The sequence below is a fragment of the Paracoccus gahaiensis genome, assembly GCF_005048225.1.
GTDB lineage: Bacteria > Pseudomonadota > Alphaproteobacteria > Rhodobacterales > Rhodobacteraceae > Paracoccus > Paracoccus gahaiensis.
The window spans coordinates 1-55,769 of the sequence record NZ_SUNI01000007.1 but is presented as its reverse complement, the minus strand read 5'-3'; the positions used below and the strand labels follow the sequence as shown (position 1 = coordinate 55,769).

Sequence of the window (55,769 nt, the reverse complement as noted above, 5' to 3'; positions counted from 1 at the left end):
AAGGGCCCGTTCCAGGATGTGGCCGAAACCGACGCATGGGTGCTGCGTCACAATGACCGGCTGGCCGGACGGCGCGATGCCGATGCCGCCCCCGTGCCGGCGGAGTAACCGACATGATCCTGCATGAGTTGCTGAGCTATGACGTGCTGCGCGTGATCTGGTGGGGCCTTCTGGGCGTGCTGCTGATCGGCTTCGCGGTGACCGACGGGTTTGACATGGGGGTGGGCGCGCTGCTGCCCTTCGTCGGCCGGTCCGATCTGGAACGCCGCGTGACCATCAACACCATCGGCCCGGTCTGGGAGGGCAACCAGGTCTGGTTCGTCCTCGGCGGCGGCGCGATCTTTGCCGCCTGGCCGCCGCTCTATGCGGTCAGCTTCTCGGGCTTCTATCTGGCGATGTTCGTGATCCTGGCGTCCTTCATCGTGCGGCCCGTGGCCTTCACCTACCGCTCCAAGCGCGACGATCCGCGCTGGCGGTCCTCCTGGGACTGGGCACTCTGCGCCAGCGGGGCGATCCCGGCGCTGCTCTTCGGGGTGGCGGTCGGCAGCGTGATCCAGGGCGTGCCCTTCCATCTGACCGACGACCTGCACACGATCTACGAGGGCGCGTGGTACATGAAGTTCATCGGGCTCCTGGACCCGTTCTCGATCCTGGCCGGGGTCGTCTCGCTGGCGATGCTGGTCATGCATGGCGCCGCCTGGCTGACCCTGAAGGCCGAGGGCGTGGTGCAGACCCGCGCCCGGGCCATCGGCTCGGTCGCGGCGCTGGTGGCGGTCGCGGCCTATGCGCTGGCCGGGGTCTGGATGGCCGTCGGGATCGAGGGGTTCCGCATCGTGGGCGACTATGTCACCGACGGCCCGTCCAACCCCCTGCATTTCCAGGTCGAGCGGACCGCCAGCTGGCTTGGCGCCTATGCCGAGCGCCCGTGGATCGTGATCGCGCCCGTCATGGGCCTGGTCGGCGGGTTGCTGACCTTCGCGGGCCTTCGGGCGGGGCGCGAGGTCTCGACCCTGCTGTTCTCTAAGATGGCGATCCTAGGCGTGATCTCCTCGGTCGGGCTGACGATGTTTCCCTTCATCATGCCGTCCTCGTCCGATCCCCGGTCGTCGCTGACGGTGTGGAACAGCTCCTCGTCCCACCTGACGCTGTTCATCATGCTGGTCAGCACGGTGATCTTCATGCCGCTGATCCTGATCTACACGGCCTGGGTCTACAAGGTCCTCTGGGGCAAGGTGACCGAGGCCGATGTCACCGACAACTCGCAATCCCTCTACTGAAAGGACTGATGTCATGTGGTATTTCGCCTGGCTTCTGGGGCTTCCGCTGGCGGCCATCTTCGCGGTGATGAACGCGATGTGGCTGGAGCTGAAGGAGGACGAGACGATGCTGAACCGCATCCCCGTCACGCCGCAGCCCCCCGGCAGGGCTGACCGCCCGCGCCCCTGTCCCCTTCCATGAACGGACCCGGATGATGATAGCCGCCGATGCCCATCCCGCCGCGCCGAGGCGGATCGCCCATTACCCCGTCACCTTCTTTGCTATCGGCATGGGGATGATGGGCCTGACGCTGGCGATCCGGTCGGCGGAACATGCCTTCGGGGGGGCCGGCACCGCCTCGGGCGTGGCCCTGGCGCTGTCGACGGCGATGCTGGTGGCGATCGCTGTAGGCTATGGCGCCAAGGCGCTGACCCACCCCGCCGAGGTCCGGGCCGAGTGGCAGCACCCCATCCGCATCGCCTTCTTCCCGGCCATCTCGATCTCGCTTCTGCTGCTGGCGGCGGCGCTGGTCGATCCGATGCCGCATCTGGCCCATGCCGTCTGGCTGCTGGGCACCGCGCTGCAGGGCGGGCTGGCCCTGGCGGTGATCAGCGCCTGGATCGGGCATCGCTCGTTCCAGCCGGGCCTGCTGACGCCGGCCTGGTTCATCCCGGCGGTGGGCAACGTGATCGTGCCGCTGGCGGGGGCGCGGCTCGGCTATCTCGAGATCTCGTGGCTGTTCTTTTCGGGCGGGCTGATCTTCTGGCTGGTGCTGCTGACGCTGGTGATGAACCGGCTGATGTTTCACGACCCCCTGCCGGGCAAGATGGTGCCGACGCTGATGATCCTGGTCGCGCCCCCTGCAGTGGCCTTCACCTCGTGGCTGCGGCTGTCCGGCGAGGTCGGGCCCTTCGGGCATGTCCTTCTGTCGGCGGCCTATGTCTTCGCGGCGCTGGTCGTCACGCAATGGCCCCGGTTCCGCAGCATGCCCTTCGCGCTGTCCTGGTGGGCGCTGTCCTTTCCGCTGGCGGCGCTGACCATCGCCAGCTTCGGCTATGCCGAGGCGGCCGGGTCGGCGGCCCATCGCCTGATCGGCACGGGCCTTCTGGCCCTGCTGCTGGCCGTCGTCGTGGGACTGATCCTGCGCACGGCCCTTGCCATCCGGGCGGGCACCATCTGCCTGACCGAATGACCCCTGTCCCCTGACCCAATCCGGAGATCACCATGCGCCGACTGACACTGACCGTGCTTGCCCTTGGCCTTGCTCTCGGCAGCGCCGCCCGGGCCGAGACCCCCAACAGGCTGGTCACCATCCTGACCGCCCCCGAGCCGCAGACCCAGCTGATGGCCATGGTCCTGACCATGAACGCCATGGCTGCGGGGGCCGAGGCCGAGATGCTGCTCTGCGGTCCGGCGGGCGACATCGCCTTGAAGGACGCCCCCGCCTCGGCCACCGCCGGCCAGCCGCCCCGGGATGCCAGCCCGCAGGGAATGATGGCGATGATGATGGAACAGAACGGCCTGAAGGTTCAGGTCTGCGCCATCTATCTGCCGGGCAAGGGGGCGGATGCCTCGGTGCTGATCGACGGCGTCACCGCCGCCGCCCCCGACGCGATGGGCGCGGCTGTCGTCGCCCCCGGCACCAGCGTGATGAGCTTCTGACCGCATCGCCGCCCGGCCTTCGGGCCGTGCGGCACCCCCCGTCCCGATCCCGAAGCGGCGAAGGGGCGCCCCGACCAGCCTGCCGACCCTGCCAGATCTCGAGGAGGAGACACCCATGACCCTGACCGGTCTTCCGACATCCCGCCGTGGCTTTCTTGGGCTTGGCGCGGCGGGCCTTGCCGCGGCGGCCCTGGCCCGGCCCGGGCGCGCCCAGCCCATCGCGACGACTGCCCGCATCGTCATCATCGGGGCCGGGGCGGCGGGCACCGCGCTGGCCAACCACCTGGTGCAGCGGCTAACCGGCGCACAGATCACCATCGTCGACGCGCGGGCCGAACACCTGTATCAGCCGGGCCTGTCGCTGGTCGCGGCGGGGCTGAAACCCGCCGCCTACACGCTGTCGCGCACCACCGACTGGCTGCCCCAAGGCATCACGCTGGTGTCGGAGCATGCCGCCGCCATCGACCCGATCACGAAGACCGTGGCGACCACCAGCGGGCAGAACCTCTCTTACGATTATCTGGTCGTGGCGCCCGGCCTGGTGCTGGATCATGACGCGATCGAGGGCTTTTCGCTGGACCTCGTGGGCCAGAACGGCATCGGCGCGCTCTATGCCGGTCCCGATCACGCGGCCCGCACCTGGGCCGCTGCCGCGCAGTTCACCGAGACAGGCGGCATCGGCCTTTTCACCCGCCCGGCGACCGAGATGAAATGCGCAGGCGCCCCCCTCAAGCATACCTTCCTGATCGAGGATATCGCCAGCCGCAGCGCCGCCGCCGGCAAGTACGAGATCCATTATGCCGCCCCGCAGCAGGCGCTGTTCTCGGTCCCGATCGTGCACGAGAAGCTGCGGATGCTGTTCGGGCAGCGGGGCATCGCCGCGCATTACGGCCGCACGCTGGCGGCGATCGATCCCGGCGCCAAGCGCGCGACCTTCGTCGAGACGGTGACCGATCCCGTCACCCGGATCGAGACGAAATCCCGGGTCGAGATGCCCTATGATTACATCCATGTCATCCCGCCGCAGCGCGCGCCCGAGGTGATCCGCCAGTCGGGCCTGTCCTGGGCCGACAAATGGACCGATCAGGGCTGGGTCGAGGTCGACATGAAGACCCTGCGCCATCTGCGCTATCCCGAGATCTTCGCCCTGGGCGACGTGGCCGGCGTGCCCAAGGGCAAGACGGCGGCCTCGGTCAAGTGGATGGTGCCGGTGGTCGAGGATCACCTGATCGCCGCGATCGAGGGACGCGAGGGGACGGCGGTCTTCGACGGCTATACCTCCTGCCCGATGATCACCCGGGTCGGCCGCGCCATGCTGATCGAGTTCGACTATCACAACAACCTGGTCCCGTCGTTCCCCGGCATCATCGCGCCGCTGGAGGAGCTGTGGATCAGCTGGCTGATGAAGGAGGTGGCGCTGAAGGCCACCTATAACGCGATGCTGCGCGGCCGGGCCTGAGGAGGGACCATCATGCAAGAACTGACATTCACCACCCTGATCGCGGTCTTCGAGGAGATCTTCGGCCGGGGCCTGTTCTGGGCCATGGTCGCCGCCGCCCTCGTCGTGACGCTGGCCTATCTGTTCGTGCTGGTCCGCGACCGCTCGATGTCGATGCGCAAGTTCCTGCTGGCGCAGCTGTCGATGCCCTTCGGCGCCGTCGCGGCAGTGATCTTCGTCGAGGTCATGACCAACTCCCATCTGCGCGACATCGGTGGGCCGGTCGATGTGATCGTCCTGCTGGGCGTGGCCGCGATGGGGGCCGTGGGGGCGGCGATCCTGGTCTATACGGCGCAATCGCTGTTCTTCCGCACGAAGACCGGCTGACGCCCGGACCCCGCAAGAGGGGCAGCGGGTCAGCAGGGGACGCCGCCGGATCGGGGCCAAGGGCGCAGCCGGTTCGCCCCGCCGCCGACCGGGGCCGACAGCGTCCCCAAGGCGCGGCCTGCATCGCGCGGGGGCGTCACCCGGGCCGTGCCAGCCCCGGAGCCTCGGCGATCCAGTCGGTCGCCGCCTCGTAGTCGCGCCCCAGGTTCAGGACCGTCGCATCCTGCCCCCGATGGCCGATCAGCTGCAGGCCCATGGGCGTGCCTGCGGGGCCGAAGCCCGCCGGGACGCACAATGCGGGCAGGCCGGTCAGCGAGGCGGGCACGACGACCTCCATCCAGCGGTGATAGCTGTCCATGGCCGTTTCCGCGATGCGGTCGGGCCAAGGCAGGTCGGCATCGAAGGGAAAGAGCTGCGCCGAGGGCAGGGCCAGGATGTCCACCTCCATCGCGGCGGTGCGGCGGAACCAGTCCGAGCGCAGCGCGCTGGCCCGGCGGATCTGGGCGGCTGTCGCGGCCCGCCCGCGCTCGATCTCCCATTGCAGGTCGGGCTTGACCATGTCGGGCGCGCTGTCCAGCAGCGTGCCCAGATTTCCCGCGATGGTCCAGCTGCGCAGCAGGGTCCAGGCCTCCCACAGGGCCTCGGCGGGGAAGGGCGGGGCCATCGGCGCGACGTGGTGGCCCAGATCCTGCAGCACGCCCACCGCCCGGGCGCAGAGGTTCAGGACCCCCGGTTCCATCGCATAGGCGCCGCCCCAATCGCCCAGCCAGCCGATGCGCAGCTTTCGCGTGGAGGCCTCGGGGCGATAGGGGCCGGTGGAATGGGGGTGGCGGGGGTCGGGCTGCGACTGCACGGCCAGCAGCAGCTCCAGATCGCGGATCGAGCGCGCCATCGGGCCCTCGGTCGACAGCTGCGGCAGGAACAGATCGCCGGGCCCGCCGCCCGCCACCAGCCCGTAGCTGGGGCGAAAGCCGAAGACGTTGTTCCAGCCCGCCGGGTTGCGCAGCGATCCCATCATGTCGGACCCGTCCGCCAGCGCCACCATCCGGCAGGCCAGCGCCGCGCCCGCGCCGCCGCTGGACCCCCCGGCCGAGCGGGTCGGGTCATAGGGGTTGCGGGTGACGCCATAGACGGGGTTGTAGCTGTGCGAGCCCAGCCCGAATTCCGGCGTGTTCGTCTTGCCGATGATCACCGCACCCGCCTGGCGCAGCCGCGCGACCATGGGACTGTCCGCGACCGGCACATGGTCGCGGAAGGCGGGCGAGCCATAGCTGGTCACGATCCCCGCCGTGTCGGCCAGATCCTTGATTGCCATGGGCAGGCCCTGCAGCGGCCCGGCGGGCGCGCGGGCGGCCTCGGCCAGCAGCACTTCGCGCGGGCGCAGGGCGACGATGGCGTTGACGCGCGGATTGATCTCGTCGATCCGGTCCAGCGTCTCCGCCATCAGCTGCGCGGGCGTCAGGGTGCCGGCGCGCAGGGCCGCCAGCTGCGTTGTGGCGTCTTGCGTGATCATCGGGGCGGTTCCTTCTGGCTGGGACGGGCGTCTGGCCGCCATCCTGTCCCAGCCCGCGCCGATGGGGAAGCCATGGCGTCGCCCCGGCGGCCCCGAACCGATCAGGGGATCAGCCGGTCCTGCCGCAGCCGCTCGAACAGGTCGAAGAACGCCTGATCGGTCGCCACATAGCCGGTGAACCCCATGCGGCGGCTTTTCGACATGTCGGTGACCACCTCGATCGGACGGCCCAGATCGGCATCGGTGTGCCAGGGCGAGGCCAGGCGGCCCAGATCGGGTTCGGCCAGCCCCTCGCGCGCCGCGATCCTGGCCCAGAGGGGGGCGTCATCCTGCATCTGCGCCTCCAGCGGGCGGGGCGTGCCGTCGAACTCTTCGGCCTCGATCCCGAACCAGCCGGCGATGCGGGGCCACATCCAGCTCCAACGGAAGACGTCGCCATTGACGATGTTGAAGTCCTCGTTGCGGGCGGCGGGCGTTTCGGCGGCCCAGATCACCTGCGCGGCCAGCTGCCGGGCATCGGTCATGTCGGTCAGCCCGTTCCATTGCGCAGCCGATCCCGGAAAGCGGAACGGCCGCCCGGTCTCGCGGCAGAGCGTGGCATAGGCGGCCAGCGTCGTGCCCATGTTCATGGCATTGCCGACCGCCTGGCCGATGACGGTATGCGGGCGATGCACGCTCCAGCCGAACCCGTCACGGTCGGCGGCGGCGAACAGCTCGTCCTCCTGCGCATAGTAGAAGTTGGCGACGTCCAGGCGGCCCTGCTCCTCGCGGAACGGCGTCTGGGGCAGGCTGCCCTGGCCATAGGCCTCGAACGGCCCCAGGTAATGCTTGAGGCCCGTGACCAGCGCCGCATGCTGCAGGCTGCCCGCCGGGCGCAGCGCGTCGAAGAGGTTGCGGATCATCGCGGCATTGACGCGGATGTTCTCGGCCTCGGTCGGCATGCGCAGCCAGGTGGTCAGGAACACATGGCTGGGGGTCAGGCCCTGCAGCGCGCGAGCGAGGGATGCAGGGTCCAGCAGATCGGCAGCCACGGGGGTCACGCCCTCCTGCGGCTGCGGGGTGCGGCTGAGGCCGAGGACGGTCCAGCCTTCGTCGGCCAGTTGCCGGGCGATGGCGCGGCCTTGGATGCCGGTGGCGCCGACGATCAATGCGGTGCGGGTCATGGGTGTCTCCTGTCTGTGTCTGGCCCCTCAGGTAGGGGCTTGCGCCCGCATCCTCCAGACGGCACCATTTCGGGACCTAGGCACCGAAGGGTTACCACCATGCAGGCCAGCGGCCCCGATCAGGACTGGCGCGAGGATTGCGCGCCCCGACGCGTTATGGAGCTGTTCTCGACCAAATGGACCAGCATGATCCTGCACACGCTGCAGGCCCGCCACGCAGGCGCCGCGCGGACCGGGGTCTTGCAGCGCAGCCTGCCGGGCATTTCCAAGAAGATGCTGGTCCAGACCCTGCGCGAGATGGAGGCCAGCGGCCTTCTGACCCGCCATGTCGAACGCGTCGTGCCGCCGGCGGTCGAATACCGGCTGACGCCCCTGGGCCACCGTTTCGTCGGGCTGGTAGATCTGGTCTATGGCTGGGGCCGCGACAATGCCGATGCGCTGGACCAGCTGCAGGAGCGCGCGACCTCGCGCCGGCGCAGCGAGTCTGGCGCGCCGCAGACCTGAGACGCCGCGATCAGGCCATCGCGACCGACCGGGCGGCGATCATGGTCAGGAAGTTGCGCAACTCCAGCGTCCGCCGCCCGGCATCCGTCACCTCGTCGTCCAGACCCAGCTGCCAAGCCAGATCGCGCCGATGGGGATCGTCGTTCAGCGCCTCCAGCCTGGCGGCGTGATCCTCGATCGCGGCATCGTCGCGTGCCAGCCCTTCGTCGATCAGATCCCCGGACTGGCGGCGCAGCGAGGCGGCGATCTCGGCCAAGGTGATCTCGGGGTGATACTGCACCCCCCAGAAGACGCCCGGGCCCTGCCGGATCTCGACCGCCTCGACCGGCGTGTCGCCGTTGCGGGCCAGCAGCACGGCGCCGGGGGGCAGCGCCGTCACCACGCTGGAATGCATGGCCGGGGCGGACCAGACCGAGGGGCGGCCCTGCAGCAGCGGATGCGTCCGGCCCGCCTCGGTCATGGTGATGTTGCGCGCGAAGGCGGCCTCGGTCCCGCTGCTGCGCAGCCCGGTCGCCCCGCCGGCCGCGACCGCTGCGATCTGCAGCCCCGCGCAGGACCCGAAGGACGGCACGCCGGCCTGAAACACCCCTGCCATGAACCGCGCCGCAGCCCGCGTCTCGGGCGTGTCCTCGTGCATCTGGATCGGCGATCCGGCAAAGAAGAGCCCGTCATAGCGGCTCAGGTCGGGCAGCGTGGCCCCCCCGTCATCCACGCAGGACAGGGTGTCGATGCGCAGATCGCCCTGCAGGCGGGCCAGCGTCTCGGCATAGCTTTCGTCGGAGGAGGTGCCTGCGGATCGGCGCCGGGCGTTGCGTTGGGCGGGGGTCTCGCTGGCGACGATCAGGACGTTGAGGGGCACGTGGGACGGGTCCATGGCTTGGGGATCGGGCAGGGACAACGGGGCGGGCGCCGATCCGTTCGCACACGATCCCGACATCCCCAGGGCCCGCGCCGCGCGCCGGACCGGCTTGCACGGGGCGCGGGGGCATGATCCAGATGTCCGGGCAACACGAGGGGCGGCCGGATGGCGGCCCGGGCGGACAGGGGCGCCGGAGGTGCCGGACGGAGGACAGGATGGTCGATCTTCAGGGAAAGGTGGTGCTGATCACCGGGGTAAGCCGCGGCATCGGCGCCGCCGCCGCGCGGGCCTTCGCCGCGGCGGGCGCCCATGTCGGCGCCATGGCGCGGACCGAGGCGGCGGTATCCGGGCTGGCGACCGAGATCGGCGGTCTGGCGATCTGTGGCGATGTGGCGCAGGCCGCCGACATGGAGCGTGCGGTGGCCGACCTGACCGACCGCTTCGGGCGGCTGGACGTGCTGGTGAACAATGCGGGCCTCATCGGGCCGATCGGCGATCTGGCCACGACCGATCCCGACGCCTGGGGGCTGGCCATCGACGTGAACCTCAAGGGCGTCTTTCACGGCATGCGCGCGGCGCTGCCGGTCCTGCGGGCGGGCGGCGGCGGGACGATCCTGACCGTGGGCTCGGGCGCGGCCCATGCTCCGCAACAGGGGTGGAGCGCCTATTGCGCCGGCAAGGCGGGCGCCCTGATGCTGACCCGCGCGCTGGATCACGAGGCGCGGGCCGAGGGCATCCGTGCCCTCAGCCTGTCGCCCGGCACGGTGGCGACGGACATGCAGAAGACGATCCGCGCCAGCGGCATCAACCCGGTCAGCCAGATCGACTGGTCCGTCCATATTCCGCCCGAATGGCCCGCGCGGGCGCTGGTCTGGATGTGTACCCCCGAGGCCGACGCCTTCCTCGGCTCTGAGATCTCGCTGCGCGACGAGGCGATCCGCCGGAAGGTGGGGCTGGTCTGACACCTGGCGTGCCGGCGGGGCGGGTTGGCGCACCTGCCGGATGCCGCGACTGACCGCAGGGTGCCACCGGTCCCCTGTCGCTGGCCCCACCTGTGCATCGGCCCTGCATGGTCTTGGACGCAGGCCTGGCCTTGCTGCCAAGACGCCTTGCGCTGTTCGTGGTCAGCCTATGGCGCAGGCAATTCAGCCCTGCTGACAAGGTCGGTCAAGGCTGCTCACGTCCAACGATTGGATTAAACTAAACTAACTTGTGCAGAAAACGGCTGATTCTTCCTGCGCGTGTGGTATGCAACTCAGGGGTTATTGATTCATGACCTGATCGCCTGTCCTTCTTTCCCGCGTCTTGCGGGAATTCCGGTGTCAAATGAGGTTTCCACATGCCATTCCTAACTCAAATCAACGGCGCAACCATCGATCTCGGCGCCGAGACGCCTGTCGTCACCTTGCCGCCCACGGGGGTACTGAATTCCTTTGGCGAGTCGAGGGAGTTCGAGCAATATAACGTTCTGGACGATGGAAGTTCGACCACCACCCAACCGGGCGAATATCTCGCTCCCATCGTCGGCGGTGAGCCGATTGCGGGCTCCTACCAGGGAGGCGTCGAGTTTTCCAACGTCGGGCTTAATTTGGGTCCAGTCTCGGTAACTTCTCTTATCGATATTCGCGCTACAATTACTGTAAATCAGATCACTGGTGACTATTTTATCGATCAAAGCGGGAATGTGTTTATCATTTCCGAAGACCCCTTGGATGCAGATAACCTGACCGTATCTGGCTCCTTAACCACAACGACGGCAGGCCTACCCGCCACTGTTTCGCTGCCCGATGTTTCACTAACCGAGTTCGTCGCCAACAATCCTCTCTTGGCGCCGAACGGCGTAAACGGCCTTCTAAATCAGGTTGTGACCACCCAAACGCCCGATCCCGATGCAAGCCTCGTCATCGAAACAGACGAAATCGGGGCCCTCGTCTGCTTTGCCGCGGGAACGGACATCCTGACGCCCTCCGGATACAGGTCCGTCGAAGATCTTTCCGTGGGCGACCTTGTTTGCACGAAGGATAACGGGGATGTGCCGATCTCCTGGATCGGCTCGCGAAACGTGACCCCGGCGGTTCTGACCGCGTTCCCGAATTTCCGACCGATCCGTATCTCGGCAGGCGCATTGGGTGCCGGACTGCCATCGACGGACCTGATGGTGTCTCCGCAGCATCGGATCTTGATCCGCTCGAAGATCGCGCAGAAGATGTTCGGGACGAACGAAGTCCTGGTCGCCGCGAAGCAATTGCTTCAGATCGAGGGCATCGACATCGCGCAGGACGTGGACAGCGTCGATTACTTCCACTTCATGTTCGACAAGCATGAGGTCGTGATCGCCAATGGTGCCGAAACCGAGTCGATGTTCACCGGTCCCCAGGCTTTGAAATCGGTTAGCCAGGCTGCCCGCGCAGAGATTTTCGCCCTGTTCCCGCAACTGCGCGATCGGGACCACGCTCCTCAAGGTGCCCGCGTCCTGGCCTCGGGCCGCATGGGGCGCAAGCTGGTGTCCCGGCACATCCAGCACCGCAAGGTCTTGGTCTAGCGTCCAACCACGCCTTGCAAACGTCAGGAAAGCCCGCGCCCCCCCGCGCGGGCTTTCGTCATGCGGTTTACCGCGCACGGCACCTGCAAAATTCCGACGGCGCCGCGACGGGACGCATGGTCCTGCAAGGGATATTGGTAGGCCCGGCAGGACTTGAACCCGCAACCAAGGCGTTATGAGCGCCCTGCTCTGACCAGTTGAGCTACAGGCCCCCGCAGCGAGGCTCTGCCTAGCCGCGCCCGGCACGCAGGTCAAGCTTGGGCGTTGCCCCGGGGGCGGGGTTCGGCTATCGGGGGGCCGACATCAGCCGGGGGCCGCCATGACGAAGAACGGGATCAGCTATCGCGACGCGGGCGTCGACATCGACGCTGGAAACGCCTTGGTCGAGCGGATCAAGCCCGCCGCCGCCGCCACAGCGCGGCCGGGCGTCATGGATGCGCTTGGCGGCTTCGGGGCGCTGTTCGATCTGAAGGCCGCGGGCTATGACGATCCGGTGCTGGTCGCGGCGACCGATGGGGTGGGCACCAAGCTGCGCATCGGCATCGACACCGGACATCTGGACGGTCTGGGGCAGGATCTGGTCGCCATGTGCGTGAACGATCTGGTCTGCCAAGGGGCCGAGCCGCTGTTCTTCCTGGATTACTTCGCCACCGGCAAGCTGTCGGTCGACGAGGGCGCCCGCGTGGTCGAGGGGATCGCGCGCGGCTGCCAGGCCGCCGGCTGCGCCCTGATCGGCGGAGAGACCGCCGAGATGCCCGGCATGTATCACGATGGCGATTTCGATCTGGCAGGCTTTGCCGTGGGCGCCATGCAGCGCGGCACCGCATTGCCTGCAAGCGTGGCCGAGGGGGATGTGCTTCTGGGGCTGGCCTCGGACGGGGTCCATTCCAACGGCTATTCGCTGGTGCGCAAGGTGGCCGACCATGCCGGCCTGGCCTGGTCCGACCCCGCGCCCTTCGCGGACAGCACCTTGGGCGAGGCGCTGCTGACCCCCACGCGGCTCTATGTCAAGCCCGCACTGGCGGCGATCCGGGCGGGGGGCGTGCATGCGCTGGCCCATATCACCGGCGGCGGGCTGACCGAGAACCTGCCCCGCGTCCTTCCCAAGGATCTGGGGGCCGAGATCGACCTGACCGCATGGCCGCTGCCGCCGGTCTTCGGCTGGCTGGCGGAGGCAGGCGGGATCGCGCAGGACGAGATGCTCAAGACCTTCAACAGCGGCATCGGCATGATCCTGGTCGTGGCGCCCGACCGCGCCGAGGCCCTGGCCGATCTGCTGGCGGGGCAGGGCGAGACGGTCCACCGCATGGGCAGCGTCACGGCAGGCGTGGGCATCCGCTATTCCGGCACGCTTGCGTGACACGCGTCGCGATCCTGATCTCGGGCGGCGGATCGAACATGATCCGGCTGGTCCGGGACATGACGGGCGACCATCCCGCACGCCCGGTCCTGGTCGCCTCGAACGACCCGCAGGCGGGCGGGCTGGCACGCGCCGCCGCCTTGGGCGTGCCCACGGCGGCCGTCGATCATCGCGACTTTCCGCGCGACCGCGCCGGGTTCGAGGCCGCGCTGCTGCAGCCCCTCCTGGCCGCGGATCCCGACATCATCTGCCTCGCGGGCTTCATGCGCATCCTCACGCCCGCGTTCGTGCAGCGCTTCGCGGGGCGGATGCTGAACATTCACCCTTCTCTTTTGCCCAAATACCCTGGCCTTGCGACTCACGCCCGCGCGATCGCTGCGGGGGATGCGCAGGCGGGCTGCACGGTCCATCTGGTCACGCCGGAACTGGATGCCGGGCCGGTCCTGGGGCAGGCGCGGGTACCGGTCCTGCCGGGCGACGATGCGGACGCTCTGGCCGCGCGGGTGCTGGTGCAGGAGCACCGCCTCTATCCGGCGGTGCTGCGGCGCTTTGCGGCGGGCGACCACACGCCGGTGATGCTCTAGGTCAGGTCCACAGCTGGACGAGGGCCGCGACCGGATCGTCCTGGGTCCAGATCTCGGCGCCGAGCGCGATGAAATCGGTCATCGGCGACAGTTCCGCGATCAGGTCGCGGGTGATCGCGCCCTCGGCCACGACCGGCACCTCGATCATCTCGGACCACCACTGGAACAGCTCCAGCTCCACCGGCTCGCCCTTGTAGAGCGCGCTTTCGGTGATCGGACCGAAGGCCACGTAATCGGCCCCGTGCTCCGCCGCCGACAGCCCCTCGTGGCGCGAGGCGCCGCAGAAGGCGCCCACGATGGCATCGTCGCCCAGTTCCTTGCGGGCATAGCGCACGCTGCGCGCCCCGTCGGTCAGGTGCACGCCGTCCAGCCCGTGCCGCTGCGCCAGCTTGACATGGTCGTCGATCACCACGGCCACGTCGCGGGCATGTCCGATCTCGCGCGCCAGATCGGCCAGCCGGCCCAGCTCGTCCTCTTCGGCGCCGCCGCGGATGCGCAGGCAGGCGGGGGCGATGCGGTCCATCACCTCGGCCAGCAGGGGGCCGAGGGCCGAGGCCTGCGCTCCGGCGGGCGTCATCAGGTACAGTTGCGGCGCGTCGTCACTCATGGAATATCTCCTTCATGTCGCAGATAGCGCAGCTTGCCCGTCGCCGCCAGACGCACTAGATGCCGGACCATGCAAATCGAACGCGCTCCCGTCATCATCCTGGTCCGTCCGCAGATGGGCGAGAACATCGGCGCCGCCGCCCGCGCCATGCTGAATTTCGGCCTGACCGAGATGCGGCTGGTCGATCCCCGCGACGGCTGGCCCAACCCGAAGGCGGTCGCCATGGCCTCGGGCGCCGCAGGCCGCGTGCTGGACCACGCCCGCGTCTATCCCACCTTGGCCGAGGCCATGGAGGGCATCGAATACGCCTATGCCACCACCGCGCGGGGCCGCGAGCTGACCAAGCCGGTGCTGACCCCCGAGGCCGCGATGACCGAGGCGCGCGCCCGCCAGGGCCGCAGCGCCATCCTCTTCGGCCCCGAACGCACGGGGCTGGAGAATGACGAGATCGCCCGCGCCAGCGCCATCGTGACGGTGCCGGTGAACCCCGATTTCCCCTCGCTGAACCTTGCGCAGGCGGTGCTTCTGATGGGCTATGAATACGGCCGCGACATCCTGCCCCCCGAGCCCGCCCCCCATCTGCGGCGCGGTCTGGCCGAGACCCCCGCCGACCGCATCGAGATCGAGCGGTTGGGCGATCACTATGACGACCAGCTGACGCAGGCGGGGTTCTTCTTTCCCGACACCAAGGCCGCCTCCATGCGGCTGAACCTGCGCAACATGTGGTCGCGCCTTGCCCTGACGCAGGGCGACGTGCGCATCCTGCACGGCATCCTGCGCCAGTTGACCCGCCGCTGACCGCCCCCGTTCCTCTCGCCGCCAACAAGGAGACCGCGATGGCCAAGCGCCCTGTGTTCCAGGAAGTCTCGGACCCCACCGCCACCAGCCGCCCCGTCCAGACCACCGGCATGATCGACGCCCGGCCCAAGGGCGCGCGCGGCGCGATCAGGGTCTGGCTGATGGTGCTGTTCGCGATGGTGCTGGCGATGATCGTGGTGGGGGGGGCGACGCGCCTGACCGGCTCGGGCCTGTCGATCACCGAATGGGCGCCCGTCACCGGCACCATCCCGCCCCTGAACGCCGCCGACTGGCAGCGCGAATTCGACGCCTATCGCCAGATCCCGCAATATGTCGAGGTCAACCGGGGCATGTCCCTGTCCGAGTTCCAGTACATCTACTGGTGGGAATGGGGACACAGGTTCCTCGGGCGCGCCGTCGGGCTGGTCTGGGCGCTCGGGTTCCTGGCCTTCTGGGCCACCTCGCGCATCCCCGCCGGCTGGACGCCGCGCCTGCTGGGCCTGGGCGCGCTTGGCGGATTGCAGGGCGCGATCGGCTGGTGGATGGTCAGCTCGGGCTTGACCGAGGGGATGGTGCGCGTGGCCTCCTATCGCCTCGCCACGCATCTGGGCATCGCCTTCGTCATCCTGGGCCTGATCACCTGGTACGTGCTGCACCTGTCGCGGAGCGAGGCGCTTCTGATGCGGTCCCGCCGGGCGGGCGAGGCCAAACTGTTCTCGATGTCTACCGGGTTGATGCACCTGACCTTCGTGCAGATCCTGCTGGGCGCGCTGGTCGCGGGCATCGATGCGGGCCGGACCTATACCGGCTGGCCCACCATGGGCGGCGAGTGGATCCCCGCCGCCATCTGGGACGGCACGATGGGCTGGCGCAACTTCTTCGAGAACCCGGCGCTGGTGCAGTTCATCCACCGCATGACCGGCTATCTGCTGGCGGCCTTCGCCGTGGTGGTCTGGCTGCGCGCCCGCCGCTCGCCCCATCCGGTCACCCGCCGGGCCTTCACGCTGATGATCGCCGCCATGGCCGTGCAGATCGCGCTCGGCATCGCCAATGTCATCTACGCCTCTCCCTTGCATCTGGCGCTGACGCACCAGCTGGGCGCGGTCGTCCTGTTCGCGACGCTGCTGCGCGCCCGCCACCACGCCCGCTATCCCCATGAAACCTCGATCCGAGGAGTGATCCGATGAGCGCCCTGACCGACCTGCTGGCCTTCCAGCGCCAGACCGAAGCCCTGTCCTCGGTCGCCGAGCGGCTTGGCTGGGACCAGGAAACGGTGATGCCGCGCGGCGCCACCGAACAGCGCGCCGAGGAGATGGGCGCGATGGAGGAGGTGCTGCACGAGCGCCGCACCGATCCGCGCTTGGGCGAATGGCTGGACGATGCCGATCCCCGGACCGAGGCCGAGCGCCGCACCGTCGCGCTGATCGCCCGCGATTTCGCCCGCACCAGCCGCGTGCCGGCGCGTCTGGCATCCGAACTGGCGCGGCTGACTTCGCTGTCGCAGGGCATCTGGGCCGAGGCCCGTGCCAAGGACGCCCCCGAGGACTTCCTGCCGACCCTCGATCAGGTGCTGATGCTGAAGCGCGAGGAGGCCGCCGCCCTGGCCGATGGCGGCGATCTGTACGATGCGCTGCTGGAGGATTACGAGCCCGGCATGACCGGCGCGCGCTTGGCCTCGCTCTTCGACGCCATGCGCCCGCGTCTGGTGACGCTGCGCGACGACGTGCTGGGCGCCGACCGCCAGCCGCAGGCGCTGTCGGGGCATTTCCCGCAGGAAACCCAGCTGCGTCTGGCGCGCAGCTGCGCCACCGCCTTCGGCTATGACTGGACGCGGGGGCGGATCGATCTGGCCGTGCATCCCTTCAGCTCGGGCCGTTGGCAGGACAGCCGCATCACCACGCGGGTGGTCGAGACCGATCCCTTCAACTGCATCTATTCGACGATCCACGAGGTCGGCCATTCCAGCTACGAGCTGGGCATCGATCCCGATTACGCCTTCACCCCTCTGGGGCGCGGCGTCTCGATGGGTGTCCATGAAAGCCAGAGCCGCATCTACGAGAACCAGATGGGCCGGGGCCGGGCCTTCACCGGCTGGCTGTTCGACCGCATGAGCCAGGCCTTCGACGGGCTGAACATCACCGACCCGGACGCCTTCTACGCCACCGTGAACCGTGTGACGCCCGGCTATATCCGCACCGAATCCGACGAGGTGCAGTACAACCTGCACATCATGCTGCGCTTCGATCTGGAGCGCGACCTGATTTCGGGGCGCCTCGACACGCGCGATCTGGTCGAGGCCTGGAATGCGCGCTTCCTGAAGGATTTCGGCGTGGCGGTGGACCGGCCCGCCAACGGCCTGCTGCAGGACGTGCATTGGGCCGTGGGCCTTTTCGGCTATTTCCCGACCTATGCGCTTGGCAATGTCTATGCGGGCTGTCTGAACCAAGCCCTGCGCGAGGATGTCCCCGATCTGGACGCGGCCTTGGCCCGCGGTGACGCCACCCCCGGCGCCGAATGGCTGCGCGAGAACGTCCAGCGCCATGGCGGCCTGCTGCCCCCCGCCGAGCTGATCGAGACCGCGACGGGCGGCCCGATCGGCCCGGAACCGCTTCTGGATTATCTCGAGGAGAAGTTCGGGCGCATCTACGCGTTGTAGGCGAAGACTGGATATTTGAGCCAAGATGAAAGGGCAAAGGGACGCGTGACCCATGGCCCCTTCATCTTGGTAAAAATATTCCGGGGGTCGTAGGCTGGTGCGCCACTGGTCCGAGGACCAGCCGGCGACGGGGGCTGGCCCCCCGGCGTCGCGAGACGCAAGAGCCTCGCCTATTCCGCCGCCCGCGCCATCGGGTTGTTCGGATGCTGGGTCCAGTTGGCATAGCCTGCGCGAGGCAGGCCGGTGCGCGTGTCGATCTCGCCCAGCTCCAGCTCGCGCATGGTGATGCAGTCCTCGACCGGACAGACATCGACGCAGAGGTTGCAGGCCACGCATTCCTCCTCGATCACCTCGAAGACGCGGCCGGGCTTCATGGCGATGGCCTGGTGGCTGGTATCCTCGCAAGCGGCATAGCAGCGACCGCAGCTGATGCAGGCCTCCTGGTCGATCACCGCCTTGGTCACATAGTTCAGGTTCAGATGCTGCCAGTCGGTGACATTGGGGGTGGCGCGGCCGATCAGGTCGGACAGCTGCATCTGATGGCTGTCCAGATAGTCGTGCAGGCCGGTGATCATCTCCTGCACGACCTTGAAGCCATAGGTCATCGCCGCCGTGCAGACCTGCACATTGCCCGCGCCGAGCGCCATGAACTCGGCGGCGTCGCGCCAGGTGGTGATGCCGCCGATGCCGCTGATGGGCAGGCCCGCCGTCTCGGGGTGGCGGGCGATCTCGGCCACCATGTTCAAGGCGATGGGCTTGACCGCCGGGCCGCAATAGCCGCCATGGCTGCCCTTGCCGTCGATGGTGGGCTGGGGCGCGAAGAGGTCCAGATCGACCGAGGTGATGGAGTTGATCGTGTTGATCAGGCTGACCGCATCCGCGCCGCCGCGCTTGGCGGCCTCGGCGGGTTTCCTCACATCGCTGATATTGGGCGTCAGCTTGACGATGCAGGGCATGCGGCTGTGCTTTTTCACCCACCGGGTGACCATCTCGATATATTCCGGCACCTGGCCCACGGCCGAACCCATGCCCCGCTCGGCCATGCCATGCGGGCAGCCGAAGTTTAGCTCGACCCCGTCGGCCCCGGTATCCTCGATCCGGGCCAGGATGTCGCGCCAGCTGTCCTCATCGCAGGGCACCATCAGCGAGATGATCAGCGCGCGGTCGGGATAGTCGCGCTTGACCGACTTGATCTCGCGCAGGTTCACCTCCAGGGGTCGGTCGGTGATCAGCTCGATATTGTTGATGCCCAGGACGCGGCGGTCGGGGCCGTGGATGACGCCATAGCGGGGGCCGTTGACGTTGACCACCGGAGGGCCCTCGCTGCCCAGGGTCTTCCACACGACGCCGCCCCAACCGGCCTGAAAGGCGCGGCGGACATTGTATTCCTTGTCGGTAGGCGGCGCCGAGGCCAGCCAGAAGGGGTTGGGGGATTTGATGCCGATGAAGGTGCTGCGCAGGTCTGCCATGGGGTGCGTCCTCAGCCGGGGATTTCGACGGGACGTCCGGTCAGCCGGGCGTCGATGTCTTCTGCCGCGTCGCGGCCTTCCGCCACGGCGGTGACGGTCAGATCGTCGCCGCCCGCCGCGCAGTCGCCGCCTGCCCAAACCCCGTCAAGGGTGGTGCGGCCCGGTCCGGTGACGGCGATCTTGCCGCCCTCCAGCGCCAGCGCCGATGGCGCGCCGTCCAGCCGCTGGCCGATGGCGCGGAAGACCTGATCGGCCTTCAGGCGGAAGCGGTCCTCGGTCAGGGTGAGGCCCCCGGGGCCGTCGACGGTATAGGCGAACTCGACCTCGGTCACCGCGCCGTTGCCGTGGACGGCGACGGGGGCGGCGTTGCAGATGAGGCGGACGCCGCTGGCGGTGGCGTGGTCCTGCTCATGGCGGCTGGCGCCCATGCGGTCCTGACCGCGGCGATAGACGATGCTGACGTTCTCGGCCCCCAGCAGCCGGGCCTGCACGGCGGCATCCACCGCCGTCATGCCGCCGCCGATCACCACCACGTCGCGGCCCACCGGCAGGGTGCCCAGATCCGAGGCCTGCCGCAGGTCGCGGATGAAGCTGACCGCATCCAGCACATGGGTCCGGTCCTCGCCCGTCGCGCGCAGGGCGTTCACGCCGCCCAGACCCATGCCGAGGAACACCGCGTCGTATTCCGCCTGCAGCGCCTCCAGCGTGATGTCGCGGCCAAGCGCCTGATCGTGGCGCAGGGTGATGCCGCCGATGCCCATCAGCCAGTCGACCTCAGCTTGGGCGAAGCCGTCCACGGCCTTGTAGCTGGCGATGCCGTATTCGTTCAGACCGCCGGGCTTGGGACGGGCCTCGAAGATGGTGACCTCGTGGCCCTTGGCGGCCAGCCGATGGGCGGCGGCCAGACCGGCGGGGCCCGCGCCCACGACCGCCACGCGCTTGCCCGTGGCGGCGGCGCGCCTGAACGGATGCGCATCCTGGGCCATCAGCCCGTCGGTGGCATAGCGCTGCAAGGCGCCGATCTCGACCGGCTGGCCCTCGGCCTCCATGCGCACGCAGGCGCCTTCGCAGAGCTGCTCGGTCGGGCAGACGCGGGCGCACATGCCGCCCAGGATATTGGCGTGAAAGATGGTCATCGCCGCCGCGTCCGGCGTGCCGGTCGAGATCTGGCGGATGAACAGCGGGATGTCGATGCTGGTCGGACAGGCCGTGATGCAGGGCGCGTCATGGCAGAAATAGCAGCGATCGGCGGCGATGCGCGCCTCGTGGCGGTCCAGCGGCGGGGCGACATCGACGAAGTTCGCCGCCAGCTGGTCGGGGGTCAGACGCCCCGGCACCACGCCGGGGGCCAATCGCATCGGGGGCAGTTCGGCTTGGGACATTTTCGTCTCCTGGCTCACCTGTTGGTCAGATCAGGCTGGCACAGGTCCGTTTTTTTATCAAATGGTAAAATATGAGCCGCGAAGCTTTGCGGAAATTTCAGGCAGGCAGATCGAGGATCGCCGCCAGACCGCCCAGATCCGAGCGTTCCAGACGCAATTCGCCGCCATGCAGTGCGGCCAGATCGGCCACGATGGCCAGCCCCAGCCCGGCCCCGGGGGGGCCCAGCTCGTCCAGCCGCGCGCCCCGGATCAGCGCGCGGGGGGCCTGGGTCGCGTCCAGGCCCGGGCCGTCGTCCTCGATCCTCAGGACCAGCCGACCGGGCGCGGGCTGCACGACCAGCCGCAGCCGCGCGCGGCCCCATTTGGCGGCATTCTCGGAGAGGTTGCCGATCATCTCCTCCAGATCCTGACGCTCTCCGGGGAAGGCGGCATCCGGGGGGCAGTTGACCTCGGCGGTCATGCCCTTGTCGGCCAAGGGCCAGCGCAGGACCAGCAGGATATCCTCGATCACCGGCGCCACCGGCGTTCGCTGACCCAGCAGGCGCGGTCCGGCCTGGCGCGCGCGGCGCAGATGCCAGCCGATCAGCCGGTCCATGCGGGTGATCAGCGCTTGGCCCGCATGATTCACGGGCAGCTCGTTCGACAAGGCTGACAGGGGCGTCTTCAGCGAATGGGCCAGATTGCCCAGATGCTGGCGCGAGCGGGCCAGAAGCGTGGCGTTCTGGTCCAGCGCGGCGTTGATCTCGTCGGTCAGGGGGCGCAGCTCGGACACGTCGGGGCGGGCCAGCCGGTCGGCGCCGCCCGCCCGGACCCGGCCCAGATCGGCGCGCAGGCGGTCCAGACTGCGCAAGCCGATCGTTACCTGCACAAGGCTGGCCGCCGCCAGCCCCAGTCCCAGCACGGCCAGCGCCACGGCCAGAGGGCGGACGATCTGGACAAGGCTCGCCTCGATCTCGGACAGGGGGGAGGTCACGGTGACCGCGATTCGGGCATCGCTGTCGGGGATGGTCAGCTCGCGCCGAAGGACGCGCAGGCCCGCGCCGTCGGTGTCGCGGCCCATGGCCCCGGTCAGATCGCCCTCCGGTCCCGTCAGCTGCCCGTCCAGCAGCGATCCGGACCGCGCGACCGCCGCCCCGTCCGCCGCGACCTGCCAGTACCAGCCCGACAGCGGCAGGGTGAAGCGCACGTCCAGCGGCGTGTCGTCCAGCTCGATGCGATCGTCGTCGTCATCGACCTCCAGCTGGCCGATCAGGCTGTCGGCGATGGCCAGCGTCTCGGCATCGAAGCGGTCGGTCACGAAATCCTTCAGCAGATGCGCGATCAGCAGGAAGGCCGCCAGCAGCGCTGCCGACAGCCAGACCGCCGCCAGCAGCAGCAACCGGCCCCGGATGGAGCCTGTCACGCGACCCTCAGGACATAGCCCTCGCCGCGCCGCGTCTCGATCACGCCCTCGCCGACCTTGCGGCGCAGGCGACCGATGACGACCTCGATCGACTTGAAGTCGCGATCCGTCTCGGCCTCGTAGAGGTGCTCGGACAGCTCGGTCCGGCTGACCACGCGGTCCTGATGGTGGATCAGATAGGTCAGGATGCGCGATTCGAAGCTGGTCAGCTTCAGCGCCACCCCGTCGCGGGTGATGACGCCCAGCTGCCCGTCCAGCTGCAGCCGCCCCGCCTGGATCTGGGGTCGCGCATGGCCCGCCGCGCGGCGGATCAGGGTCTGGGCCCGCAGCACGACCTCGTCCAGGCGGAAGGGCTTGACGGCATAGTCGTCGGCCCCCGCGCGAAAGCCCGCCACCTTGTCGGTCCAGTCGCCGCGCGCGGTCAGGATCAGCACCGGCAGGGTGAGGCCCTGATCGCGCCAGCGGGTCAGCACCTCGATCCCCGACAGGCCCGGCAGGCCCAGATCCAGGATCGCCACGTCATAGCTTTCGGTGGCCCCCAGGAACTCGCCCTGGGTGCCGTCCGGGGCATGGTCGATGACGAACCCGGCCTGGGTCATGGCCTGGGACAGCTGGTCGGCCAGAAGGGGGTCGTCCTCGACGATCAAGGCGCGCATGGGGGGTCAGTCCTGGGGTTGGGCCGGGGCAAAGCGGCGGGCCTGCAGTTGGCCGCGCCCGGCCACCTCCAGGAACCGCCCCGTACGGGCATCGACGCGGATGTTGAGGCGGTTGCGGTCCGGCGTCAGCAGGCGGAACTCATAGACCAGCTCGGCACCCATCGCGCGTTCCTGGGGCGAGGGGGGCCGCGTCTCGGCGGCCAGCAGGCGCCCGGCATAGCGGGCGGTGACGGCCTCGGCGATCTGGTGGAAGGGCATGGGGCGGAAACTGGTGGCCCAGGGGTCGACCGCGTCGGGCGGCGGCGCGGGCTGCGCGGCCACGGGCCCGGCCAGCGCCGCCAGCAGCGGGACCATCAGAATCGCAAGGGGGGCGGGGCGTCTCATGAAGGTCATTATGGCCATGCGAACCCCAATGAAAACCAAATGCCGCATTGGCGGTTCGTTCGGGCGCCCTGGGTTAGATGTGATTCGTCGCGGGCCACCATCGACGGCCACGCCAGAATTTCACAGGAGAAGACCACATGACCATCACCCATCTCGCCTCCACCGCCGCGCTGATCGCCCTTGTCGCAGGCACGGCCCCCGTCGCCGCCCAGACCGCACCCGACGCCCCTGCCACCGCCCAGGCCGGCGGCATCGAGCTGCCCGCCCTGCTGCAGGGCCTGGAGCTGAGCCGCGTCAGCGTCGAGACCAAGCGCGACGGCCAGCGCGAATACGAGGGCAATCTGCCCGACGGCACCGAGATCGAGGCCGAGTTCGACATGGCCGGCAACCTGATCAAGATCGAGGCCGATGACGGCATGCTGCCCGCCCCGGTCGTCGATGCGGCCCTGCCGGCCGAGCTGCGCGACCACGAGGCGCTGTCGCTGTTCGCCACCTATGAGGAGATCAAGACCCATCCCCGCCATCTGGAGATCAAGGGCCGCAGCGAAGCGGGCTCCGAGGTCGAGGTCAAGTTCGCCCCCGACAACAGCCTGATCGAGATCGAGACCGATGACATGGCCATGCCGCAGGCGATGATCGACACGATCCTGCCGCAGGCCGTCCGCTCCAACGAGATCATCTCGCAATTCGGCATGATCGAGGAGATCAAGGCGGAATACGGCCGCTTCGAGGTCAAGGGCGAGGATGCCCAGGGCGAGGACATGCGCGCGCAGTTCGACGAGGCGGGCAACGTGCTGCGCTTCGCGCGCGACGGAGAGCGCGACGGCGATCGCGAGGGGCGCGGCCCGCGCCACGAGCGGGGCGATCACGGGCGCGGCGATCACGAGCGTGGCCCGCGCGGTGACATGATGCGCGGCGACATGATGCGGGGCGAGGGCCCGCGCGGCGACATGATGCGCGGCCAGGCGCCGGCGCCGGAATTCGACACGGTCGCGGTGAACGCGAGCCTGACCGAGGCCGGCTATTCTGCCTTCGGCCTGCTGCGTCAGGACGGCCCCCGCGTGATGCTGGACGCCACCAACCCGCAGGGCGAGGCAGTGACGCTGGAGCTGGACCCCGAGGGCGAGGTCCTGCGCGAAACCGCGCGCTGATCGCCACGCGCACCGACCGCACGGCAGGGCCGCCCCGGAGGGGGCGGCCCTTGGCGTTGGGGCGGCCGCCCTCGGCCCGGGCAAACCCGTCAGAAAGACGCTTTGCGAACGCGCCGCCCCGGTCTAGGCTGCCGCGCGGGACCGTCCCGGCCTTGCGCTGTCATTTCTCTGACATGGCAATCGGTTACCGGATTGCGGTCAAGGACATGACACAGGAGGATCACCAAGATGACACGGATCGACCGACGCGGCCTGCTGCGCGGGGCTGCGGCCACCGCCGGGGTGACGCTGGCCTCGCCTTACCTCGCCCGGCGCGCGATGGCGCAGGGGGCTGGCACGGTGAACATCTTTGCCTGGGCCGGCTATCTGAACGACGAGATCCTGGCCGCCTTCACCGAGGCCACCGGGATCACCCCGAACTTCACCCCCTACGGCACCAATGACGAGCTGCTCAACCAGCTGCGCGCCAACAACGGCGCGGGCTTCGACCTGATCTGGCCGACCGTGGACCGCGTGCCGAACTATGTCGAGTTCGGGCTGGTCCAGCCCATCGACGAGGCCCGCGTCGAGGTCGCCCGCGTGCTGCCGAGCGCGTGGGAGAACTCGGTCAACCTGGGCGCCGTGGTGGACGGGGCGCGCTATCAGGTGCCGACCGACTGGGGCACCGAGGCGGTGGCCTTCGACCGCGACCAGCGCCCGTTGGAATACGGCACGGCCTCCTATGGCGACATCTGGAACGACGGGGCGCAGGCCACCGTGCGCGCCCATTCCGCGCTGATCGGCCTGGGCCTGTGGCTGGAGGCCGAGGGCCGTCTGCCGCGCCCGCTGCTGGACGCCTTCACCTCGCCCGAGGCGCAGACCGAGATCTTCGACGTGATCCTGGCCGAGGCCGTCGAGCGCAAGGGCAATGTCATCCAGTTCTGGAACAACGAGAACGAGGCGCAGGGCGCCTTTCGCGTCAATGGCGCGAATGTCGGCCAGACCTGGGATTCGACCGCCGCGACCCTGGCCCGCGAGGGGATGCCGATCGGCTTCATCGCGCCACGCGAGGGCGCGCTGGCCTGGATGGAGGGCCTGTCGATCCCCACGGGCGCCGAGAACCTGGATCAGGCCTATGCCTTCATCAACTGGTTCCTGACCCCCGAGGCGGGCGCGATGTACACCAACGCGACCTCGATCAACTCGACCGCGGTGGGCTCGGACCAGCTGATCTCGGACGAGGCGCGGGCCTTCTTCGCCGCCGCCTATCCGGGCGATGCCCTTGAAAAGTTGTGGTGGTGGCCGATCCAGGAAAGCTGGTACGTCACCAAGCGCAACGAATATCAGGACCGCTTCCTGTCGGCCTGACCCCTTGGCGGGGCGCCCCCGGCGGGCGCCCCCTTGTCTTTGGAGAGACGATGTCCCATTCCGTGGAACTGGCCGGGATCGGCATGACCTTCGGCACCACCCGCGCCGTCAGCGACGTGACCTTCAAGGTCGCGGCCGGAGAGTTCTTCTCGATCCTGGGCCCCTCGGGCTGCGGCAAGACCACGATCCTGCGCATGATCGCGGGCTTCATCGAACCGACCGAGGGCCGCGTGCTGATCGGCGAGCGGGACATGGCGGGCCTGGGTCCCGACCAGCGTCCGACCGCGATGATCTTCCAGTCGCTGGCGCTGTTCCCGCTGATGTCGGTGCGCGACAACATCGCCTTCGGCCTCGAGGCGCGGGGCATGTCGCGCCCCGAGCGCCGGGCGAAGGCCGACGACCTGCTGCGCCTGATCGCGCTGGAGGGCTATGGCGACCGCATGTCGGGCGAATTGTCGGGCGGCCAGCGCCAGCGCGTGGCCATCGCCCGCGCTTTGGCGGTGGAACCCGGCGTCCTGCTGCTGGACGAGCCCCTGTCCGCGCTGGACCTGAAGCTGCGCCAGCACATGCGGGCGGAACTGCGCGCGCTGCAGAAGCGCACCGGCGTCACCTTCATCTACATCACCCACGACCAATCCGAGGCGCTGGCCATGTCCGACCGCGTGGCCGTCATGTCGGACGGGCTGCTGCAGCAGGTGGCCAGCCCGCGCGCGCTCTACGACAACCCCGCCACCCCCTTCGTCGCCCGTTTCGTGGGCGAGACGAACGCCATCCCGGGCCGCATCATTCAGGTGCAGGACGGCCATGCGCGCATCGACACGGCGCTCGGGTCCCTGACCGGGCGGGCGGGGCATGGCGCCCAGGCCGGCCAGCCCGGCACCATCTATATCCGCCCCGAGGCGCTGATGCCCGGCGGCACCGAAAACACGCTGACCGCCGGGATCGAGCGGGTGGATTTCGAGGGCTCCTTCGCGCTGGTCCACGGCCGCTTCGACGGGGGCGAGGCGCTGGCGGCCTCGATCCCCAGCACGCGGCTGGCCGAGGCGCCGGAACCCGGCAGCCGCGCCAGCTTCGGCTTTGCGCCGGGACATGCGGTGGTGCTGGGCGATGGGTGAGCTGAAGAACCGCTTCGGGCCGGGCCTCTCGACGATCTTCGTGACGCTGGTGATCTTCTGGCTGGCGGGGATGGTGCTGGCCCCGAACCTGATGATGATCGACTATGCCCTGCGCCCGAACCTGCCGCCGCAGGCGCTTGGCGGGCCGGAGGACACCTATTCGCTGGCCAACATCCTCTATCTGGCCGGAGAGCCGACGCACCGGGCGATCTTCTTCAAGACCATCTGGGCCAGCGCGCTGGTGGCGGGGGTCACCTTCCTCGTCTGCTATCCCATCGCCTTCTGGCTGGCGCAGCGTGCCACCACGGGGCAGCTGGCGGTGGCGATGCTGCTGATCATCATCCCCTTCTTCATCAACGAGGTGCTGCGCACGCTGGCCTGGTTCATCATCCTGGCCTATCGCGGGCCCTTGAACAGCGCGCTGATGAACATCGGCCTGATCGACGCGCCGATCCGCTGGCAGGGCGATGGCGGCGTGCTGGCGGCGATGGTCTATGCCTATATCCTGTTCATGCTGCTGCCGATCTACAACGCCATCGAAAGCCTGGAAAAAGCGCAGATCGAGGCCGCGCGCGACCTGGGCGCGCCGACCTGGCGCATCCATACCCGGGTGGTGATCCCCCATGCGAAGGCAGGCATCGCCACGGGCTTCGTCTTTACCTTCATGCTGGCGGCGGGATCCTATGTCGCGCCCGCGCTGCTGGGCAGCCCCGGCAGCCGCTGGTTCACCGAGATCATCTACAACTGGTTCTTCGAGGGCGGCGACTGGAACCGGGGCGCGGCCTATGCGCTGGTGCTGCTGGTCCTGTGCCTGGCCGTAGTCTTGGTCACGCTGAAGCTGGTGCGCGTCAACCTGACGGATGTGGCGAAATGAGGGCCGAGAGCATCCTGCGCGCGATGATGGCCCTCTATCTGGGCGTCTTCGTGCTGTATCTGTTCGCGCCGCTGGTCATCATGGGGGCGGCGGCCTTCAACGAAAGCCGCTTTCCGACGGTGATCCCGTGGCAGGGCACCACGCTGGAATGGTTCTCGGCCATGTGGGCCGATGCGGCGATGTGGCGGTCGCTCTGGACCTCGGTGCTGATCGCGGTGGCGGTGGTGGTGATCGTGGTGCCGGTGGGCACGGCGGCCGCGCTGGTCCTGACCTCGCTGCATGCGCGCGCGCGCGGCGTGGCCTATGCGGTCATGGTCTCGCCGCTGCTGACGCCGGGTGTGGTGATCGGGATTTCCACGCTGATCCTGTGGCGGCAGCTGGGCGTGGGCGGCGGGATCTTCCTGATCGTGCTGGCGCAATCGACCTTCATCATCAGCTATGTGATGCTGATGGTCATGGCGCGGCTGCAACGCTTCGACCGCACGCAGGAAGAGGCCGCCCTGGGCCTGGGCGCCTCGCGCATGATGGTGTTCCGCCGGGTGCTGCTGCCCTTCCTGCGCCCCGCGCTGCTGGCCTCGGGCGGCCTTGCGGTGCTGCAATCGATCGAGAACTACAACACCACCCTCTTCGTGCGCGGGTTCGAGACGCCCCTGACCGTCTTCATCGCCACCAAGGTCCGCACCGGCCTGACGCCTGCGGTGAACGCGCTGGCGCTGATCATCATCCTCGCCACCGTCATCGGTGCCATCGCCTACGAGATCGCGCGGCGCCGCAAGGCGGCCTAGCCGTTGGGCAGGATCAGGTCGGGCGCGCGGCTGGCGCCCAGCACCAGATCGACATTGGGCAGGTCGTTCTGCATCACCTTGGCGCGCGCCTGATCGGCGGGCAGGGCGCGCCAGCGGGCGGTCAGCCGCGCCTCCAGCACCGGGCGTGCCACCTGCAGCAGGACCGTCAGCGCGAAATGCGGCGCCAGATCGCGCCAGCCGGGGCGGTCCAGCAGCAGATAGTTCCCCTCGACCAGGATCAGCCGGGCCTGCGGGGGGATCTCGCGGGCGCTGGCGCGGCTGATCTCCAGATCGCGGTCGAAGACGGGGACCAGCACCGCGCGCCCGTCATCGCGCGCCAGCCGGTCCAGCATCGCCGCGAAACCGTCCAGATCGAAGGTCTGCGGCGCCCCCTTGCGCGCCAGATCGCCCCGCGCCGACAGAAGCCCGTCATCCAGGTGATAGCCGTCCATCGGCAGCAGCGCCGCGCCCGGAACCTCGCGCAGCAGCGCCTCGGTCACGTGGCTCTTGCCCGCGCCCGGCGGGCCGGCCAGCGCCACCATCCGCCGCGCGGGGCCCCGCGCCAGATCCCGCAACCGCGCCGCCAGCTGCGGCAGATCCGTCTTCTCGCTCATTGTATTGCCCCTCGGGTCCCCGGTCCCGCCAATCAGTCCCATGCCCGCCCCGCTGCGGCAAGAGGCGCGGGCGGGCTTGCCCCGGGGCCCGCGCCGGGGGAAGATGCCGACCGGCAGGACAGGAGGCCCCGCGTGGTGCAGGCGACAGAGGCGACCGGCCCCCGGCGGGGCATGGACCGCGACCTGCGGCAGCGCCCCTGGGCCATGGGCTTCGGCAGGCCGCTGGCGCGGCACCGGCGGCGGGTGGCCGCCATCGCCTTCCTGGCGGTCATCGGTTGGGCGATGCTGGTGCAGGCGAATGGCTGGCTGGCCACGCGGTCGATCATCGCCACGGTCCCGCAGGGCGAGAACATCCTGCGCCTCGCCGTCTCGGGCCTGCGCGGAGAGCTGGCGCGCCACGAACGCCTGCCCGACCTGATGTCGCGCGCGCCCGTCCTGACGGCGGCGCTGCGCCCCGATCCGGGCCGCGCCGACATCGCCGCAGCCAACCTGTATCTGCGCCACGTGGCCCGGCTGATGGGCCTGTCGGATGCCTATATCATGACGCCCGACGGGCGCACGGTGGCGGCCAGCAATTTCGACCAGTCTCTCAGCTTTGTCGGTGAAGTCTTTGACTATCGGCCCTATTTCGCGGATGCGCTGGCGGGTGGGCAGGGGCGGTTCTTCGCGCTTGGCACCACCTCGGGCAAGCGGGGCTATTACTTCGGGGCGGCGGTGCGGGACCGGGGCCGGGTGCTGGGCGTGCTGGCGCTCAAGGTCGATGTGGACGCCATCGAGGACAGCTGGCGCGCCGCCGAATACGAGATGATCGTGACCGACAGCGAGGGGATCGTCTTTCTGGCCAGCCGCCGCGACTGGCAGTTCCGGTCCCTGGCGCCGCTGACGGACGCGGCCCGCGCCCGCATCGCCGCGACCCGGCGCTATGACGACGCGCCGCTGGACATGCTGCCCCTGCAGCCGGCGGGCGAGGTGGGCGACAACCCCCTGCTGCGGCTGGAGCGGCCGGGCGCGCGGCGCGAGTTCGTGACCGTGGCCGAGGCGATGCCCGAGGCGGGCTGGACGGTGCAGGTGCTTCTGGATACGGCGCCTGCGCGGCGGCAGGCGCTGATGGCCTCGGTCGCGGGGATGCTGATCCTCTGGGCGGGGCCTGCGGGGCTGATGGCTTGGGCGCAGCGCCGGGCGCGTCTGCGCGAGCGCCTGTCGATCCAGGCCGAGGCCCAGGCCCAACTGGAGGGGCGCGTGGCCGCCCGCACCGCCGAACTGGCCGAGGTGAATGCCCGGCTGGAGGCCGAGGTGGAGGAACGCCGCGCGACCGAGGCCGAGCTGCGCCGCACGCAGCGCCATCTGGTGCAATCGGCCAAGCTGGCCGCGCTTGGCCAGATGTCGGCGGCGCTGTCGCATGAACTCAGCCAGCCCCTGGGGGCGGTGCGCAACTTCGCGGCCAATGCGGTGACCTATCTGGACCGTGACCGGGTGCCGGACGCGCGCCAGAACGTCACCCGCATCCTGTCCCTGACCGACCGCATGACCGAGATCGGCCGCACCCTGCGCAACTTCGCCCGCAAGCCCAATGCCGCCCTGTCCGATGTGGACCTGCATGACGTGCTGCGCGACGCGCTGGAGGTGATCGCCTGGCGCATCGGCAAGCGCCCTGTGACGCTGGACGTCGACCTGCCGCCCGGCCCCCTGCTGGTGCGGGCGGGCCCCGTGCGGTTCCAGCAGGTGATCGTGAACCTGCTGTCGAACGCGCTGGATGCGCTGGAGGGGCAGGAGGACGCCGTCATCCGCCTGCGCGCCGAGGCAGGGCCGGAGCGGGTCGTGCTGACCGTCTCGGACAACGGGCCGGGCATCCCCGAGGGGCTGGACGACCGGATCTTCGATCCGTTCTTCTCGACCAAGGGGGTGGGGGCCGGGCTGGGGCTGGGGCTGTCGATCTCGTTCAACATCGTCAAGGATTTCGGCGGAGAGCTGCGCCTGCTGCGCCAGCCCGAAGGCGCGGCCTTCCAGATCGACCTGCCGCGCGCGGAGGTGTCGTCATGAGCGCGGGGCGGATCGTGCTGGTCGATGACGAGGCCGACATGCGCCTGTCGACCGCGCAGGGGCTGGATCTGGAGGGGTTCGAGGTCGACGACATGGCGGATGCGCAATCCGCGCTGGAACGGGTGGGCTTCGGTTTCGACGGCATCGTGGTGACCGACATCCGCATGCCCGGCATGGACGGCATGACCCTGATGAGCCGCATCCACGAGATCGACGCCGACATCCCGGTGATCCTGGTGACCGGGCATGGCGACATCCAGCTGGCGGTGCGCGCCATGCGGCAGGGCGCCTATGACTTCGTCGAAAAGCCCTTCGACGGGCAGCAGCTGGCCGAGATCGCCGCCCGCGCGATGGAGTATCGCCGCATCGTGCTGGAGAACCGCGTGCTGCGGGCGGCGGCGGGGCAGGCCGACGATCTGGAGACGCGGCTGGTCGGACGCTCCAACGTCATCATCGACCTGCGCCGCCGCCTGCGCACCATCGGCCCCACCGAGGCCGACGTGCTGATCGTGGGCGAGACCGGCACCGGCAAGGAGATCGTGGCCCGCGCCCTGCATGACCTGTCGCCCCGCGCGCGCCGTCCCTTCGTCGCCATCGACTGCGCGGCCCTGCCCGCCGCCCTGATCGAATCGGAATTGTTCGGCCACGAGGCGGGCGCCTTTCCCGGCGCGCTGCGCCCCCGCTATGGCAAGTTCGAACATGCGCGCGGCGGCACCATCCTTCTGGACGAGATCGGGTCCATGCCCTGGGACGTGCAGGGCAAGCTGCTGCGGGTGGTGCAGGACCGGGTGATCTCACCGCTCGGGTCGAACGAGGACCGGGTGCTGGACGTGCGGTTCCTGGCGACCTCGCGCCAGCCGCTGGAGGACGAGGTGGCGGCGGGCCGGTTCCGGGCGGATCTTCTCTATCGGCTGAACGTGGTGACGCTGACCGTGCCGCCCTTGTCGGCACGGCGCGAGGATATCCAGCTTCTGTTCATCAAGCTGGTGCAGGAGGCCGCCGCCCGCCATCGCCGGGCCGCCGTGGCCATCCCCCCACAGCTTCTGGCCGAGATCGTGGAGCGTGCCTGGCCCGGCAATGTGCGCGAGTTGCGCAACGCCGCCGACCGCCACGCGCTCGGCATCGCCCTGCAGCCCGCCGAGGATCGCGGCCCCGACCAGATGCGCCTGGCCCACCGGGTCGCGGGATTCGAGCGCGACGTGATCGTGGCGACGCTGGCCGCGCAGGGCGGGCGGCTGAAGCCCGTCTACGAACAGCTTGGCCTGTCGCGGAAATCGCTTTACGAAAAGATGCAGAAATACCGGATCGACAAGTCGCTCTACAGCGATGCGGGGGACGAGGCCGACCCCTGATGGGCGGAAATCCACCCATCCTGTCGCGCCGATGTTACCGAATCCACCCATTCACCCGTCCGCTCCGCGAATTTCTGTCGCGTCAGCTGCATGGCGGCATTGCGCGACGCGCATGGCCGCGCCTAAGCACGACGCACGTCATCCGGCAGCCCGGGTTTTCGAACCCTGCGGCACCGGCACAAATCTGGGAGGATTTCGATGCGTTTCCTGACCGTCGCCACCGTCGCGGCCGCCACCGCCTTCACCCTGACCCCCGCCCTTGCGCAAGAGGATCGCGCCGACTGGCCGTCCAGCCTGACCATCGGCACCGCCAGCCAGGGCGGCACCTATTTCATCTACGGCACCGGCCTTGCCGGCCTGATCAACCAGAACCTGGGCGTGAACGCCTCGGCCGAGGTCACCGGCGGCCCGGTGCAGAACGCCACCCTGGTCGAGACCGGCGACCATCAGGTGGGCCTGGTCACCATGGGCCCCGCCTACGAGGCCTGGACCGGCAACAGCGAACTGGCGCCGGGCGTCGAGCATGCATCGCTGCGCGCGCTCTTCCCGATGTACCAGACCCCGTTCGAGGCGGTGGCGCTGCAATCCTCGGGCATCGAGGACGTGACCGGCATGGATGGCAAGCGCGTCTCGGTCGGCCCGGCGGGCGGCACGGCGGCGACCTACTGGCCGCGCTTCTTCGAGACCCTGGGGATCGAGGCGACGATCAGCTATTCGGGCGCCAATGACGCGACCGGTCAGGTCAAGGACGGGTTGATCGACGCCTTCGCCTTCGCGGCGGGCGTGCCGATCTCGGCCTTCGCGCAGATCGCGGCGGAGAACCCCGTCAACATCTTCGGCTTCACCGAGGAACAGCGGACCCAGATCCTGGAGGCCATGCCCGAAGTGGCCGCCTTCGAGGTGCCGGGCGGCATGTATCAGGGCTTCCCGGACGGCCACGGCACCGTCGCCATGTGGAACTTTGCGGTCGCGCATCAGGACATGCCCGAAAGCCTCGCCTACGAGATCACCAAGATGGTGATGGAGAACAACGAGGCGATGATGACCATCCACGCCACCTCGGCCGAGACCATCCCGGAGAACGCCGACAAGAACACCTTCCTGCCCTACCATCCCGGCGCGCTGCGCTATTTCGACGAGGCGGGCATCGAGATCCCCGCCGACCTGCGCGGCTGATCCGCGATCCCCGGGGGCCCCGCGCGGCCCCCGGACCCTCGTCCCCTGTCCCCTCACGGTCGACCCGGGCGCCTGTCCTTCGGCAGCGCCAGCCCCGCCGACGGAGATTTCCCCATGTCTGTTGATGCTGCATCCGCGGCAGGCACCGGCCCCGTCCTGGCGCAAGGCGTCGACGACGAACCGATGGCCTCCAACCAGCGCGATCCCCGCGCCCGCACCGGGCTGCTGATCGCGGTCCTCTGCGCCGCCTACACCATCTTCCACCTGGTGGTCATGGTCCTTTATCCGCTGGAAACCTGGGCCTATCGGATGATCCACCTCTGCGGGGGTCTGGTGATCGGCTTCCTGACCTATTCGGCGCTCAGCCAGACCAGCGATGCCCCCGCCGAGAAGCGGCGCGGCCCGGCCGAGCTGGCGCTGCTGGGGGTGGCCGCGATCGGCATCGGCTACGGCTTCGTCATCATCGCCTATGCCTGGGGCGCTTGGTGGCTGGCGGGGGTGGCGCTGCCGCCGGCCTTCGGGTTCCGCACCTACGGCTTGCCGTTGGTCATCGGCACGGTGGCCGCCATCGTCGCCGCCTGGCGCCATTCGTCGCGCGACCGGGGGCGGATCTATCCGGCCGACCTGCTCTTGTGCCTCTCGGCCATCGCGGTGCTGGGATACATCCTGTTCGTGGTGGGCGCGCTCAGGATGCGGGCCGGCACGGGCATGGCGCAGCCGGGCGACCTGTGGGCCGCGCTGACCGGCATCCTGCTGATCCTGGAGCTGACGCGCCGCCTGACGGGTCTGGCGCTGGTGGTGATCGTCGGCGTCTTCATCGCCTACAGCTTCCTGGGGCCCTGGCTGCCGGGGTTCCTGAACCATCGCGGCTATACCGCCACGCGGTTCTTCACCTACATCTTCACCGACCAGGGCGTGCTGGGCGATCCGATCGCGGTCAGCTCGACCTATATCATCCTTTTCATCGTCTTTGCGGCCTTCCTGCAGGCGTCCAAGGTGGGCGATTACTTCGTCAACTTCGCCTTTGCCTGCGCCGGCCAGGCGCGGGGCGGACCGGCCAAGGTGGCGGTCTTCGCCAGCGGCCTGATGGGCATGATCAACGGCACCTCGGCGGGCAATGTCGTCTCCACCGGGTCGCTGACCATCCCGCTGATGAAGAAGGTGGGCTATTCGCCCAAATCCTCGGCCGCGATCGAGGCCACGGCCTCGTCGGGCGGGCAGATCCTGCCGCCGATCATGGGCGCGGGCGCCTTCATCATGGCCGAGGTGACGGGCATCCCCTATACCGACATCGTCGTGGCCGCGATCATCCCGGCGCTTCTGTACTTCGTGTCGGTCTATTTCATGGTCGACCTGCAGGCGCTCAAGCTGGACATGAAGGGCCTGCCCCGGTCAGAGCTGCCGCGCTTTGGCGACCTGATCAAGCAGGTCTACCTATTCCTGCCGATCATCATCCTGATCTATACGCTCTTCGCGGGCTATTCGGTGATCCGGGCAGGCGCGATGGGCATGGTCTCGGCGATGATGGTCAGCTGGCTGACGCCGCATCGCATGGGCCCCAAGCGCATCTTCCAGGCGCTGGAGATGGGCGCCAAGATGTCCATCCAGCTGGTCGCCGTCTGCGCGGCGGCGGGCATCATCGTGGGCGTCATCGCCCTGACCGGCGTGGGCGCGCGCTTCTCGTCGCTGCTGCTGACCATCGCGGACCAGAACCAGTATCTGGCGATGTTCTTCGCGATGTGCATCTCGATCATCCTCGGCATGGGCATGCCCACCACGGCGGCCTATGCGGTGGCGGCGGCGGTCGTGGCCCCGGGGCTGATCTCGCTTGGCGTGCCCGTGCTGGTTGCGCATTTCTTCGTCTTCTACTATGCGGTGATGTCGGCCATCACGCCGCCGGTGGCGCTGGCCGCCTATGCGGGGGCGGCGCTGTCGGGGTCGGACCCGATGAAGACCAGCGTCGAGGCCTTCAAGCTGGGCCTGGCCGCCTTCATCGTGCCCTTCATGTTCTTCGGCTCGCACGAGCTGCTGATGCAGGGCGAGACGCTGGACATCATCCACGCCACCGCGACGGCGCTACTGGGCATGTTCCTGCTGTCGGCGGGGGTGATCGGCTACTTCTTCGGCCATGCCGGCGCGGTGATGCGGATCGTGCTGATCGGCGCGGCGCTGTCGATGATCTCGGTGGGCTGGGTCAGCGATGTGATCGGCCTGTCGGTCGCCGTGGGGCTGTATCTGTGGCAGCGCAGGATGGTGACGCCCGCCACCCTGTCGCGCGGCCGCGCCGACTAGAAGACCGCACGCATTGCACAATGACAGAAGGGCGGACCGCAAGGTCCGCCCTTTTCGTCATCACCGTCCGGGACATGTCAATGCAGGGCCAGAAGCACCCCGAGGCACAGGGCCATGCCGGTGGCGATCAGGGCGGGCAGGGTCCGGTCGGACCGCTCGGCCTGCGCCTCGTCGGCCTGGGCGCGGTCGGTCTGGATATGGGCGGTCCGGCCCTGCGGGGCGGCGGCCTGGGTGCGGCGAAGATAGGCTTCGGTATGGATGTCGAACATTCTTTCCTCCGGTCCTGGGACAGCCAGGGCCGGCGTCGGGCCGGTCCTGAGGCTGCTGTCCCGACTCAAGCTGTAACACGGGGGCGCAGTTCCTGGCACCGCCGATATGTCGCAGCAAAAGGAGCAAATGCCCCGGTCGGACCGGATATCAAATCGGACCGGATCGGAAGACGGATCGGCCCGGCGCGGGCTGCGCCGGACCGGGGCGCGTCAGGGCCGGACGGCGGTCACTTCCAGCTCCACCAGCCAGGCGGGGTTCACCAGCGCCTCGACCACCATGGCCGAGCGGACGGGCAGGTTCGGCTGGTCCTCGGTGCCGAAGAACTGGCGATAGCCGTCCATGAAGCCGTCGAAATCGACCGCCTCTCCCTCGGGCGCGACCAGGAAGGCCTGCATCTTGATGATGTCGCCCACCTCCATGTCCAGGGCCTCCAGCTGCGCCTGGATGCGGGTCATGACGCTGACGGTCTGCTCCTCGGTATTGCCGAAGGCCTCGACGCTGCCGGGCTCGGCGTCTTCGTTGATGACGGCGGGGACTGTGCCGCTGAGATAGACGGTGGTCATGCCCGCCGGCACCTCGACCGCCTGCAGGATCGGGAAATCCGAATCCGGGATCGGATGGCGGGTCAGCTCCTGCGCGGCGGCGGGCAGGGCCAGGGCGGTCAGGGCCAGGGCGGCCAGGGTCGTCTTCATGTGATGTCCTTTCATCGAAATTCAGCGGGCGGCGGCGACGCTGTCGGGCGTCGCCGGGTCCTCGGCATAGTCGTTGCCGAAGGAGGTGCGGATATAGTTGACCACATCGGCCACCTGGGTGTCGTCCAGAACGCCGCCCAGGGGGGGCATCGCCTTCTGGCCCTGCAGGATCAGATAGATCGGATAGTCGGCGGTCATCAGGTTCTCGTTGTCGGCCAGCGCCGGATAGTCGCCGGCACCGACAGCGCCTTCGCCATCCGGCATGTGGCAGGCGGCGCAGATCGCCTCGTAGACCTGCTGCCCGCCGCTCTGGGTCAGGCGGGACGGGTCCTCGAACCAGCCGCCGCGGTCGATCATCACGACCTCGCCCGCCTCCTGCGCGGCGGCGGGAAGCGTCAGGGCGGCGAAGGCGGCCGTCAGCATAAAGATGCGGTTCATCAGGGCCTCCTCAGGCTTCGGTGACGGTGGCGTGCAGGCGTTCGACGGCGTCCAGCGCCGACAGGATCGCCCCCTCCATCCAGGCGGGCAGATACGAGATATGCTCGCCCGCCATCAGCGTGCGGCCATCCATCACGGTGGCGTCCATGTAATCGGCCTCGCGGTCGGCCCAGATGCCGTAGCAGCCCAGAACCCAGGGCACCTTGTGCCAGCCGACCGAGACGCCCGACAGGAACTCGTCGCGATATTGCGGATGGATCTGGCTGCCATAATCCAGCACCGCCTCGATCCGGTCGGCGGGGGGCAGCGCGTTGAACTGATAGGACCCGGCCCCCCAGCTATAGGCTGCCAGCAGCACCCCCGGCCCGTCGCTGAAGTAATCCGTGGAGGGATACGAGATCAGCGAGATCGGCAGGTTCGTGTAGCTGATCCCGCCATAGATATGCTCGTCCTGCTCCCAGAAGCGGCGCTTGAACTCCAGCCCGCATTTGAAGGACGAGGCATAGTACATGCTGTCGATGATGCCCGACATGCGCCCCGAGAAGTCATGGTCGATCTGGCCCAGGATCGAGAAGGGGATCGTGCAGATGCAGTAATCCGCCGTCTCGGTCTGCTCGTCCCCGCCGCCCGAGGGCACCCAGGTCGCGGTGACGCTGTCGCCCTCGTGGCGGATGCGCGTGACCTTGGCGTCGAAGGTGATCAGGTCGCCCACCTCGCGTTCGAAGGCCTGCGCGATCTGGTCCATGCCGCCGACCGGCTGGAAGATCGTCGACTGCATGTGCAGGTTGTCGCCCGCCGTCAGGTTGCGCCACAGGTTCGACTGCAGGATGACCGACAGGGGATGCACCTCGGACGGTTCGGGCTTGCCGGTGGTGCCGCCGCCCTCGGGCACGGCCCATCCGCGATAGGCCGAGGATTCCTCGCCCGTGACATAGGCCATGTCGTCGTTCAGCGCGCCATAGCGCTTCAGCGCATCCATCAGCAGCTGCGCGTCACCTTCCGTCACGTCGGCATCCAGCGCCTGCTGGTCCACGACCTTGGCCAGCAGTTCCGCGACATGGCCTCGGAAGTCGGTCGAGATCTCCTTGAAGCGCTGCGGCTGGCCGTCGAAGGCGTCGGAATTGTGCAGATAGGCGTTGTAATTGACCTGGATGAAGGGCTCCAGCTTGACGCCGAAGCGCTTGCAGTAATCCAGCACCGCGTAATGATCCGAGGGGATGCGCCAGGGCCCGGGGTTCAGGTAGTTGCCTTCGGCGAAGGTCACGTCCTGCGTGTCGCCGCCCAGCTCGGTATAGCTGTCGCCGCCCCGCAGGGTCCAGCAGCGGCCCCCGGCCTTCTCGCGATATTCCAGCACCGTCACCTGATAGCCGGCGGCGCGCAGTTCGTAGGCCGCCGTCATGCCCGCCAGACCGGCACCCAGGACCAGGACGCGCGTGCCCTGCGCATCGCCCTGCAGATCCAGCCGCCCGGCAAAATTGGATGTCTGCGCCAGGCCCATCGTGCTCATGGCGCCATACATCGCGCCCGCGCCGGCCACCGCCCCGATCATCGACAGCAGCGACCGCCGCGAGACTCCTTGGGAATTGAATGTCATGTCTGTCCCTTCGATCCTGTCGGCCGGGCCCCTTGGGGGCGCCGGCCTTGCAAGGGAAGGGATCGGGGGATTGACCCGGAAGGTAAACGAACCGAACGGTGCAGATCATGCAAAAACCCGGTCTGCGGGTTTTGGGGGCAAGTGCCCGGCAGTGCTGGCCAATCGCCGGGCAGGGCGCGGACGGCGGGGTCCGGTCAGTTTGCCGGTGTCAGCCGCACCATTGCGCCTTGGGGCGTCTCGGTCAGGATCATGATGGATCCGTCCTCTGCCACGTCCACGTCGCGGATGCGCCCCTCGCCCTGCAGATAGCGCGCCTCGCCGGTCACCCGCGTGCCGTCCAGCGTCAGGCGCACCAGCGCCTGACCGGCCAGTGCGCCGATCAGCACGTCGCCGCGCCAGCCCGGAAACATCGCGCCGTCATAGAAGGCCATGCCGCTTGGCGCGATGATCGGGTCCCAGTAATACAGCGGCTGCTCCATCCCCGGGCGCGCGGTCTCGCCCTGACCGATGGCGCCGCCGCGATATTCGCGGCCATAGCTGATGATCGGCCAGCCGTAATTGCGCCCCGATTGCGGGCGGTTCAGCTCGTCCCCGCCGCGCGGGCCATGCTCGACCGTCCACAGCGCGCCATCCGGGCCCGTTGCCGCCGACTGGATGTTGCGATGGCCCCAGGACCAGATCTCGGGCTGGCCGTTCGGGATGCGGGGGTTGCCTTGGGCTGCCCCGCCCCCCGGCGCGATGCGCAGCACCTTGCCGAAATGCGTCGTCACATCCTGCGCCAGAACCCGGGCCTGCGGCTGCGACCGCTCTCCGGTGGTGACGAACAGCGCGCCGCGCCCGTCAAAGACCAGCCGCGCCCCGAAATGGCTGGTCGAGGACCAGGCGGGCTGCTGGCGGAAGATCACCTGCGCGTCGCCCATCGTGGTCCCGTCCGGCGACAGCACCCCCGTCGCGACCGAGGTCGCGCTGCGCCCGCCGCCAAGCGGTTCGGCATAGCTCCACCACACCCGGCGGGTCTGCGCGAAGGTCGGCGCCACGGCCACGTCCAGCAGCCCGCCCTGTCCGCGCGCATCGACCGTCGGCAGGCCCGCGATGGGGGCCGAGGCGCCACCGGGGCCGATGATCCGCATCCGCCCCGGCTTTTCGGTGACCAGCCAGCTGCCATCGGGCAGCTGGTCCATGCCCCAGGGCTGATCGAGGCCGGTGGCCACCACCTGACGGCCGAGCTGTACCCCCTGATCCAGGATCGGCGCACGGGTCTGCCCGGCAAAGGCGGGGCTCTGCCCGGGCGCATTGGGGGCGGCGGCGTTGAAGGTCTGGGCGGCAAGGGGGCCGGCCCCGGCCAGCGACAGCATCAGGCAAAGGCGATGGGCAAGGCGCATCGGGGCGGATCCTTCCTCGGGTCGGGCGTCGATCCTGTCAGGGTAGGTCCGGGCGGCCCCCCGGTCCATTCAAGTGACCGAGAGGGGGTCCCGCACCGGCAGGGAGGCCGCAGCCTAACGATGCCCGACCCAGCCCCGATCATCGGTGAAGGCACGGCCCGGTCCGATCCGCACCGCGCCATAGCCCTCGGGCAGGGCGTCGAGGTCCGGCAGCGGCTGGTCCGAGGCCGCCAGCAGAAGATTGGCCCGGCCCCGGGGGCTGACCGGCCCCTGCACGGCCTCGACATGAGGATAGAGCTCGCCCAGGATCGCATGGATGCCGCGCACCAGCGGGCCATCAGGGGCGTCGATCAAATTCACATAGACGGGGCCGTCGACCATCTCGCGCAGCCGGGCGTAGGTCTCGCGCGTGGCCAGATGCGCCGGGACCGAGCCCGAGGAGAACGCATCCATCACCACCGCATCGAACCGGTGGTCGGTCTGGTTCAGAAAGACCCGCCCATCCGCATGGACGATGCCAAGGCGATCCTCGCCGCCTTCGGGGCCTGCGTCGACGCCCGCCTCAAAGCCGACTTGCGCGATCGTGGCGCCCGCCCAGGGCAGGTGATCCCGCACCACCCGGGTGATCAGCGGGTCGATCTCGACCGCGACGGCCTCGGCCTCGGGGCGCGAAGCCAGAAGCATGGTGGGCAGGGTGTAGCCGCCGCCGCCGATGAACAGCACCTTTGGGTCCGTCCCCAGATCGCGGTCCATGCGCGCCCAGATCCATTGCGTATAGGGCATGACCAGCCGTTCGGCGGGCGCGGCATCCTCGGCCAGGCTGCGCTCGGCCGCCTGCTGGACGCGATCGGACAGAAGATAGACCGCGCTGCCCTGACGCTGCACGTCGATGCAGGACAGGCCGGATTCATAGCGGCAGAGCGGCCCGCTGGCCGTGGTGGCCAGGACCACCAGCCCCCCCGCCGCGACCGACAGGACCACCCCCGGCTTGCGGGCGAGGGTGCCGATCCCGGTGCCGCCGGTCCCGCCCCGGATCAGCGGCACGCAGAGCAGCACCGCCAGGGCGCAGCCCGCGAAGGTCGCGACCGACCCCGCCAGCGGCAGCGCCACGAAGCCCGCCAGGATCGCCCCCACGATGGCGCCGACCGAGCCCGCCGCCAGAACCAGGCCAAGCGAGGACCCCTCGCGCCCGGGCCGCGCCTCGACCGCCAGCTTGGCGAGGTAAGGCGAGGGGAAGCTGACCAGCACCGAGGCGGGAAAGAAGGCCACGACCACGGCCAGCAGCATCCCGCCCGTCTCGCGCGCGCCCAGGGCATAGATCAGGCCCAGCACGGCCGGCGACAGGGCCATCAGGACCGCCGTCGCGACCAGCGCCAGACGCACCGACCGGACCGCCGCCGCCCGCTCACGCTCGGCGATCAGCCCGCCAAGCGCGCTGCCAAGCGAGAACCCCGCCAGGATCGTCGCGATGACCGAGGTCCAGGTCACCAGCGAGGTGCCGAAGAAGGGCGCCAGCACGCGGCCGGCGGCGATCTCGTAGGTCAGACCGACGGCGGAGAGCAGAAGGATCAGGGTGATCGTGGTCCAGAACCGCATGGGGATGTCCTTGGTCGTCGCGGGGTCAGGGCGAGGCCTGCCATGAATCGCCGCGCAAGGCCATGCCGCGACGGGTGTCCGGGGCCGGGGCGATCTCCGCCGGGGCGCTGGCCATGATGGCCCACGATCCGCTTCACAGCGCAGAGAGGATCCGTATCCCATACGGGGAAGTTTTTATTCCGGATCAACGCTTTGCGAAAGATTGGCTGGGGCGGTAGGATTCGAACTGACTTTCGAAGTCAATTGAAATCTCACGCGCTTTTCCACACACCGTGCAAGGTTCCGCGCTTTGGGTGACATTATCTATACTCTACTGTGGTGTCTGACGATCGCGAACACAAGACCGTAAATCCTGCGCTGTGTGAGACGCCTTTCGGCTGCTGCACAATTTCACGACAGATCCTTCGGTCATAACCCTGGATGCCTCGGTGCTCGGTGTTCCATGATGGTTCACTGGCGCAATGATAGATCTTCGTCCGCCTGATGTTCAGGGTCGACGGGATCAAAGCGCCTCCCATCGTGTTGCCACATTTGATCGCCGACCCGGACGATCATCAGCGACCCGAGTTCGTCGGCAGTGAAGCGAAGCCCCGTGAGGGGTTCTCCGAAAGCGTCAGCCTGATGATGCGCCGCGCGGATCATGTCGGCCCGGGTCAGTCGTCGGACGCCCCGGCCATCGGGTGCCCGAGGAGGTCGAGGACCCTGCTGTTCTGTGCCTCCAGCCGTCCAAGCCGCTCCAAGATGGACTGATCCCGAGACGATCGGTCGAGCGCCTCCTGACGACGCAGTGCGGCGATCAGATGCTCGGTTGCGGCCGTGAAGCTGGCCTCGATCTTCTGCACCGCGATGAGGTGATCCCGGATCACGTCCGAAATTGCCGGCTGATCCCGGTCCCGGAGCAGATCGGCCAGGAGGTTGTTGAAGGTCTTCAACTGCGCGATGAGGTCGTTGATCTGCTCCATCGAGGCTGGGGTGCCGGTGTTGGGCGCGGTCGTATCTGTCATTGGTCTCCTCCAAGGTGGCGATTAGAGCTGAAATTTCGGGTAGAGCGGCGGTAGCATGGACCTCAAGGCTTGTGGCGATCGCCATAACCATGCGGTTCCTCCGGATGCGGGCCATGGTCCGTTGGAATATCGGTCTCAGCTGTTCGACGAGCCGAGTGAGCTGAGAATTCCCAAGGCAATCCGCAGGTCCCGGATCTCCCGGTCCGCCCGGGTGATGTGCTTCCGAAGATTCCGGTTCTGCTCGTCCAGGACGGTAAGCCTGTCCTCCAAACGGGTCTGTGCCACCTTCAACTGTTGGATGCTCTGCCGGTGCAATGTCAGTGCCGAAGCTATCCGGCTCATGCGGCGACGGAACGGGGAGAGCACCGCCGTCGTGTAGGGGTATTCTGTCGTCATGGGGATTACCTTTATCAGGGTGGCATGCAGGCAAGATTACGCGCGGGATATCAGCCAGATCCATAAGTGGGTCAGGCCCGGGATGGCCCTCCTTCTGCGCGCGTTCGTTCGCGTATCTGTTCCGGTATCTGATAAACCTCGCCTCGGCGGTCCGCAGTCGGATCTCTCGTTTGATCTTCATCGGACCATTCCGGTCACGGAGGTCTCTGATGTCCTGTTCGGATCGGAACGCGTCGGTGAAGCAGAAGCCTTTCACCCGTATGGGTTTCCTTTCGGCGATCGGATTGATCGTTACGGCGGTCGGTGTCAGGTGATCGATCTCGAAGCCGGCCACAGCCAGATCAGGGATGAGCTGCTCGATGAGGTCGACGCGATTATGCACCAAGCCGCGTTCGGCGGCCGCGACCCCCTGCTCAATCAGGTGGAATAGGGCATGTCCATCCAAGCGCTCGCGGAGGGCGCCGGAATGTTCCTTGTGTATCCAGTCCGGAAACTTGAAGAGCTGCGTGCGCAGCGGGTCGTTTGGGTCGAAGAGCGAAAAGCGGTCAATTAGGACTTCTTGCAGTGCGACACGAAACGCGGTGTAGATTTCCCTAGGCGGGAAAGGGGTGAAGCTTTTGAGCCGTGCCCGCCCATCGATGACGGCGCGCGGCAAAAGAAAATTGATTTCGAGCCGCCCTGTATTGACATGCGTATTGACGAAGGTGGGGGGACGGCAAGGTCCCGGTATTCCTGCATAGCTCGCGTCTAGGATCGTCGCGATGAAGTGACCGGCCTCCCTGCGCCATCCGCCTGCGCTGAACGCGCGAGCATCGACTTCATCTGCGGCAAAACTTGCCGTCATGGACAAATATTTTGGCTTGAAGGGGAGCGACGTCAAAAATGTCCCTACGGTCTGGGCGTCGCCGAAAAGCGTTTCAGGCACAGGGTCCCGCACCACGTCATGGTCGCGCTGGCCGATGGTCTTCGTGACCGTGGTCCCGACTAAATAGCGTATTGCCTTAGCAGGACTACTTTTCTCACACGCCCCGGAGTATTTCGACGCGGTGATTATCATTATGACTCAATCAGACGTGTCACGATTGAATGGACTTTGAGAAGCAACTCGAAATCATTGTCCTGCACGCTGTCGATCTGAGCAACCAAATGCGTTATTTGAGTGACCGCGCTAATCAAGGCAGCGAGAGCCACACCTTTTGCTGGATGAATATCCGACGTCCTTCCTTTGCCATGATGGAGCCATACAAGATAGTCACCTGTCGATCGGCCATTGGCTTTTGCACTGACCAGAATGGACGACCAATCCGTGTCTGTCATTCGCGGTGTCCGCTCTTTTTTTATCGGACCCTTGATACGCTTTGACTTCTTGCTATGGCCGATTTTGTCGCTGTCTCTAGTCATGGATTTCCTCTCCTAGTCGTGGCCGGATCAATGCAGACTATTTCGGCGACACTGGAGTCAAATAGATTCCAAGAATGCGCGAGAAAAAAACCAAAAATTGACCTTTTTAAGGATTGGAGGAGTGGTTCGAGACTTTTTAATTATTTTTAATTGTTTTTGGAAATAGCATTGATAAATGACAGCAGCTAATCAGAATTGTTCTGGATGCAGAAAGCGAATCATGACACCGATAATCATCAGCGGCAGCACTGTCCAAGAACTGTTGGTTACACTCGAAGTGTCTTTATCGAGAGGGTGTCTGGGCGTTCCCTTCGCTTTCGAAAGGCTGGACATGCTGATGCTGTCCAAGGTTGTTACCCCGGTAATCCCCCCCACACTCGTGAGAACTGGACCGTTTGGAACTTGAGTTTTCGGCTAATCTTTCTTGGAGGGAGGGAGGGAGGGAGGGGAGGGGAGGGGAGCTGAGAGTGATGATGGCATTTCGAGTTGAGGAAGCACGAGACAGGCGTGTGTCCTTAAGCAGGGCATGGTGAACGCTTGGTGACGATTACGCCCGGCATGTCCAACGACACCGACTAGATCACCGCCAATACCTCGAATGCCTATACCGCCGAACGTCTCGCCGAGTTCGGAGCGCTGGACCACGATCTGGTCTTTGATCGTGGTGCGTTCAATTGCGTCAAGGCGCAGTATCCGCATGATTAGGTCACCTTGCATGTGTAGCTGCGGCCAGATTGTGCCTGCCGATCAGCTTGCGTCGGTCAGGAGACGGTCATGCGCGCCCGCACCGAACGCCACGGCCAGAACCACCCGTCATCGTCGGCGCTGATCGCGCTCAGCGCGCTGTTCGTGATCATCGGATTAGTGCTGCCGGGCGCGCGTCGCCACAACCTTCAGGAGTTGGTTCCCGACAGCCGGTCCCCCCGCCTGGCTCTGCCGGGCATGAACGACCTGGCGCTGATGCTGGCCGGCGGGCAGTAGGGGATCACCGTTTTGGGTGCGGTGACAAGGTCCGCGCTGGACGCCTGGATGGGATCGGTGCTGGTCTCGGCCGGTCTGGGGGCTGTCGGTCTGCCAATTTGGAACGCGGGCTCGATCGTCTTCGCGCTTTCCTTGTTTGTGATGACTATCCTGCATCTGGTTGTCGGATAGATGGCATCAAATTCCTGGGCCATTGCCCACCCCGACAACTCGGCGATGACGGTCGGTGTCCTTTTGCGGACCTAGATCTGAACGCTGCGGCCGTTGCTGTCCTAGGTGAACCTGCTTTCCAAACTGTCTAGTCAAGGCCAGCGGCGTCGAGCCCGTGGAAAAGAGCGCGGTAGGTGAAGCGCAGATCGGTAGCTGGAAAGCGGCGGATTGCTCTGATCAAATGTCTTGCTTGAGACGTCATTACGAACTCGTGATGCTGCTCGACACAGCGCCGCAGCGTCGGTCTTAAGGAGAGAGCTAACGTTAGTTTTTAGCCATGACGATTTTTTACGACCGGTTCTGACGTGTTATTTTGGTGATCGTCCTCTTGCCCGGATTTCGTGTGTGGATACTTGCTGTGCGGCCACAGTCTAACGGCACAGCAAGTTTCCACAACTACGGGGGGGAGCATAAAAAAGGCGAAAGGATCGGGGTTCCGTGGTCATCTTTCCGGTTTTGAATACATGGTGTCGGCGTTTTCAAATTTTTGCTAATAAATAAGGGGTTTGCTGGTGTGGGAGATTTATCTGAGCCTATCGTCCTGAAGAAACACGATGTGCCGGTATGATCCAAGGATAGGAGAGCCGAGAGGGCATGGGGTCAGTTATTCCCGCTTCCTATTGGTTGCAGCACGCTTGGATGCCCGCTGGATATCCAAGCGTGCTGTCACCCCTTCCTTCATCCATCGCAGCGCGACACGCCACGATAGCTTCCTTCGCGTTCGGTTAGATCGAGGCAGAGGCCGCGGGCCTCGATCTCCTCGCGGAGCCGCTTACCCTGAAGGCACGCGGCGGAGCGGTCGAGCGTGTCGCGGCCCGCGTCGAAGCAGGTCTCGACGGTCTCGTCCCACCGGTCGATCAGGCGGCGGTCTGTGGAACTGAGGGACCCGCTGGCGGAGAGGAGCAGGACTGCGGCGAGGGCGGGGACGGCCAGGGCGGCGGCAATGAGCAGGGGGCGGGCAGGCAGGGTCATGGGTTCGGTCCTTCGGGAATGAGGGCCCGGCGGCGCGGCGTGCGCCGCTCGGGCGGGGCGCGCTCAGCGCCGGGTCAGCGCGTCGAGATTGGCATGGACCATCATGGGGGTGGCGGCGTAGCCCAGGGCGCGCGCGGCGGCGAAGGGGTCGTCGGAGATCTCCGCGCCCGGGTGGCAGGCGTGGAGATAGATTGCGGCTACCAGCGTGGTGGCACCGGCGGGGGTGACCAGGTCGAGGCCCTGGTAGGCGCCGTCGGCCAAGCGGTAGGCCGGGCGGTCCATGGCGCAGAAGACCTGCACCGGGGCGGGCGCCTCCCAGTCCAGCGTAGCGGGGTCGGGGTCGGCGCGGTCCGAAACGGCGCTCCGGAGTGCGACGAGGACCAGCGCGCCCGGCACGGCCGCGCTGCCAGTGCCGATCACGCTGCGCGAGACCTGGTCGTAGTGCAGGCACTCGCCCATGTGGCAGCGGCCGAGGTAGGGCTTGGCCAGCACGGGGCCGGGCAGGGCGAGGACAGTGGGCAGGGCCAGCGCGGCGGCGAGGAACGGGGACGTCTTCATGCGGGATTTCCTTCGGTGGGGTAGGGTGAGGGTCGGGGTCATTCAGTGCAGGAGGCGGGATCGCCGAGACACTGGCGCAGGGTGGCGGGTGTGTCGGGATCAAGGTCCTCGGCCAGCCGTCCGGGCGTCACGGTGATGCCCGTCAGGCGCCATGCATCGTTGCCGGTCTCGCCGCTCAATGTGTCGGTCTCAGGTGCCTGCAGCCGACCGGTCAGCGTCAGGGGCGCCCCGTCGGTGCCGATCTGCAGGGTCAGGTCGTGCCGCGGCTTTGAGAAGAGGCCGCCGCGGGCGTCCAAGGTGGCGTCCAGCCCCCATTCGCAGGCGAGGATGCGCAGCGCTACCGTCTCGCCGCCGCCGAGGTCGATCTGAGCGGCCTGCAGTGCTTCCGGCGCCTCGGCAGCCTCGAAGAGGCGCTGGCAGCGGATCTCGGTCCGCCGCGCCTCGAAGGTGGCCCGCGCCTGGCGGCACTGACCGAGGAGCGGCGCCGTCCAGTGCTGGCCCTGCTCATAAACTGCGCAGTCGGGCAACGCATCGCGGTCGTCGCGGGCCGGATCCAGCGCAGCGATGCGTGCGTCCAGCGCACGGGTCTCCGCGGCGATGACCGCCTCGCGCCGGGTCGCCATCGCGGCGCGGGCCTCAGTCAGGGTGGCGCGCAGCGGCGACAGCGCCTCGGCGGCGTCACTGCGGCTCATCCAGGCCTCGATCCGGGGCGCCAGCGCATAGCCGTCGGTGGCGAGGAGCCCGTCCAGCGTCTCCGGGGCGGCCTCGAGGGCGGCGAGGTCGCGGGCGATCAGCGTCTCAACCGCCGCGCGCAGAGCGACGGCCACGCGGGCCTCGCAGGCCGACAGCGCGGCCTCGGCCAGCGGTGCCCCGACCCGCGCGCGGGTCCCGGCGATCCGCGCCCGGCAATGCGCCAGGATCATCTCGGGATCGGCGAGCGCCTCCACTCCTTGCGCCAGTTCCGCGCCGAGCGCCTCCGCGGCCGTGCCGACCAGCGGTTCGGTCAGCGTGCCGGTCAGCTCGGCCGCCTCTGCCCGCGTCAGGCCCGCAGCTGGCGGCAGCGCCGGGGCGTCGATTGGGGTGGGCGCCGCCGGGACGGGTGCGGGCAGGGCGGGTGCCGGGAGCGTGCAGACGGCGGCCAGCGCGGTGCCGAGCAGCAGGGCGGGCAGGCGGAGGCGGGTCGGTGTCGGGAACATCGGTGTCGGGCGGGTCGGTGTCAGGTGGATCATGGCGGGCCTCGGGGCGCAGCAGGGAACGGGCGCCACGCGACGGGCCGCGCGGCGGGAAGGGATCGGCGGGTCGATCGACAGGGCGACCGAGGAGGACGGATGGGAGGGCCGCGCGCGGGCCGTGGACCTCAGGCTCCGGCGGGGCTGCGGGATGCGGGCGAGGCGCGCGGTTCGGCGCGAAGGTACGCCGGGCTGATGCAGGCTGGTCTCATGGGTCTTTCTTGCATGCGTGCGGACGGGTCCTGGACATCCTATTCACAGAAAACTTCCGAATCCATAGTATACTTCTTTGTGCGACTCGGGTTCTTGCGGGCCTAGGATCGGAATGACCGATCATCCCGACCCTCTGCTCACCGCCTTCGCCGCCGTCCTGCGCCGTCACCGCCGGGCTGCGGGGTTCACGCAGGAGGGCCTCGCCCACGAGGTGGGCCTCAGCCCGCGCTACATCTCGCTGCTCGAGACCTGCCGTCATCAGCCCACCCTGGGCACGATGGCCGACATCGCCGACGTCCTGGGCCTGCCCCTGGCGCGGATGATCGCCGAGGCGGAGGCTGGAGTGGAGGACGACCAAGTGGTCGGCGATGCTTCCGGTCAGGCTGCCAAGGACTGAGGCTGGCGTTCCTGCCGCGTGGCTTTCCATCACCGGATATCCTTCGGTGACGCGGCGACCTGTGCCCGCGCCGTTTCCACATGCCCGACCACCAGGTCGAGCCGGTCGAGGGCCAGGAGCGCGCCACGGGTGAGCGGCGGCGCCTTGGGACCGGGCACGGCTTCGGCGGCCCAGAAGACCAGCCCGAGAAGGTCGCGCAGGACTGCGGCCTCGTCCAGCGCATCGACCAGGGCGCGCCGCAGCAGGGCAGGATCGGGGACCGGCTCAGACATCGGCTGATCCTTCCGTGCCGGGGGGCGGCGGCACAGAGCGGGCCGATCCGCCATCCCCGGCCGCATGCGGCGTGTCGCCACCCGACGGCATCCGCGTCCCGGCTGTCGGTGCCGTCGGCACCGGTGACGCGTTCCCACCATTGGCCTGCTGGGCCTCGTCCGCCGTGATGGCCACCGCAGTCATCGGGTCCTCGAACGGATCGCCATCGATCACCCGTTCCGCCTCCAGGCGGGCCGCCAGCGCGTCGAGGAGCGGCTGGCTCTCCTTCAGAAGCACCGTGGCGCGGCCATGGCCACGCTGGAGATGCGCTTCGACGCGGTCGCGCAGATGCGGGTCGGTCGCCAGCCGCGCCATCGGATTGGCGTGCCAGGTGAGGCCCCCGCCGAGGCCCCAGGACAGCTCCAGCTGCAGCGCGAGGCCCGTCGCCAGCGCCAGGTCGCTGCCGGCATTGCCACCGGCGCCGGTGCCGGGGGCGCCGAGGACCAGCGCCTCGGCCGCGCGACCGGCCATCCGGCAGGTGATGCGCGCCTCCAGCCCCGCGCGGGTCGGGGTGCCCGCCTGCTCCTCGATGGCGACGAGGCCACCCGTGGCGCCGATCCGCGCCGCGGTGATGCGGCCGGCGAGAACCCCGGCCTGACGCAGGCGGTGGAAGGCCACCGCATGGCCCGCCTCGTGAACCGCCATGCGGCGCATCAGGCCCGGCTCCTCGGGGCCGAGACCAAGGGCACCGGTAATGTCGACGGCGGTGATCCCGCGTCCGGCGGCACGGGCAAGGCTGCGGGCCTCGCGCATGGCGGCGTCGATCTCGGCCGGGCTTTGGCCGATGGCGCGGCGGGACAGATCGTCCAGCGCCTCGGGGGGCAGCGCGTCGCCCAGCTGCCGGGTGAGGATCGCGTGCAGGCCCGCGCGGCCGGGCAGCGCCAGGGCCAGCGTTCGGTCAAGCCTCCCGGGACGGCGCAGGGCAGCGTCGATGGCGCTCGGGTCGTTGGTCGCGGCCAACACCAGCACCCCCTCTAGACCCAGCACCCCGTCGAGCTGTTCCAGGAGCCCGGCGATGACCTGCGCGCGGTAGGTCGAGCCGTGCCGGTCATCCGAGCCACGGCTGCCGGCGGCGTCCAGCTCGTCCAGGAACAGCACGCAGGGCGCGGCGGCGCGGGCACGCGCGAAGGTGGCCCGCATCTCGCGCAGCAGATCGCCCAAGTGCCCCGCGGCCTGCCAGTCGCCGAGCGAGGCCGCGATCAGCGGCAGCCCCGCCGATCCGGCGATGGCGCGGGCCAGCCAGGTCTTGCCGGTCCCCGGCGCACCATGGATCAGGAGCGAGCGGGTCATCTCGGACCAAGCAACCCGGCCCGCGCGCCAGCCCGCCATGTCGGCCACCAGACGCGCGGCCGCGTCGCGGATCGGTCCGTCCTCGAGGGACAGATCGTCGAGTGTCAGCGCCGCGCCTCTCCGCACGGGTGCACTGGTCGCCAGGCGGCGCAGTTCGGCGGTCCAGGCCGCGGGGTCCGGCGCGCGCAGGGCAAGGTGCCAGGCCTCAGCCTCCAGCCTGCTCAGGGCCGTGTCCGAAGGCAGGTCCGATGGTGGGACAGGAGACGGCACCGCCGCGGGCAGGACACGACCGGCCGAGCGGGGTCCGATCCCGCCGCGCGCCCCGCGGGTGCGGGCTGCGGCACCTGTCGCGCAGGCGGGCGCTCCACGCTCCGCCAGCTCGAGCACCGCCGCCACCGCCGCGCGGTCGGGCGGACCGATATGCAGCAGCGGCGGCAGCAGGCGCGCCATGCGCCGGGGCAGCTGGCTCTCCCCACCAAGGATCAGCAGATGCGGCATGTCCCCGCCCGCCAGCACCCCTTTCCAGAAGGACTGGATCGCCTCCGGGGGCTTGGCCTCCGAGGTGGAGGCGGTCCCGGTCCCCGGGGGCGTCGCCGCGAAGGTCAGGGCGAGCGGGACGCCGGGATGCTCGACAGTGATCAGCGCCTGCATCAGGCGGGCCAGCTCCGGGGCCAGCCCCGCCGGGCGGCAGGCCATGAGCGTGATCGCCCCGGGACGGATCATCCGTGCCAGGTCGGAGGCCTCGGGCAAGGCCCGGCAGAGCATCGCCAGCGCCAGCGCCATAAGCGGGCGCTGCGCAAGGGGTTGGCGGGTCTCGGCAAACGAGATCTCCTCGTCGAGCGGCATCATGGTCTCGAGATCGTCGATCTCGCCGATGCGCCCCTCGACCAGGGCGTCGAAGACGGCATCTGGCATCTCGGGCGGGGGCAGGGGTGCCGCATCGATGCGGCGGGCGGCGGTGTGGAAGCGGGTCAGCCAATCGGACATGGCGGGACCTCCCGTGATCGGGGGAAAGGGAAGGGGCGGCGCAACCGAGCGTGCGCGCGCCCCGCGACGGGTTCAGGAAAAGGAGCCGGGGCTCAGCGGCCGGACGATGCGTCGGTCTCGGGATTCTCGCTTGCCGTCTCGTCCGCCGTGGTCGAGTCGGGCGCCTCCAGCGTCACGGCCAGCGCGTCCAGCCGGGCCTCGATCTCAGCCCGGAGTGCGGGGCGGTAGATCTCGCGGGTGACGTTGAGCATGTCGGCGAACTCCGCCCGCGGGACGACCACTTCCGGAAAGCCCCGGCGCAAATCGCCATGCATCCGCTGCTCGGCCGCGCAGGCCGCGGCCCCGGTGGGCACCACCAGCTCGCGCAGCACCCGCACGCGGGCCTCGGGGGGCAGGCCCAACTGATGGCGATGCCGCTTCTCCGGATGGGCGGAGTAGCCCAGCTTCAGGAAGTGCCGATCCCCATGGCGCAGGTCCAGCAGGTAGATGCGGCTCTCCCGCGCGCTCCAGCCCTGGCCGCAGCCAGGGCAATCGATCTGCCCCCAGAAGAGGTTCGCCCGGGCGATGCGGCGCTCGGCCCTGCAGGCATGGCGGTAGAGATGGTAGTTCGGATTGCGCTCGGGGTCCGGGCCGATCCGCGTCCAGCCGCGCCGCGCTGCGATGGCCGCCTCCTCTGCAGCAAAGCAGGTCTCGCAGCGCAGGCCCGCCGTGCCATCGGCCATGCGGCGGATATAGTCGAACTGGCGGCGCTGGTCGTGCCCGCAGCGGGCGCGGTAGAGCCCGTAGGCGGTCTTCTGCGGGTCACGGCCCAGGTAGGCCAGCGCCGCGCGGGCCGCGGTCTCCGCCCGGCGGGCCTCCAGGCAGGCATGGCAGATCGGCGGGCCCGCCATCAGCGTGAAAATCCGGCAGGCGAAGGCATGCCCGCAGGTCCGGCAGCACAGCGCCAGGTGCAGCCGGTCGATGACCCGGCCGGCGATGTCGAAGCCCTTGGCCTCCGCGGCTGCGATCCAGCCGGGGGAGAGGGGGCCGGGATGGACCGTCAAGGGCGTGCCGTCCACGAGGAGCGTGCCCGGGGCGGCCAGAGCCGAAGGATCGGCGGTCGGGCAGGACGAGATCGTCGCCGGGTCGGATGCGGCGGAACGGGGCTTGCGGGGCATGGATGCCTCCAGATGCTGAGGTGAGAAAAACCCGCCCTCGCGCGACCCGTCCGCGCGAGGGATGTGCAAGACGCGCGCGCGTGCAGCATCGGACCGCCCCGGAAAGGCGGGGTCGCGGCAGGCGGCAGCGCGGGTCAGGAAGGGGGAAGGGTCAGGCTGGCACTGGCTGATTGACCGCGGCCATCTCCGGCTCGATCTCGTGGGGATCGACATGGCAGGGCAGGGAGGCCATCTCCCCGACACGCATGCGCATGCTGCGCAGCATCTGCCGGCAGCGCCAGGCCACGGCACCATGGCCCGGGCAGGCGAAGAGACCGGGCGCCTGGTCGAGGACCTGCCGGGCCTCGCAAAACTCGGCATTCGTGCCGGCCTGCATCAGCAGGTAGCAGATCAGCGCCATATGCCGCAGAGGACGGTCCTCGGGGCGCATCACCGCCGCACACCGGACCCTGTCGATCAAGGCGAGGACGCCGGCACGAGCCGCCTCGGCCTCACAGAGCGACGCGGCAAAGCTCGGGTCCCGGCCGTCGGCCGCGCTGATGTCGCGCTCGGCCTCGACATGGGCCGCAAGCCCCGCCAGAAGCCCCGAGAAGGCGCGCGAGATCGGCGTGTGGGTGAAGTGGCGCGATGCCGGTTCCGTCACGCCAAAAGGCGTGGTAAGGCTGCGATTAGCCATCATCGATCTCCATCTGATCGGTTTCGGTTAGAGCTTGGGTCGGGACGGCAATCCCTGCCTAAGCTCGATATACTGTATATATCGTATATGCCCTTGTCAACATAATCTGGGCCGGTTAGTTCCAACGTATGTCAAAGTCAGTCACATATCCCATAAAGAAGCTGGTCGGGCTGACAGACCGTCAGGTTCAGGAGATTGCAGACTACCGGTTTGAACACCGCATCTCGTCTGAATCGGAAGCGATACGCCAGCTTATCGAGTTGGGTCTGAAGGCGGCCAAGCGAGGTTGCTGATCATCTGTCTTGTTCAAACTGGCGACACTACTACCCGAATGCTGAACGCGTAAAGTTTTGAGACGCAAGTCGTGCGGCATTGGACGGTAGCGGCGCTGGCCTGCGACACTGGCCTATCGCGCTCCGCCTTCTTCGCTCGGTTCGAGCGCGAAGTCGGCCGCACGCCGATGGCCTATTTGACAGGCTGGCGGATGAGCCTTGCCAAGGACCGCCTGCGCCGCCGCGATGGCAGCTTGGCCGAGATCGGTGCGTCCTTGGGTTATAGCTCAGCCAGCGCGTTTAACACAGCACTCGCCCGCGAGATCGGCCAGCCACCGGGGCAGTATGCCTTGGCGACTGCACAGCCGGCGGGGGAGGATGAGCCGGTCTGAGCACGGCCCATTGCCGCCGCTCGGCTCATACAGTGCCGCGCTCTGATGCAGCCACTCGAGCGGGACGCAGCAAGGGACCGAGCAGTCCATTAAGGTCATTTGATCAAGTCGCGAGGCATGGCCAATACAAGGCTCTGAGTAGGACATGCCCGACATGCACAGCCAGCTCGTTACACGCCGCCACACCTTTCCCCAACATCAGCTACGCCGAACTTCCCACCATTTCTGTCAGGCGCAGCCTCCTGAAACGGCATTGAAAAGTCTCGCCGTTCGCGGTTACATTCGATCTGACCATTCAAGGAAAAAATGAGTGTTAAGTGATACTATACGTCGCGCACTGCTGTCAAAAGGCTATTTTCCAAAAGAATTACCGCCGGTTTTCACAACCGGAGACTTCGGCAAACATTCTGCTGACATCGTGGAAACTTGGAAGGCAGGTGAGGTTTTCAAGATCGACGTCAAGTCGCTCGGGAAAACTTCTGATAGAAAGAAGCGCCGTAACGCCTACACCTATAAGCTAAGTAGCGCTGAGGCTGAAGTTATTTCAAAGCCCAAACGAGGGTATGAGCGTAGAAATCTTCACATAACTCATCCGGTTCCACAAGCTTTATTGGTAGATGAAATCTCTAAAAACTGGAAGGCAATTCAGAAATGGCTTTCCAGGCAAGCCTTTTCAATTGATGAGATACTAATTTCTGAGGGTTATCATCGAGGGATCAAAGATATAAATTTTCGAGCGCATCGAGAAAAGTCATTCTATCTCGAAGCAATTTCAGATTGGTTGGTGAAAACCGATATCACAAGATTCTATCCTTCAATTTACACGCACTCCATTCCGTGGGCCGCTTACGGAAAAAATCGCGTAAAACACTCCATGGACTATTACAAAGGTTCCTTTGCTGACCGCATTGATGTCCTGGTTCGCGCGTGCAATAGAAATCAAACAGTCGGTATCCCAATCGGGCCGGAAACCTCTAGAATTATTGCTGAAGTTATATCGTCACGCATAGATATGGACTTCCAAGCTCACCAGCTTGAGCTATCAGAGCATAGTGTTGATAGGCTCCAAGATGACTGGAATGTCGGAACGAAGACTCTCGAACAAGCTGAGGATGTAATTACGTGCATAAGTTTAATTTATAGAACATATGGACTTGAGATAAACGGAAGCAAGACCTCTATTGCACACATTGTTGCGTCCAAACGGAAAAACTGGCTTTCTGAGATTGGTTCTTTTTTGTCTCATCATAGTGGAACCTTGCGCGGGGCAAGGCTCCGCGAATTCATTACAATGAGCTTGCGGCTACAATCAGAACATCAATCTGAACCTGTGATCAGTTATGCTCTGTCAGTCATTGAGCGCGCGGGGATGTCAAACCCAGATATCCGTGAGATTGAGAGCTTCCTTTTGCAAGCAGCCGTCATTTCGCCGGGCTCAATGGACAAGATTTGTCGTCTCATACTGAACATTCAGCACGCAACGGGTGCAATTTCAGCGAAGAGAATCGGGCGGCGTTTCTCGTTCCTAGCGGAAAGAAATCTAGAAAAGGGCCATCAGTTTGAAGTCATTTGGCTTCTTTACACTCTTCGAGGGTTGAAGCGGCCATTCGAAGCAAAAAAACTCTGTAGCCTTTCTGAAGATACACCTTCGAGTGCAATTTCCCTTCTATTGCTTGACATGAAGCAAATGGGAATGGGTATTGGAACGCTCCCGAAAGAAAAGTGGGAGGATCAAATTTCATCGTCTAGCGTGCTTCAAGATTGGTCATGGCTTCTTGCATACGAAGGGTTCAGGAAGGGATGGTTGAACGACAGAAAGGGAATTCTGAAGGAGCCATTCTTCGCGGCTATGGAGTAACCACCCGGTTGTGGCCGCCTGCCTGAGGTGAGGCCTGTGCCTTAACCTGCGTCGTTACTGACGTCATTACCGACGTCATATGCGATGGAGGCTATCATGCGGGACGGGTTGGTGCTTGGGGTT

Annotated in this window: 56 protein-coding genes and 1 tRNA gene (1 of these 57 running past the window's edge); 29 read left to right on the top strand and 28 right to left on the bottom strand. The window is 67.7% G+C overall.

What is annotated here, in order from left to right; genetic code table 11:
• The 7 genes from FA743_RS09890 to FA743_RS09860 all read left to right on the top strand — a co-directional run.
• On the top strand, positions 1–108 hold the 3' portion of the coding sequence (locus FA743_RS09890; protein ID WP_136885948.1) for a cytochrome ubiquinol oxidase subunit I. Its footprint begins 1,503 nt before the window's first position; only the last 108 of its 1,611 coding nucleotides appear in the window; its start codon lies off the left edge, out of view; the stop codon is at positions 106–108.
• A 5-nt stretch (positions 109–113) separates the two neighbouring features.
• Entirely contained in the window at positions 114–1,277 is a 1,164-nt protein-coding gene (gene cydB, locus FA743_RS09885; protein WP_136885947.1) for a cytochrome d ubiquinol oxidase subunit II, read from the top strand.
• Between the two features lie 13 nt (positions 1,278–1,290).
• A complete protein-coding gene (cydX, locus tag FA743_RS20605) occupies positions 1,291–1,458 on the top strand; it encodes a cytochrome bd-I oxidase subunit CydX (protein ID WP_136885946.1) in 168 nt (55 codons plus the stop codon).
• Between the two features lie 10 nt (positions 1,459–1,468).
• Positions 1,469–2,449 (top strand): SLAC1 anion channel family protein, encoded by a 981-nt coding sequence (locus FA743_RS09875; protein ID WP_342774382.1) that lies wholly within the window; start codon positions 1,469–1,471, stop codon positions 2,447–2,449.
• A 32-nt stretch (positions 2,450–2,481) separates the two neighbouring features.
• Positions 2,482–2,919: a hypothetical protein gene (locus FA743_RS09870; protein ID WP_136885944.1), complete on the top strand. Its 438-nt coding sequence runs from the start codon at positions 2,482–2,484 to the stop codon at positions 2,917–2,919.
• A gap of 115 nt (positions 2,920–3,034) precedes the next feature.
• Positions 3,035–4,378 carry an NAD(P)/FAD-dependent oxidoreductase gene (locus tag FA743_RS09865; protein ID WP_136885943.1) on the top strand — a complete coding sequence of 448 codons (1,344 nt, stop codon included), beginning with the start codon at positions 3,035–3,037 and terminating at the stop codon, positions 4,376–4,378.
• Between the two features lie 12 nt (positions 4,379–4,390).
• Complete coding sequence (locus FA743_RS09860) at positions 4,391–4,744, top strand: DUF5368 domain-containing protein (protein WP_136885942.1); 354 nt, start codon at positions 4,391–4,393, stop codon at positions 4,742–4,744.
• A 136-nt stretch (positions 4,745–4,880) separates the two neighbouring features.
• On the opposite strand, the gene FA743_RS09855 is transcribed toward FA743_RS09860, so the two are convergent.
• Both FA743_RS09855 and FA743_RS09850 read right to left on the bottom strand, forming a co-directional pair.
• Positions 4,881–6,257 carry an amidase gene (locus tag FA743_RS09855; protein ID WP_136885941.1) on the bottom strand — a complete coding sequence of 459 codons (1,377 nt, stop codon included), beginning with the start codon at positions 6,255–6,257 and terminating at the stop codon, positions 4,881–4,883.
• Between the two features lie 101 nt (positions 6,258–6,358).
• Positions 6,359–7,420 (bottom strand): SDR family oxidoreductase, encoded by a 1,062-nt coding sequence (locus FA743_RS09850; RefSeq protein WP_136885940.1) that lies wholly within the window; start codon positions 7,418–7,420, stop codon positions 6,359–6,361.
• Positions 7,421–7,519: 99 nt separating this feature from the next.
• Here FA743_RS09850 and FA743_RS09845 point away from each other — a divergent pair, with 99 nt between their 5' ends.
• Positions 7,520–7,924, top strand: a complete 405-nt coding sequence (locus tag FA743_RS09845; protein WP_136885939.1) for a winged helix-turn-helix transcriptional regulator — start codon at positions 7,520–7,522, stop codon at positions 7,922–7,924.
• Between the two features lie 10 nt (positions 7,925–7,934).
• Here the strand turns inward: FA743_RS09845 and FA743_RS09840 are convergent, their stop codons facing one another.
• Positions 7,935–8,783 (bottom strand): glutamine amidotransferase-related protein, encoded by an 849-nt coding sequence (locus FA743_RS09840; protein WP_211242233.1) that lies wholly within the window; start codon positions 8,781–8,783, stop codon positions 7,935–7,937.
• Positions 8,784–8,998: 215 nt separating this feature from the next.
• Here FA743_RS09840 and FA743_RS09835 point away from each other — a divergent pair, with 215 nt between their 5' ends.
• Positions 8,999–9,745, top strand: a complete 747-nt coding sequence (locus FA743_RS09835) for an SDR family oxidoreductase (protein WP_136885937.1) — start codon at positions 8,999–9,001, stop codon at positions 9,743–9,745.
• A 377-nt stretch (positions 9,746–10,122) separates the two neighbouring features.
• Positions 10,123–11,325: a Hint domain-containing protein gene (locus FA743_RS09830; RefSeq protein WP_136885936.1), complete on the top strand. Its 1,203-nt coding sequence runs from the start codon at positions 10,123–10,125 to the stop codon at positions 11,323–11,325.
• A gap of 135 nt (positions 11,326–11,460) precedes the next feature.
• On the opposite strand, the gene FA743_RS09825 is transcribed toward FA743_RS09830, so the two are convergent.
• A tRNA-Ile gene (locus FA743_RS09825) sits at positions 11,461–11,537 on the bottom strand.
• Between the two features lie 107 nt (positions 11,538–11,644).
• Here FA743_RS09825 and purM point away from each other — a divergent pair.
• Positions 11,645–12,685 (top strand): phosphoribosylformylglycinamidine cyclo-ligase, encoded by a 1,041-nt coding sequence (gene purM / locus FA743_RS09820; RefSeq protein WP_136885935.1) that lies wholly within the window; start codon positions 11,645–11,647, stop codon positions 12,683–12,685.
• The gene (gene purN / locus FA743_RS09815; protein ID WP_136885934.1) at positions 12,682–13,269 is read left to right on the top strand and encodes a phosphoribosylglycinamide formyltransferase; all 588 of its coding nucleotides are present in this window, start codon (positions 12,682–12,684) and stop codon (positions 13,267–13,269) included. The genes purM and purN overlap by 4 nt, the downstream gene beginning before the upstream one ends.
• Position 13,270: 1 nt before the next feature.
• Here purN and FA743_RS09810 read toward each other — a convergent pair whose 3' ends face one another.
• The gene (locus tag FA743_RS09810; protein ID WP_136885933.1) at positions 13,271–13,876 is read right to left on the bottom strand and encodes a thiamine phosphate synthase; all 606 of its coding nucleotides are present in this window, start codon (positions 13,874–13,876) and stop codon (positions 13,271–13,273) included.
• Positions 13,877–13,945: 69 nt separating this feature from the next.
• Between FA743_RS09810 and FA743_RS09805 the strand changes: the two genes are divergently transcribed.
• The 3 genes from FA743_RS09805 to FA743_RS09795 are packed head-to-tail and all read left to right on the top strand — an operon-like array spanning position 13,946 to position 17,330.
• Positions 13,946–14,674 carry an RNA methyltransferase gene (locus FA743_RS09805; RefSeq protein WP_136885932.1) on the top strand — a complete coding sequence of 243 codons (729 nt, stop codon included), beginning with the start codon at positions 13,946–13,948 and terminating at the stop codon, positions 14,672–14,674.
• 38 nt (positions 14,675–14,712) lie between these two features.
• On the top strand, positions 14,713–15,861 hold the full coding sequence (gene ctaA, locus FA743_RS09800; RefSeq protein ID WP_136885931.1) for a heme A synthase: 1,149 nt from the start codon (positions 14,713–14,715) through the stop codon (positions 15,859–15,861).
• The gene (locus FA743_RS09795) at positions 15,858–17,330 is read left to right on the top strand and encodes a carboxypeptidase M32 (RefSeq protein ID WP_136885930.1); all 1,473 of its coding nucleotides are present in this window, start codon (positions 15,858–15,860) and stop codon (positions 17,328–17,330) included. Before ctaA ends, FA743_RS09795 begins: the two co-directional genes overlap by 4 nt.
• 170 nt (positions 17,331–17,500) lie before the next feature.
• Here the strand turns inward: FA743_RS09795 and preA are convergent, their stop codons facing one another.
• The 5 genes from preA to FA743_RS09770 form a co-directional block, all read right to left on the bottom strand.
• A complete protein-coding gene (preA, locus tag FA743_RS09790; RefSeq protein WP_136885929.1) occupies positions 17,501–18,799 on the bottom strand; it encodes an NAD-dependent dihydropyrimidine dehydrogenase subunit PreA in 1,299 nt (432 codons plus the stop codon).
• Positions 18,800–18,810: 11 nt separating this feature from the next.
• Positions 18,811–20,181, bottom strand: coding sequence for an NAD(P)-dependent oxidoreductase (locus tag FA743_RS09785; protein WP_169308837.1), 1,371 nt, complete (start codon positions 20,179–20,181; stop codon positions 18,811–18,813).
• A gap of 97 nt (positions 20,182–20,278) precedes the next feature.
• The gene (locus tag FA743_RS09780) at positions 20,279–21,583 is read right to left on the bottom strand and encodes a sensor histidine kinase (protein ID WP_136885928.1); all 1,305 of its coding nucleotides are present in this window, start codon (positions 21,581–21,583) and stop codon (positions 20,279–20,281) included.
• Entirely contained in the window at positions 21,580–22,239 is a 660-nt protein-coding gene (locus FA743_RS09775; protein ID WP_136885927.1) for a response regulator transcription factor, read from the bottom strand. The genes FA743_RS09780 and FA743_RS09775 overlap by 4 nt, the downstream gene beginning before the upstream one ends.
• A 6-nt stretch (positions 22,240–22,245) precedes the next feature.
• Positions 22,246–22,623, bottom strand: a complete 378-nt coding sequence (locus FA743_RS09770; RefSeq protein WP_136885926.1) for a PepSY domain-containing protein — start codon at positions 22,621–22,623, stop codon at positions 22,246–22,248.
• 137 nt (positions 22,624–22,760) lie between these two features.
• Between FA743_RS09770 and FA743_RS09765 the strand changes: the two genes are divergently transcribed.
• The 5 genes from FA743_RS09765 to FA743_RS09745 all read left to right on the top strand — a co-directional run bounded on the left by FA743_RS09765 (position 22,761) and on the right by FA743_RS09745 (position 27,895).
• Positions 22,761–23,774, top strand: coding sequence for a PepSY-like domain-containing protein (locus FA743_RS09765; protein ID WP_136885925.1), 1,014 nt, complete (start codon positions 22,761–22,763; stop codon positions 23,772–23,774).
• 228 nt (positions 23,775–24,002) lie between these two features.
• Complete coding sequence (locus FA743_RS09760; protein WP_136885924.1) at positions 24,003–25,121, top strand: extracellular solute-binding protein; 1,119 nt, start codon at positions 24,003–24,005, stop codon at positions 25,119–25,121.
• Between the two features lie 50 nt (positions 25,122–25,171).
• A complete protein-coding gene (locus tag FA743_RS09755; protein WP_136885923.1) occupies positions 25,172–26,236 on the top strand; it encodes an ABC transporter ATP-binding protein in 1,065 nt (354 codons plus the stop codon).
• Entirely contained in the window at positions 26,229–27,110 is an 882-nt protein-coding gene (locus FA743_RS09750) for an ABC transporter permease (protein WP_136885922.1), read from the top strand. Before FA743_RS09755 ends, FA743_RS09750 begins: the two co-directional genes overlap by 8 nt.
• Positions 27,107–27,895 carry an ABC transporter permease gene (locus FA743_RS09745; RefSeq protein WP_136885921.1) on the top strand — a complete coding sequence of 263 codons (789 nt, stop codon included), beginning with the start codon at positions 27,107–27,109 and terminating at the stop codon, positions 27,893–27,895. Before FA743_RS09750 ends, FA743_RS09745 begins: the two co-directional genes overlap by 4 nt.
• Here FA743_RS09745 and FA743_RS09740 read toward each other — a convergent pair.
• Positions 27,892–28,509 (bottom strand): nucleoside/nucleotide kinase family protein, encoded by a 618-nt coding sequence (locus FA743_RS09740; protein ID WP_136885920.1) that lies wholly within the window; start codon positions 28,507–28,509, stop codon positions 27,892–27,894. The genes FA743_RS09745 and FA743_RS09740 overlap by 4 nt on opposite strands.
• 132 nt (positions 28,510–28,641) lie before the next feature.
• Between FA743_RS09740 and FA743_RS09735 the strand changes: the two genes are divergently transcribed.
• From FA743_RS09735 to FA743_RS09720, 4 genes are all read left to right on the top strand, one after another.
• Positions 28,642–30,549, top strand: a complete 1,908-nt coding sequence (locus FA743_RS09735) for a sensor histidine kinase (protein ID WP_211242232.1) — start codon at positions 28,642–28,644, stop codon at positions 30,547–30,549.
• Positions 30,546–31,901 (top strand): sigma-54-dependent transcriptional regulator, encoded by a 1,356-nt coding sequence (locus tag FA743_RS09730; RefSeq protein WP_136885919.1) that lies wholly within the window; start codon positions 30,546–30,548, stop codon positions 31,899–31,901. The genes FA743_RS09735 and FA743_RS09730 overlap by 4 nt, the downstream gene beginning before the upstream one ends.
• Positions 31,902–32,099: 198 nt before the next feature.
• Positions 32,100–33,077, top strand: coding sequence for a TAXI family TRAP transporter solute-binding subunit (locus tag FA743_RS09725; protein ID WP_136885918.1), 978 nt, complete (start codon positions 32,100–32,102; stop codon positions 33,075–33,077).
• A gap of 114 nt (positions 33,078–33,191) precedes the next feature.
• Positions 33,192–35,369, top strand: a complete 2,178-nt coding sequence (locus tag FA743_RS09720; RefSeq protein ID WP_136885917.1) for a TRAP transporter permease — start codon at positions 33,192–33,194, stop codon at positions 35,367–35,369.
• Positions 35,370–35,446: 77 nt separating this feature from the next.
• On the opposite strand, the gene FA743_RS09715 is transcribed toward FA743_RS09720, so the two are convergent.
• The 9 genes from FA743_RS09715 to FA743_RS09675 form a co-directional block, all read right to left on the bottom strand.
• On the bottom strand, positions 35,447–35,638 hold the full coding sequence (locus FA743_RS09715; protein WP_136885916.1) for a hypothetical protein: 192 nt from the start codon (positions 35,636–35,638) through the stop codon (positions 35,447–35,449).
• A 210-nt stretch (positions 35,639–35,848) separates the two neighbouring features.
• Complete coding sequence (locus FA743_RS09710) at positions 35,849–36,331, bottom strand: RidA family protein (RefSeq protein WP_136885915.1); 483 nt, start codon at positions 36,329–36,331, stop codon at positions 35,849–35,851.
• A gap of 21 nt (positions 36,332–36,352) precedes the next feature.
• On the bottom strand, positions 36,353–36,769 hold the full coding sequence (locus FA743_RS09705; protein WP_246054913.1) for a c-type cytochrome: 417 nt from the start codon (positions 36,767–36,769) through the stop codon (positions 36,353–36,355).
• Positions 36,770–36,779: 10 nt separating this feature from the next.
• The gene (locus FA743_RS09700) at positions 36,780–38,363 is read right to left on the bottom strand and encodes a flavin monoamine oxidase family protein (RefSeq protein ID WP_136885914.1); all 1,584 of its coding nucleotides are present in this window, start codon (positions 38,361–38,363) and stop codon (positions 36,780–36,782) included.
• Between the two features lie 194 nt (positions 38,364–38,557).
• Complete coding sequence (locus tag FA743_RS09695) at positions 38,558–39,745, bottom strand: PQQ-dependent sugar dehydrogenase (protein ID WP_136885913.1); 1,188 nt, start codon at positions 39,743–39,745, stop codon at positions 38,558–38,560.
• A gap of 114 nt (positions 39,746–39,859) precedes the next feature.
• On the bottom strand, positions 39,860–41,341 hold the full coding sequence (locus tag FA743_RS09690) for a fused MFS/spermidine synthase (RefSeq protein ID WP_169308835.1): 1,482 nt from the start codon (positions 41,339–41,341) through the stop codon (positions 39,860–39,862).
• 450 nt (positions 41,342–41,791) lie between these two features.
• Positions 41,792–41,983: a hypothetical protein gene (locus FA743_RS09685; RefSeq protein WP_135817974.1), complete on the bottom strand. Its 192-nt coding sequence runs from the start codon at positions 41,981–41,983 to the stop codon at positions 41,792–41,794.
• Between the two features lie 11 nt (positions 41,984–41,994).
• Entirely contained in the window at positions 41,995–42,345 is a 351-nt protein-coding gene (locus FA743_RS09680) for a hypothetical protein (protein WP_136885912.1), read from the bottom strand.
• A 135-nt stretch (positions 42,346–42,480) separates the two neighbouring features.
• Positions 42,481–42,741, bottom strand: a complete 261-nt coding sequence (locus tag FA743_RS09675) for a hypothetical protein (protein WP_135817976.1) — start codon at positions 42,739–42,741, stop codon at positions 42,481–42,483.
• An 82-nt stretch (positions 42,742–42,823) separates the two neighbouring features.
• On the opposite strand from FA743_RS09675, the gene FA743_RS09670 reads away from it, so the two are divergent.
• Positions 42,824–43,171, top strand: a complete 348-nt coding sequence (locus FA743_RS09670; protein WP_135817977.1) for a hypothetical protein — start codon at positions 42,824–42,826, stop codon at positions 43,169–43,171.
• Positions 43,172–43,797: 626 nt separating this feature from the next.
• Here the strand turns inward: FA743_RS09670 and FA743_RS09665 are convergent.
• The gene (locus tag FA743_RS09665; protein WP_136885911.1) at positions 43,798–44,142 is read right to left on the bottom strand and encodes a hypothetical protein; all 345 of its coding nucleotides are present in this window, start codon (positions 44,140–44,142) and stop codon (positions 43,798–43,800) included.
• 774 nt (positions 44,143–44,916) lie between these two features.
• On the opposite strand from FA743_RS09665, the gene FA743_RS09660 reads away from it, so the two are divergent.
• A complete protein-coding gene (locus FA743_RS09660) occupies positions 44,917–45,123 on the top strand; it encodes a hypothetical protein (protein WP_136885910.1) in 207 nt (68 codons plus the stop codon).
• Positions 45,124–46,011: 888 nt separating this feature from the next.
• On the opposite strand, the gene FA743_RS09655 is transcribed toward FA743_RS09660, so the two are convergent.
• The 3 genes from FA743_RS09655 to FA743_RS09645 form a co-directional block, all read right to left on the bottom strand.
• Positions 46,012–46,305: a hypothetical protein gene (locus tag FA743_RS09655; protein ID WP_136885909.1), complete on the bottom strand. Its 294-nt coding sequence runs from the start codon at positions 46,303–46,305 to the stop codon at positions 46,012–46,014.
• A gap of 63 nt (positions 46,306–46,368) precedes the next feature.
• Complete coding sequence (locus tag FA743_RS09650) at positions 46,369–46,863, bottom strand: hypothetical protein (protein ID WP_136885908.1); 495 nt, start codon at positions 46,861–46,863, stop codon at positions 46,369–46,371.
• Positions 46,864–46,901: 38 nt separating this feature from the next.
• Positions 46,902–48,092, bottom strand: coding sequence for a hypothetical protein (locus FA743_RS09645; protein WP_169308834.1), 1,191 nt, complete (start codon positions 48,090–48,092; stop codon positions 46,902–46,904).
• A 325-nt stretch (positions 48,093–48,417) separates the two neighbouring features.
• Between FA743_RS09645 and FA743_RS09640 the strand changes: the two genes are divergently transcribed.
• Entirely contained in the window at positions 48,418–48,702 is a 285-nt protein-coding gene (locus FA743_RS09640) for a helix-turn-helix domain-containing protein (protein WP_136885906.1), read from the top strand.
• A gap of 29 nt (positions 48,703–48,731) precedes the next feature.
• Here FA743_RS09640 and FA743_RS09635 read toward each other — a convergent pair whose 3' ends face one another.
• From FA743_RS09635 to FA743_RS09620, 4 genes are all read right to left on the bottom strand, one after another.
• Entirely contained in the window at positions 48,732–48,974 is a 243-nt protein-coding gene (locus tag FA743_RS09635; RefSeq protein WP_136885905.1) for a hypothetical protein, read from the bottom strand.
• Entirely contained in the window at positions 48,967–51,291 is a 2,325-nt protein-coding gene (locus FA743_RS09630; RefSeq protein WP_136885904.1) for an AAA family ATPase, read from the bottom strand. The genes FA743_RS09635 and FA743_RS09630 overlap by 8 nt, the downstream gene beginning before the upstream one ends.
• Before the next feature lie 92 nt (positions 51,292–51,383).
• The gene (locus FA743_RS20290) at positions 51,384–52,448 is read right to left on the bottom strand and encodes a hypothetical protein (protein ID WP_169308833.1); all 1,065 of its coding nucleotides are present in this window, start codon (positions 52,446–52,448) and stop codon (positions 51,384–51,386) included.
• Between the two features lie 151 nt (positions 52,449–52,599).
• Complete coding sequence (locus FA743_RS09620) at positions 52,600–53,124, bottom strand: hypothetical protein (RefSeq protein WP_136885903.1); 525 nt, start codon at positions 53,122–53,124, stop codon at positions 52,600–52,602.
• A gap of 364 nt (positions 53,125–53,488) precedes the next feature.
• Between FA743_RS09620 and FA743_RS09615 the strand changes: the two genes are divergently transcribed.
• Entirely contained in the window at positions 53,489–53,788 is a 300-nt protein-coding gene (locus FA743_RS09615; RefSeq protein WP_136885902.1) for a helix-turn-helix transcriptional regulator, read from the top strand.
• A gap of 310 nt (positions 53,789–54,098) precedes the next feature.
• Positions 54,099–55,646 carry an RNA-directed DNA polymerase gene (locus tag FA743_RS09610; RefSeq protein WP_211242231.1) on the top strand — a complete coding sequence of 516 codons (1,548 nt, stop codon included), beginning with the start codon at positions 54,099–54,101 and terminating at the stop codon, positions 55,644–55,646.
• Positions 55,647–55,769 lie beyond the last annotated feature (123 nt).

Coding starts and splice junctions, on each gene's coding strand:
- FA743_RS09835 (WP_136885937.1), top strand. CDS start 8,999: ATGGTCGATCTTCAGGGAAAGGTGGTGCTGATCACCGGGGTAAGCCGC.
- FA743_RS09870 (WP_136885944.1), top strand. CDS start 2,482: ATGCGCCGACTGACACTGACCGTGCTTGCCCTTGGCCTTGCTCTCGGC.
- FA743_RS09865 (WP_136885943.1), top strand. CDS start 3,035: ATGACCCTGACCGGTCTTCCGACATCCCGCCGTGGCTTTCTTGGGCTT.
- FA743_RS09640 (WP_136885906.1), top strand. CDS start 48,418: ATGACCGATCATCCCGACCCTCTGCTCACCGCCTTCGCCGCCGTCCTG.
- FA743_RS09670 (WP_135817977.1), top strand. CDS start 42,824: ATGGCCCTCCTTCTGCGCGCGTTCGTTCGCGTATCTGTTCCGGTATCT.
- cydB (WP_136885947.1), top strand. CDS start 114: ATGATCCTGCATGAGTTGCTGAGCTATGACGTGCTGCGCGTGATCTGG.
- FA743_RS09795 (WP_136885930.1), top strand. CDS start 15,858: ATGAGCGCCCTGACCGACCTGCTGGCCTTCCAGCGCCAGACCGAAGCC.
- FA743_RS09775 (WP_136885927.1), bottom strand. CDS start 22,239: ATGCGCGCCTTGATCGTCGAGGACGACCCCCTTCTGGCCGACCAGCTG.
- FA743_RS09745 (WP_136885921.1), top strand. CDS start 27,107: ATGAGGGCCGAGAGCATCCTGCGCGCGATGATGGCCCTCTATCTGGGC.
- FA743_RS09770 (WP_136885926.1), bottom strand. CDS start 22,623: ATGAGACGCCCCGCCCCCCTTGCGATTCTGATGGTCCCGCTGCTGGCG.
- FA743_RS09720 (WP_136885917.1), top strand. CDS start 33,192: ATGTCTGTTGATGCTGCATCCGCGGCAGGCACCGGCCCCGTCCTGGCG.
- FA743_RS09655 (WP_136885909.1), bottom strand. CDS start 46,305: ATGACCCTGCCTGCCCGCCCCCTGCTCATTGCCGCCGCCCTGGCCGTC.
- FA743_RS09660 (WP_136885910.1), top strand. CDS start 44,917: ATGCGCGCCCGCACCGAACGCCACGGCCAGAACCACCCGTCATCGTCG.
- preA (WP_136885929.1), bottom strand. CDS start 18,799: ATGGCAGACCTGCGCAGCACCTTCATCGGCATCAAATCCCCCAACCCC.
- FA743_RS09875 (WP_342774382.1), top strand. CDS start 1,469: ATGATGATAGCCGCCGATGCCCATCCCGCCGCGCCGAGGCGGATCGCC.
- FA743_RS09635 (WP_136885905.1), bottom strand. CDS start 48,974: ATGTCTGAGCCGGTCCCCGATCCTGCCCTGCTGCGGCGCGCCCTGGTC.
- FA743_RS09730 (WP_136885919.1), top strand. CDS start 30,546: ATGAGCGCGGGGCGGATCGTGCTGGTCGATGACGAGGCCGACATGCGC.
- FA743_RS09710 (WP_136885915.1), bottom strand. CDS start 36,331: ATGAAGACGACCCTGGCCGCCCTGGCCCTGACCGCCCTGGCCCTGCCC.
- FA743_RS09860 (WP_136885942.1), top strand. CDS start 4,391: ATGCAAGAACTGACATTCACCACCCTGATCGCGGTCTTCGAGGAGATC.
- FA743_RS09785 (WP_169308837.1), bottom strand. CDS start 20,181: ATGTCCCAAGCCGAACTGCCCCCGATGCGATTGGCCCCCGGCGTGGTG.
- FA743_RS09680 (WP_136885912.1), bottom strand. CDS start 42,345: ATGACAGATACGACCGCGCCCAACACCGGCACCCCAGCCTCGATGGAG.
- FA743_RS09855 (WP_136885941.1), bottom strand. CDS start 6,257: ATGATCACGCAAGACGCCACAACGCAGCTGGCGGCCCTGCGCGCCGGC.
- FA743_RS09760 (WP_136885924.1), top strand. CDS start 24,003: ATGACACGGATCGACCGACGCGGCCTGCTGCGCGGGGCTGCGGCCACC.
- purM (WP_136885935.1), top strand. CDS start 11,645: ATGACGAAGAACGGGATCAGCTATCGCGACGCGGGCGTCGACATCGAC.
- FA743_RS09700 (WP_136885914.1), bottom strand. CDS start 38,363: ATGACATTCAATTCCCAAGGAGTCTCGCGGCGGTCGCTGCTGTCGATG.
- FA743_RS09750 (WP_136885922.1), top strand. CDS start 26,229: ATGGGTGAGCTGAAGAACCGCTTCGGGCCGGGCCTCTCGACGATCTTC.
- FA743_RS09630 (WP_136885904.1), bottom strand. CDS start 51,291: ATGTCCGATTGGCTGACCCGCTTCCACACCGCCGCCCGCCGCATCGAT.
- FA743_RS09645 (WP_169308834.1), bottom strand. CDS start 48,092: ATGATCCACCTGACACCGACCCGCCCGACACCGATGTTCCCGACACCG.
- FA743_RS09705 (WP_246054913.1), bottom strand. CDS start 36,769: ATGAACCGCATCTTTATGCTGACGGCCGCCTTCGCCGCCCTGACGCTT.
- FA743_RS09725 (WP_136885918.1), top strand. CDS start 32,100: ATGCGTTTCCTGACCGTCGCCACCGTCGCGGCCGCCACCGCCTTCACC.
- FA743_RS09755 (WP_136885923.1), top strand. CDS start 25,172: ATGTCCCATTCCGTGGAACTGGCCGGGATCGGCATGACCTTCGGCACC.
- FA743_RS09675 (WP_135817976.1), bottom strand. CDS start 42,741: ATGACGACAGAATACCCCTACACGACGGCGGTGCTCTCCCCGTTCCGT.
- FA743_RS09695 (WP_136885913.1), bottom strand. CDS start 39,745: ATGCGCCTTGCCCATCGCCTTTGCCTGATGCTGTCGCTGGCCGGGGCC.
- FA743_RS20290 (WP_169308833.1), bottom strand. CDS start 52,448: ATGCCCCGCAAGCCCCGTTCCGCCGCATCCGACCCGGCGACGATCTCG.
- cydX (WP_136885946.1), top strand. CDS start 1,291: ATGTGGTATTTCGCCTGGCTTCTGGGGCTTCCGCTGGCGGCCATCTTC.
- FA743_RS09810 (WP_136885933.1), bottom strand. CDS start 13,876: ATGAGTGACGACGCGCCGCAACTGTACCTGATGACGCCCGCCGGAGCG.
- FA743_RS09740 (WP_136885920.1), bottom strand. CDS start 28,509: ATGAGCGAGAAGACGGATCTGCCGCAGCTGGCGGCGCGGTTGCGGGAT.
- FA743_RS09685 (WP_135817974.1), bottom strand. CDS start 41,983: ATGATCCGCGCGGCGCATCATCAGGCTGACGCTTTCGGAGAACCCCTC.
- FA743_RS09690 (WP_169308835.1), bottom strand. CDS start 41,341: ATGCGGTTCTGGACCACGATCACCCTGATCCTTCTGCTCTCCGCCGTC.
- FA743_RS09620 (WP_136885903.1), bottom strand. CDS start 53,124: ATGGCTAATCGCAGCCTTACCACGCCTTTTGGCGTGACGGAACCGGCA.
- ctaA (WP_136885931.1), top strand. CDS start 14,713: ATGGCCAAGCGCCCTGTGTTCCAGGAAGTCTCGGACCCCACCGCCACC.
- FA743_RS09805 (WP_136885932.1), top strand. CDS start 13,946: ATGCAAATCGAACGCGCTCCCGTCATCATCCTGGTCCGTCCGCAGATG.
- FA743_RS09665 (WP_136885911.1), bottom strand. CDS start 44,142: ATGACTAGAGACAGCGACAAAATCGGCCATAGCAAGAAGTCAAAGCGT.
- FA743_RS09715 (WP_136885916.1), bottom strand. CDS start 35,638: ATGTTCGACATCCATACCGAAGCCTATCTTCGCCGCACCCAGGCCGCC.
- FA743_RS09845 (WP_136885939.1), top strand. CDS start 7,520: ATGCAGGCCAGCGGCCCCGATCAGGACTGGCGCGAGGATTGCGCGCCC.
- FA743_RS09850 (WP_136885940.1), bottom strand. CDS start 7,420: ATGACCCGCACCGCATTGATCGTCGGCGCCACCGGCATCCAAGGCCGC.
- FA743_RS09765 (WP_136885925.1), top strand. CDS start 22,761: ATGACCATCACCCATCTCGCCTCCACCGCCGCGCTGATCGCCCTTGTC.
- FA743_RS09830 (WP_136885936.1), top strand. CDS start 10,123: ATGCCATTCCTAACTCAAATCAACGGCGCAACCATCGATCTCGGCGCC.
- FA743_RS09650 (WP_136885908.1), bottom strand. CDS start 46,863: ATGAAGACGTCCCCGTTCCTCGCCGCCGCGCTGGCCCTGCCCACTGTC.